This window comes from Thiohalorhabdus sp. Cl-TMA (assembly GCF_041821045.1).
Lineage (GTDB): Bacteria > Pseudomonadota > Gammaproteobacteria > Thiohalorhabdales > Thiohalorhabdaceae > Thiohalorhabdus > Thiohalorhabdus methylotropha.
In genome coordinates this window covers 285,899-330,240 of the sequence record NZ_JBGUAW010000005.1, presented here as the reverse complement: position 1 = coordinate 330,240, position 44,342 = coordinate 285,899, and the positions used below count along the sequence as shown (strand labels likewise).

Genomic DNA, 44,342 nt, shown 5'->3' with positions numbered 1-44,342 from the left:
GGACGACCGCAAAGCGGCGACGGCACGCTCCTTCGTGAGCAATCTGGTCCGGCGGGCGCCGTTCCGGCTTACCCACCTGCTGACGGACAACGAGGCGGCCTTCACGGACCGGCTGAATCGCCCGCAGGGGCAGCCCTCCGGGAAGCACCCCGTGGACCAGCTGTGCGCCGACCAGGGCATCGCGCACCGGCTCATCCCGCCGCGCCAGCCGCAAACCAACGGCCTGGTGGAACGCTTCAACGGCCGCATCAGCGAAGTCCTGGCCTCGGTCCACCTCCGCAACCGCGAGGAGTTGGAGGCGACCCTGGAGCGCTACCGGCGGCTGTACAACGGCCAGATTCCCCAGAAGAACCTGGGCGCCAGGACTCCGGTCGAGGTCCTCAAGGCCTACTACGAGTCAAACCCCGACCGCTTTCGGAGGAAGCCACATAATCCCCCGAGTCCCGACATCTAGATGCCCTTCAATGGCCTCCTTCGCGTTGTCCAAAGCTTCCTCAAAGGTAGTTCCCGCAGAGAAGTACCCGGGCAGGTCGGGCACCGTCACACCGAAATCGCTTTCGGCTTCCTTATGGATCACAACTGGGAAGCGCATGCTCTATTCCTCGGTCCAATCCCAACCGGCTTGCCGAAAAATGTTCCGCAGCGTGCCAGTTGGAAGATCCTTCTTGGGGTACGGTACGGTTATCTCCCCCGGCTTTTCAGGGTGCTTGAACTAATGGTGACTTCCCTTTACATGGTGTAGTTGCCACCCGTCTTCCCTTAGCCGTTTGATGACGTCCGCGCTTTTCATACGGGGATTACACACACCGTACACACCAGACCCCAAATGGTCCCCAGAGGTTTCCGGACCCATAAACCCTGCCTGAGCAAGGCAATAAGTGCGCCTGGCAAAGGCAGGCACATACCACCCTGCTAATAATTCGGGGAGGCTGATGAATTCTTTCTCCAAGGAAGTCAAAAGGGGTGTTGAAAATTATTATTCCTGGCCATTATTTGATGAAATTTTGTAACAACACTTCAGCAAGAGTCCCGCATGCTTTTTAATAATCTCCCAGACCAGCTTTTCAGTCCCCTTGCCGGCCCCGATCGGTGGATTTATGCCGATGTGCTGCAAGGACTGTATGCGGATCTTCTGGAGAACTCCGACTTCACCACCTATCCGCCTCGGGAAGAAGTGAAGCATGTCATCGAAAAGCACTTGCGCCGCCATCAGGTTGAACTGCTCCGGGAAGCCGAGGATGAAACGGAATCCCCGGATACACCGGATGGGAAGGCGGGCTATGTCTATCGACGGCTGAAAGACTCCGGCTGGCTCTCTGAGGTGAGCCAGGGCTATCAGGTCTCGGTAACCATCCCTCCGGATGTGGGAGTGGTCTTGGAGACTCTGGTAGGAGTGGCCTCGCCGAAGCCCATGTATTACGGCGGCAAGATCCAGAACATCCTGACGGTGGTGCACTCGGTTTATGCCGACCCCGGCGGCAATGGCCAAGGCCCTGCCCTGCACCATGCGGTGGAAGATGCGCAGGGGTTCAAGGCGCATCTGACGCGGATGGTGTATGGCCTTTCCGAGCAGTTCAAACGGTTCCAGGAAGAGGCGGACCCCAAGGTCTTGCTCGCCAACTTTTTCGGGGAGTTCATCGAGAATTTCCTGATTGCCGACTACAAGGACCTGAAGACGGAGAACAATCCCTTCCGCTATCGGCACCGCATCGTCGAGGCGGTGCGGGAGATCCGCTACGACACCGGGAAGTGGGCCACGCTTTGCCAGTCCTACCTGGATCAGATGCACCTGGGGAGTATTGAGGAGGCCGAGCACAAGCTACGCAAGGACCTCGATACGCTGGCCATCTCCCTGGAACGAGTGGACGAGGAGATCGAGCACCTGGAGCGGGTCCGGTCCCGGTTCGAGCGGCGGGCAGCGGACGTCATTCGCTACATGGACCGGGCCGAGGCCGGCGGTGCGGGCAAGGTGCTGGAATGGGCGCATACCTTCGTTGTGGCAACCACCGACTGGGATGAGCATGAGGAGGTGGATCTGGGCATCCCGCTGATTGGGGAGGCACCCTTCGGCGACCGGCAGTTGCATGAACCCAGTGAGCCCCGCACGCCCAACGAGCCCGACCCCATCGTCACGCCGGAACCTGATCCGATCGAAGAGGAGTTCCAACGGCAGATGAAAGCCTTCACCGACCGCCGTACGGTCGGGCCGCGCAAGTTGCGCACCTTCCTCGACGAGCAGGTCCCCGCTACCGGCTACATCGAGGGCGAAGAATTGCGGCGGGATTCCGTGGAGGACCTCATGGCCTTTGAGGCAGTCCCCCTCCTGGCCGGATCGGCCCCGTTCAGCCCGGAGGTGGCGCGCCAGTTCGAGGTGGAGGTGGATGGACAGCGAATGGTGAATTACGGGCCGGTGGTGGCCCCGCATTTCCGGGTCCGACGGCGAAGGGAGGTGTGATGTTAAAGGACCTGATGCAGGCGGTGAATAGCGGTTCGGACCTGGAGGCGGAGGATTTTCGCAGGGCAGCGCAGGCGTTGCTCTCGCGGCAATTTCTATTTCTCGCCAACAAGAATGACCGCCAGCCCTACCGGTTGATCAAGGAGCATATGACCTATTTTGGCAACCTGGTCGATGCCTTGGGTTGGACGCTGGTCGAGGATTCCGACTTCCAGTACGTGGGTGTGGTGACGGGCGACACCGCCGCGCCGTTCCGAAAATCCTTGAAGCGGGAGGAGACCCTGCTTCTTCTGGGCGCACGTTTCCTATTCGAGCGGGGGCTGGAGAACATGGAGGCCCAGGAGGGCGGCGTGGTCTGGGTGGACGCGCAGGAATTGGCAACCTTCCTCCAGGACAAGCTGGGGCTCTCCCTGCCTCCGGCAGGACGTTTCAAGGAAACCTTGAAGCTGTTCAGACGCCACGGGCTGGTGCGGATCCACAAGGATGGCACCAGTGAGGAGGTGGACCGCATCCGGCTGGAATTGCTGCCCTCCCTGCGCCGGGTCACCGGGGGACCAGAGTGGCGCCAGCGGTTGGAGAAATTCGCAGAGGTCCCTGGAGAAGAACCTGCTGGGGCGGAGGGACTGGAGGGGGAGCCCCAGCCAGGGGATGAGGCGGAATCGGTGGATGCCTCCGCAGAAGAACCCGAATTGAAAGGCGAGCCGCATGCAGACGCTGACTAGCATCCTGCTGATTAACTGGTACCGATTCGACGTCCAGGAGTTTGAGCTTCGAGGGCATACCGCCATTGTGGGTCCGAACGGGGCTGGCAAGTCCTCGATTCTGGATGCCATCCAGACGGTGCTGCTGGGCTACAACAAGCACCACGTGCAGTTCAACGCCGGGGCCGATAACGAGGGCGGGCGCAGCCGGCGGGATCACCAGCGTAGCTTGCGCGCCTATTGCCTGGGGGAGATCCGGGATCCGGACAATCCGGATAAGCTGCAGGCCACCTCGCAGCCCCGGAAAGAGGCCTATACCTATCTGGTCCTCGTATATGAGGACCAAAACGGCAAGCCTACCACCGTCGGCATGCACATCCATGCCTCGCAGAGTTCCTCGGATGCCCCTATCCGGGCCCGGTTCGTGGTGCCTGGGTACCGGGCGACCCGGGACGACTTTCTGGAGGAGGTGAACGGTAGCCTGCGCCCCCTGCCCTGGGAGCGAGTGCAGCCGCACCTCCAGGCACAGAATTACCACTTCGTAAACGAGAAGGACCATCCGGTCCGATTCGTGCGGCAGACCTCCCGGTATCTGAACAATCGCCCGGAGGAGCGCTACGACCCCGAGTGGTTCGCCCGGAACTTCAAAAGCGCCCTCGCCTTCGAGCCCATCCGGGATGTGAGCCAGTTCGTGCGCCGCTACCTCCTGGAGCCCAATCCGGTGGATATCCAGGAACTGCAGGAGTCCCTGGGGCGTTACTGGGAGATCTATCAGAAGATGCAGGGAGTGAAAGACCGCATCGAGTCCCTGGAGGGGATCGCGAAGACCTACCGGGAGGCACGGGACTACGAGCAGCGCGCGGCGAATTACCGGATCGCCGGGGTGGAGGCCTACATCCGGAACCTGGAAAATCAACTCGCCCCGCTTGAGGAAGCCCTTGGCAATGTCGAAGACCAGTTGGAGGCATTGAGGAAAGAGGAAGGTCGCCTGGAGGAGCAGCAGGGGCAGATTGGCAAGGAGATTGAGGGTCTGCGCCATCAGATGGCGCAGACCGAGGCAGCCTCCGAGCGGGAGCGTCTAGAGGCATTGCAATCCCGGGAGCAAGACCGAATCAACGGGATTACCGGGTGGTTGCATGAGTTCCACAAGAGCCTCCTTCCGGTGAACCGCTTGGTCCGCCAGGAGCCGATCCTTCCCAGGGCGCTGCTTTCCGGATTGCATCAGACTCAGGAAATCCTCCCCGCTGAAGGGCTGCTGCAGGACGCCTGGCCCGAGGATCCGGAAATTGTGATCGCGCGTCTGGAAGCGTTGACCGAGGCCATGGCCCAGGGGCGGGAGGAGATCGGCGAGGCCAATGATACGACCATCGCTCGGCGTCGGGCTCTGGAGGAGGAAGGCGAGGACCTGAAGCGGCGGATCAAGCGGTTGGAGGAAGGGAAATCCGACCTGGACCCCGCCACCATCCGCATGATGGACCGGTTGGAAGCGGAAGGCATTTCCGCCGAGCCCCTGTGCGATCTGGTCGATGTCACCGATGAGGACTGGCGCAACGCCATCGAGACCTTCCTCGGCGGTGCCCGGGAGATCCTGGTGGTGCCCCCCGAACAGGCCGAGGCGGCGGTGGAGGTGTATCGGAATTCGGACATCTATGGAGTGCGCGTCGCCAATACCCACCTACTGCAGGGGAAGGCGAACAAGGACGTACGCGGGTCCCTGGCTGAAGTTGTGGAAGCGGAGGACCCCAATGCCTGGGCGGTGATCGTGAGCCGGCTGGGTCATGTCATGCGCGTGAGCACCTCTCAGGAATTGCGGGACCATTGGACGGCAATGACCGTTGACGGAATGATGTCGATCAACGGCGAGTTCACGCGCCGGAGGCCGGTACCTCATAAATTGGGCGCGTCGCGCGACCACCAACTCCAGGACTTGCGCACGGATTTCCAGCAAAAGGCCGAGGCTGTCGAAAAGGCGCGCAGGGAAGAAGATGTCTATACGGCGGTGCTGGATGATCTGCGTATTTTGCAGGATGCGATTGATCGCCGGACGGAGTTGCGCGAGCGGGTCAAGGAATGGCGGGAAGCGCAGGCGGAGATTGATCGCCTGGAAGAGCAGAAAAAGCTCCTGGACACCGGGGAATATGATCGCCTCGCCAAGATGGTCGAGGAACGTGAGACCAAGCGGTCGGAAATTCAGAGCCTGTTAAGCCAAAACCGTAGCCACCAAGGTGAATACAACACTAGCCGGGGAGAGTATAAGGGGCAGATTCGGGACTTAGAAGCCCGCATTAAGCAGGAGCGAGGGAACCTGGAAAACTTCTTTCAGCACCCTCTGGTAGATCGCAACACCTCCTTGGAAGTGCTTGAAAAACTCGAAGGCGAGTGTTCGTCCGAGGACGGCAAGGTGGATTACGAACAGGCGCAGAATACCGCCGAGCGGCGAAGCAAGGAAAACCAGGGCAAAGCGCGGGGGAATCGCGAGCGCGGCACCGGTTGGTTGGGCGCATTTGAAGCGTTGAAGGAGCATATCGCTCGATTCAGTGGTGAAGATGACTCCTACTATCGCGAGCGCCTGGATTTCGTGGTCCTGGCAGATCCGGAAAACACGAATTTCCTGGAGACCGCCGAGGGTGCACAGGGGCTGCTCAAACAGGATGCGGAGTACCTGCGTAGCACTGAGATGGCGAAGTATACGAAGAAGGCCGAGGAGGCGCTGCAGACCGCGCAGGCCACCTTCCAGCACGACTTCATCGGTAAGATCCAGGACAACCTGGAGAAAATGAAGGGCCGGCTACGCGAACTGAACCGGACCCTGGAAGACCGCCCCTTTCATGGCCGGTATTACACCTTCCGTTCTCAAAAGAGCAACGACCCCGATTGTCGGGCGGTCCTCAAGCTCGTGGACAGTTGGACGCCGGAAATGGCGGACATGTCCAAGACCTCCCTCTTTGATCCGGCCCAGGTGGGTGATGCGCAGACGCAGGAGGCCCTGCAGCGGGTCCGGGAGATCCTGGAGGGCACCGATGGGGACCAGTCGGAGTTGCTGAAGAAGATCCAGGACTACCGGCAGTATTACCAGTTCGACATCGATATCGAGGATCCGGACGGGACCCGGGAGCCGCTGAGCCGGCGCCTCGGGGCTGGCTCCGGTGGGGAGCACCAGGTGCCCTTCTATGTCGCCATTGGCTCCGCCCTCGCCTCCGCCTATCAAATCCACGAGACACCGGATGGTTGGGATGCTGGGTTGCGGTTGGCTGTGTTCGACGAGGCCTTCAACAAGCTTGATCCGATGAATGCGATGAACGCCATGAGCTTTTTCGATGGAATTGGCCTGCAGGTGATCCTGGCGGCGCCCATGGGCACGGAGAACTACCTGGAGGGCGATCTGGATACGGTGATCTATGTGCGCAAGGATTCCCGGGATGTGGTCTCCATCGACCATCAGCACATGACCGAGGACGGGCAGAACCTGCTGCGGGGGGACGTCCCGATCACGCCTACCGAGATCCGGCGACGGCAGCAATCAGCGCAAGGAGGTGCGGGTGAACACGGAAGTGGCGGTGAGTCTGCTCACCAAACTCTTACGGAAGGCTGACCGGCAAACCGACCCCTCCCGCACCACGACCCTTTCCCTCCGGAGCCAGGAAGGTCAAGAGTACGTCCAACACGGGGATGTGGATGCGCGGGATGCCATCCACGGCCAATTGAAAAATGCCCAGGCCGAGGGGGCGGTGGAACTGGTCTGGGGGCGTGGCTCTGCCGAAAACAAGCTAGTCTCCATCCGGCTGGTGGACGGGGACCGACTGGCGGATTACCTGGGCCAGCCGCGCGGGGGCGAGTTGGGCCACGCCATACGCGAGGCGACGGAGCCCGAACTGGCGGAGGCACCGGACTGGGTGCGGGAGGTCTTCGAGGCCCAATTCCCCCGCTGGGCGCGTCACGAAAATGCCCTGGGGCTGGCTCCGGACGATCCGGGGCGCATCGCCCAAGTGTTCCGGGTGGTGGCGCTGCTGGCCCAGGGGGCGCATCAAGGCCTGGACCAGCGCTCCTTCGGGGCGCTCCTGCTCGGCGACTCCAAGTTCCTGGAGCGCAGCGGGGTGCGTGGGGCCGTTGGGCGTATATGGAAGGCCGCTCATGAAACGGACTTGTCGACGGAGGAGCTTTTCGAGGAACTGGGGCTAAAGAAGTTCCCTCCTTCCCTGTACCTCCGGGGCGCCCTGGAGGTGGAATATTCCGGGGTGCCCTGGGACCTTGGGCGACTTGTGCCGTATGTCGGCATGGATCCCTCCCATGTCAGTCGGGTCTTGGCCTCTGGGGCGGTATCCTATGTGCTCACTATCGAGAACCTGGCGACCTTTCATCGTTATGTGCGGGAGGTCGATGATTCCGGAGTGGTGCTCTATACCGCCGGCTTCCCGGGACCTGAGTTTCGGGCCGTTTATGGAATGCTTGACAAGACATTGGAGCCGCCAACCCCCTTTTATCACTGGGGAGACCGGGATGTGGGCGGACTACGAATCCTCCGGCGGTTGGAGCAGGTGTTGCGAGGACATTCCCTGCAACCGCATCTGATGGAAAGCGGTGGTACCGAGGGCGAGCCATTCCTGTGCCAGGAATGGAAGGCATTGCAAGGGCTTGCGGGGGCCGAAGAACCGGCAACGGCCTCCCTGGCGTACGAATGGCTACGAGATGGCGTTAGCAAGCGGGAGCAGGAGGTACAGGCTCCGGCATCTCCGCTTCATATGGCAGGGTAGCCAAACAACCTACCCCTGCCAGATTCGACTGTCGAAGCCGACTTCTTCAGCGGGGCCCACCACGACCTGACCAAAGTCCTGGTGGTTTGGATTGATAATAAGGTTGGTTTCTTGGGGAACGATTACCGAGGGCACTTGCAGGGCAAGGGTTTCTCCTCTGCGTAACCAGCGCTCTCCCAGACTCTGCGTATTTTCAGGAGCCGGCTCTTGCCGCCAGTGTTTCGGGAGTTCCGAAGCCGGGAGGGTAAGGATGGCCTCATCAGGTACTTGGACCGGATAGGCCAGAAAGATTAGGTCCCGAGATTCCGCAGCCAAGTGGACCAGCACCTCCAGCATGGCCAGCGCCAAACTGTCCGCGCAATAAACTGCAGCCCAGCCTGGGGGGTTCCACCGCCTACCCGCGATTCGGCTACCCTCCCCGGTGAATGCGGCTTCCTTCCATTTCGGATGGGTCAGACGCCACACCCGCATAAATCAGGCGATGCCACCGTCAAGCACCCGAATAAGCAGCCTTTCCACCTCCTGTGCACCTTCGGATGTATCCATGACGTCAATGGGCCGCCGCTCCCCCAAGCCGGGCTGGGGACGGTGCAGCCAGGAGTGGATCTTATTGGAATCCCCATCGAACAAATCCCGAGCCAAAACCAGCACCCGAGCCACCCGATAAGCCCGGTCGCTGACCACTAGGTCCATGTCCTCCTCGGAGCGCAGCCGCCTACGAAGCGTGCTTTCGCTCTCTCCTAGCAGGCTGGCCAGCTCTTTTTTGGAGAACCTCCCGAGCTCCATCAATTGCTGGGCTCGAGTCCAACGCAGCCCCTGGTGAAGGCGCTCCACTACCGCCAAGCTGGTTCGCACCTGGGCCGGGCCCGCTCCGAGTAATTCCATGGCGGATTCGCGGATAGATTCCATGCTCCCCTCCAGGGGTTTTCAGATGACACATCAATCCTATCATTTGACCGCGTAGCCCAGGAAAGGTCCTCGTAAAAAGGAAACGTATTTTTCTACTATTTCCAGTCTGGGAACTTCTCCTGACTCAGTGGGGTACGCGAAATTCCAACTTTATTGGCCCCCACCTAGGTCTTATAAGTGTAATTATCGGCGCGCAGATTCTGGGGCCCAGCTATTGCACGGCAGATGGAAAGGGAGGGCCCCAGGGAGGTTTAAAGGACCAACTGCACCGGTAGCCCCGATAGCCGGTCCCTGGAGACAGCCACCAGCCACTTATCGGAGTTTTTTGGCCCCACTGGATTGACGGGACGACCATGCGATGCCGAGGCGTGTGCGTACCACAAACAGGACCACGGACCCCACCAACATGGTCAGCAGGGCCAAGGCCATGTCCCACCCTCCCGAAATGGGGGCCTCCAAGCCCAACTGCTTCTCTATCCAGATGGTGCCGATAACCGGAGCCCTGGAGATGGCCCTGGGCCGGCGCCGGCCGGAAGCGGGGCTTATCCACCACTCGGACCGCGGAAGCCAGTACGCGGCCAACGAATTCCAGCAAATGCTGACGGACAAGGGCCTTCGTCAGTCCATGAGCCGCAAGGGAGACTGTTGGGATAATGCGGTCATGGAGCGCTTTTTCGGCACCCTGAAAAGCGAATGGACGGATGCCCGGCAGTATGCGACGCGGGAAGAAGCCCGCCGGGATGTGATCCATTTCATCGAGATGGGGTACAACAGCCAGCGACCTCACACCACCCTGGGCTTCCAGAGCCCGCGGGAGCGGGAATGGGAGTTGGCGGATGTTTCTTAAACCGGTGTCCGCTGTAGCTTGACCAGAACAAGCCGCTTCGTCGGGCTTTCGAGGTCGCCCAGGACCATCACCCCAGCCGCCGCTGATGGTTTCGACCACGGCCTGGTTGTTCATGCCGATTTCCTCTACCGCCTTCGATGAGCGAGCGGAATGGCCTTCGGGCCCTCGCTTGGCCCTTGTGCTATTATCGGGCATTTCATGTACCAATCTCGAAAACAGCAATCCAACAAAGAAAACTGCATAGTTTCATATATACGAAAAAACCGAACTACATAACCAATTTATTAATTTTCCCTGCGCCGTTCATATAACGCCTATTTACTAGGCAGTCCATAAACCGGATAAACCGTCTACATTGTGGAAGATAATCACCAATCCAAGTTTCCCCTCTATAGCACACGACCCCTTCCCTGTCCCGGGCACGACGGGGAACCGGATCGAGCACCCGGCGGAACGGGTGGGAGACGGTAGGGATTTTCCGGAAGGAACCCCTGGCGCCCATGCCCCCAGCCGTCGTATGGTTACCCCGCTTTGCGTAAGCCGTCCCGTCTGTCCGGCCGGGTGGACAGGCCCGTCGGGGATGGCCCGTTCGTACCAACGCTATCAACCACCAGCAATCAGGGAGGCGGGACTCCGTGAACGAAGAAACCCTCCAGGCCGTCAAGGCCAACCCCAAGTTCCAGGAGCTGGTCCGCAAGCGCTCCAGCCTGAGCTGGCTGCTTTCGGCGGTGATGCTCGTGGCGTACTACGGCTTCATCATGGTGCTGGCCTTCAATCCGGAGTTCTTCCGGACCCACATCACCGAGTACACCACCATCGGGTTTCCCATCGGGATCGCCATCATCCTGCTGGCGTTCGTGCTCACTGGTATCTACGTGCGGCGCTCCAACCGGGAGTTCGACCGCCTGACCGAAGAGATCCGCAAGGAGGTCGAGTAAGTGGCCCGCATCCTGACCTACGGTTTCGGCCTCACCGCCCTGCTTGCCGGGACGGCGGCCTTCGCCGCCGGCGGCGGCCTGGATACGAGCGCCCGGCAAGGCATCAACATCCCGGCGGTGACCATGTTCCTGATCTTCGTGGTGGGCACCCTGGGCATCACCTACTGGGCCGCTAACCGCACCCGCACCGCCAAGGACTTCTACACCGCCGGCGGCGGCATCACCGGCCTGCAGAATGGCCTGGCCATCGCCGGGGACTACATGTCCGCCGCCTCCTTCCTGGGAATCACCGCGGCGGTCTACGCGCAAGGCTATGACGGCCTCATCTACGCCATCGGCTTTTTGGTGGGCTGGCCGGTGATCCTGTTCCTCATGTCCGAACGGCTGCGCAACCTGGGCAAGTACACCTTCGCCGACGTAGCCTCCTATCGCTTCCGGCAGACCCCCATGCGGGCCCTGGCGGCCTTCGGCTCCATCTCCGTGGTGATCCTTTACCTCATCGCCCAGATGGTGGGCGCCGGGTCGCTCATCGAGGCCCTGTTCGGGCTCCAGTACGAGATGGCGGTAATCCTGGTGGGCCTGCTGATGGTGGCCTACGTCACCTTCGGCGGCATGCTGGCCACCACCTGGGTCCAGGTCACCAAGGCCGTGCTGCTGCTGTCCGGGACCGCCTTCATGGCGGTGGCGGTGATGTACAAGGCGGGCTTCAGCTTCGACCGGCTGTTCGCCATGGCGGTGGAGAAGCACCCCGACGGCATCGAGATGATGTACTCCGGCGGCCTGGTATCCGACCCGATCAGCGCCATCTCGCTGGGCATAGCACTGATGTTCGGCACCGCCGGCCTGCCGCACATCCTGATGCGCTTCTTCACCGTCCCCGATGCCAAGGAAGCCCGTAAGTCGGTCTTCTACGCCACCGGTTTCATCGGTTTCTTCTACATCCTGGCCTTCATCATCGGCGTGGGCGCGGTGGCCTTCGTCATGGGCCGGGAGATGTACTTCGGGCCCGGCGGCGCCATGGTCGGCGGCAGCAATATGCCCGCCATCCACCTGGCCCATGCCGTGGGCGGCGACCTGTTTCTCGGCTTCATCTCCGCGGTGGCCTTCGCCACCATCCTCGCGGTGGTATCCGGCCTGACCCTGGCCGGCGCCTCGGCCATCTCCCACGACATCTACGCCAACGTGGTGAACAAGGGCGCCAGCGAGGACAGGGAAATGCGCGTTTCCCGCGTCGCCACCGTGGTCCTGGGCGGCTTCGCGATCCTGTTCGGGATCGCCTTCCAGAACCAGAACATCGCCTTCGTGGTCGCCCTCGCCTTCACCATCGCCGCCTCCGCCAACTTCCCGGTGCTGATCATGTCCATGTACTGGAAGGACATGACCACCCGGGGCGCGGTGCTCGGCGGCTGGCTGGGGCTAATCTCCGCCGTGGTGATGGTGTTCTTCGGCCCCGTGGTCTGGAGCGAGATCCTGGGCATGGGCGCCCCGCTGGTTCCCTACAAGTTCCCGGCCCTTTTCACCGTGGCCATCGCCTTCGGCGGAATCTGGCTCTTCTCCATCACGGACAAGAGCGCCGCGAGCCGCCGCGAGCGGGCGGATTTCGATGCCCAGTTCGTGCGGTCGCAGACCGGCATCGGCGCGGAGGGCGCCTCCGCCCACTGACCGCGCTTGCATCGCGCAGTGCAGGGGCCGCCTCCGGGCGGTCCCTTTTGTTTTTTCGGTGTTTTATCCGGCGCCCTTCCGGGGGCTCGAGCGCGGCGCATGGATTGTGGCCACCCCGGAAATCCCGCATGCTTTCCCTACCCCGTGTGTTCCCCAATCGGAGCGGAAATCCGTATGGAGCCCATCCAGCGCTTTCTCGCCGCCATCCCGCCCTTCGACCGTCTCCCGGAAGCCGCCCTGATCGAGACCGCGTCCGCGCTGGACGTTATCTATGCAGAGACGGGCCAGCGCCTGGCCGTCCCGGGGGATACACCGGAGCTGGTCTGGCTGCCCATGAAGGGGCAGGTGGAGGAAATCCGGGACGAGGAGGCGATCCGCGTATTCGGTCCGGAGGAGCCCTTCGGCGCGCTGGGACTGCTGCGGGGCAGCTACCGCTCCACCTTCCGCGTGGCCGAGGAACTGGTGGCCTATACCCTGCCGGCAGAGCGCTTCCATGCCCTGTGCCGGGAGCATCCCGCCTTCCAGGCCCATTTCCACGACGACCTCGCCACCAAGCTGGAAAGCCTCATGGCCCGGGAGCGTCAACAGGACCTGTCGGCGGTGATGCTGGCCCGCATCGATCAGGCCTACCTCCACCCGCCGGTTTGGGTGGATCCGGAGGCCACGGCCCAGGAGGCGGCACAGAGCATGGAGGCGGAGGGCAGCGCCGGAGCGTTGGTGGGAAGACCGGCGGACGGCGCGGAGCCGGGACTGGTGACCGTCTCCAGTCTCTACCGTGCCGTGGTGGCGCGGGGACTGCCGGCCACCACGCCCGTCGGCGAGCTGGCCCGCCACGGGCTGGTGGCCCTGCCCCGTGACGCGAGCCTATTCGACGCCATGCTGGCCATGACCCGGCACGGCATCAGCCGTGTCGCCGTGCGCGAGGAAGCGCCCGATGGCACCATCTGCGGCTTCCTGGAGCAGAGCTCGCTCATGAGCTATTACGCCAACCATTCGCACCTGGTGGTTACCGAAATCCGGCGGGCCGCCTCTGTGGCGGACCTGGCCCGGGCCAGCACGCGCCTGCTGGACATGGTGGCCTCCCTTTCGGCGCGGGGGGTGCGGACCCGGCACATCCAGCGCCTGGTCAGCGCCCTGGATCGCCAGCTCTTCGCCCGGCTCTTCGAGCTGGTGGTCCCCGAGGCCCTGGCCGGAGACTGCTGCCTGGTGCTGCTGGGCAGCGAGGGGCGAGGGGAACAGATCCTGAAAACGGACCAGGACAACCTCCTCTTGCTGCGCCCCGGCACGGACCGGGCCGCCGCGGAACGCGCCGCCGACGCGCTCGGCGCGGGAATGGAGCGCATGGGCTATCCCCCCTGTCCGGGCGGCTACATGACCACCAATCCCCGTTGGCGGCTCACCCCTGCCGAGCTGGCGGAGCGCATCGGCGAGGCCGGTCGTCACCCGGAAGGTCCGGCCCTCATGGACCTGGCGGTGCTTTTGGACGGTACACCGGCGGCCGGGGATCCGGAGCTCTGGGAGCAGGTACGGAGCGGGGCCCTGGCGCGCCTGGACAACCATCCCAGCCTGCTCTCCACCTTCGCCCGCCCCGCCCTGGACTTCCAGACGCCCCTCGGCCCTTTCTCCCACCTGCGCACCGGGGCCGGTGCCACCGGGGACGCCCTGGACGTCAAGAAGGGGGGCATCTTCCCCGTCGTTCACGGTGCCCGGAGCCTGGCCCTGGAGGCCCGCCGGGAGGTCACGGGCACGCTGGAGCGTCTGCGCGGCGCCGTCGCCGATGGCATCCTAAACGAGGAAACAGTCCGGGAGCTGACCGAGGCCCTGGACTTCCTCACCGGCCTGCGCCTGCGGGCCATGCTGGCCGAGCGCAAGGCCGGTCGACCCCCCGAGGGCCTGATCCGGCCGGCGGAGCTGAGCCGGCTGGAGCGCGATCTCCTGAAAGACGCCTTTCAGGCCGTGAAGGGCTTCAAACGGCTCCTGGCTCACCACTTCCACCTCAACCTGGTGACATGATGCGCGCCGCCCTGCGTCGGAAGCTGGGACGGGTGCGGCTCCGCGATCCGGAGCTGGCCCATCTATTCGAGCCACCCCCGGATGACCGGATCATCTGCCTGGATACCGAGGCAACGGGCCTCGACCCCCGACGGGACCAGCTCCTGGCCGTCGCCGCTTTGCCCGTGGAGGGGGACCGGATTCGAACCAGCGAAGCCCTGCACCTCACCGTCCGGCCCAACGGGCCAGTGGACGGGGAGAGCGTTAAGATCCACGGACTGCGGGACCGCGACCTGGCGCGGGGAATGGCCCCGGAAACCGCGGTGGATCGCCTGCTTCAATTCATCGGCTCACGGCCCCTGCTGGGCTATTACCTGGAATTCGACTGCGCCCTGATCGGGCGCCTGGCCCGGCCCCGACTGGGCGGCCCCCTCCCCAACCGGCGCATCGAAGTCTCGGGCCTGTATCACGACGCCAAGCAGGCGGTCATTCCCCGGGGCTTTGTGGATCTGCGCTTCGAGGCCATCCGCCGTGACCTGGGGATCCCGGACCTGGGCCGCCACGATGCCTTCGCCGACGTCCTCACCACCGCCCTAATGTACGTGAAGCTCGGTCACCGGCCCCGGGTGCGCCGGGTTTGAGGCCGTAGGGACTCCGGTGTCCACCGGAAATCCCGAGAAAAATGCACGGTTGAACCGCGCCCCCGGGGCTGTACCCTACGGGGTATTTTTATACCCCGAGGGACATTATGGACATTCGCTTTCCCGTTCTGGGTCTGGCCGCCCTCCTGCCGCTCACCGCCCAGGCCGCCGCCACCGAAGTGCACGTGTCCGGATTCATCAAGCTCGACGCCCTGGCCACCCAATACAGCGCCGGCGCCCCGGATAATCCCCTGATGGAGGAATTCCTGGTTCCGAGCCTCATCCCCACGGGCGACGACAACCGGCAGGCCCGATTCAGCACGCACGCCCGGGAAAGCCGGGTCCGGTTCACCACCGAAACGGACCTTCACGGCCACACCTTGCGCTCCCATCTGGAGATGGACTTCCAGGTAACGGATGTGCCGGGAAGCGACGAGCGCATCAGCAACTCCAATGCCCCCCGGCTCCGCCATGCTTTTTTCACTTTCGACCATTTCCTGTTCGGACAGACGTGGTCCACCTTCTACAACGTCTCCAGCCTGCCCGAGCTCAACGATTTCGTCGGCCCGGTGGGCAGCCTGTTCAACCGCCAGCCGCAGGTCCGCTATAGCGTGGACGCCGGCTACGGGACCTGGCATTTCGCCGTGGAGAACTCGGAGACCAGCCTGAACGACAATGCCGCCAGGGTCGGCGGAGCCGATGCGGACAACGAACGGATCACCGCCAACGCCGGCAATGCGCCCGACCTCGCCCTCCGCTACGAGCTCCGGACCGCTGGCGGCTCCAACCTCAGCCTGGCCTTCCTGGGACGGCAGCTCGCCTACGAAAAGGCTGACGGCGACCTGGAAACCGCCTTCGGCGGCGGCGTCAGCCTGGCCGGACGGATCAAGGCGGGCACCGCCGACGATTTCCGCTTCATGGTGAATTACGGGCATCTGGGCCGCTATCTGGGCCTGAACGCCTTCGCCGGCGGCTTCATCGAGGACGCGGACGGTTCGATCACGCCCATCCCGGTGCGGGGCGCCCTGGCCGCCTACCGCCATTTCTGGGCCGAGGGGCTGCGATCCACCGTTTCCGCCTCCCTGGCGGAGGCCGACGTGAAGCAGGGCGAGGTGGGCGGGGCGGAGGCCGAGCGCTACACCAGCGCCCACGTGAACCTCATGTACTCGCCGGTCGATCCGGCAACCTTCGGCATCGAGTACAGCCGGGCAAGGCGCACCAACCTCGACGATTCGGACGGCACCATGGACCGGATCCAGATCTCGGCCAAGTACGCCTTCTAGACCGGGCGGATGACGCCCGGACGCCATCGGGGGCGGCGGGCGTCATTCCCACTGTTGCGGCACCTTGCGCAGCTTCGTGGTGTCGTAACCTTCCTCCCGGAGGAAGTCCACGAGGTGCTGGTACTCCGCATCGGGAATTTGCGGACTGCGCGCCATTATCCAAGCGTAATCCCGCTTCTGGCGCCCGATGATGGTGCGGGAATACTCCTCGTCAAGATAGATTACCCGGTAGTCCATCTTTATGGGCCAGAAGAATTCCATGCCCCATACGGCGTTGCCCGTCCCCTCGCGCACGTAGCCGGTGGGCCGGTAGGTCTTGCGCTCCCCGTCGAACCCGCCTTCCCGGAAGGTGAAGGTGGTCTGTACCGTGTCCGAGCCTTCGAGCTCGTAGGATTCCACGGCGTTGTAGGCGTTCTCCTCGATGGAGGTGGGAATCGAGGCGATCACGTACCAGTCGCCCATGAAACGGTCCAGGTTCACCCGATCCACGGTATGGATGGGCGGCCGCTGCTGTGCGGCGCAAGCCATCAGACCGAACAGGGCGGCACATACGAAAACGACCAGCATCACCTTTCCGCCCCCGGCCCGTAGGGATTGCCTCCGGGGCCGACGCAGCATCCGGTCGCCGGGACGTCTGCCCCTGTATTTGGTTTTCTGCATTGCGTCTCTCCTCCTGGGCGAGGGAAGGCCGGGCTTACCGGACCCGGCCGGGGCCCTCGGACCCTTGTGGGTCATCCTCGTCTTCCAGCGCCTCCAGACGCTTGAGAGGCGTCACCCCCTCCGGCGGAAAGTCCACCTGCACCTGGAAATTGTTCCCCGAGGCATCGCGCAGGTTGGAAAGCCCCCTGTAGCGCAGCAGCCGCCCGTCCTCGCGGTGATAGAACACCTCCATGCCCCCGGCTAGCCAACGGAAGAAGAAATTGGCCGGCTCCAGGCGTACGCGGATCGCCGGCTGACCGAAGACCTCGGCCTCGCCCGCCGGCTCCGCCTGGAAGGCATAGGCTTCCAGGCGGCTGGGCACCAGGAAATCGAAGGTCAGCCCTTCGCCCGAGCGGAGGGCCTCCAGGCGCCGCTCAATTAAGCGGTCGAATCCCGCGTCCGCCACGAGCCCTTCGGCATCCATGGCGGCGCGCCGAACCCCCTCGCCTCCCACGGGCTCGTAGAAGACCTCGCGTCCTCCGTCCAGGCTGCGCATCCCCTCCTGATAACCGATGTCCTCCATGATCAGTCGGAAATCCGGAGCCATGGGACGCTCCCCGTAATCGATGGTCTTGACGGCCATGACCCGGCCGCCGGGCTCGCGGTAGGTCACCTGTTCCGTGGCCGGCTCCCCGCCTTCCAGGCGTGTTCTGTGCAGCTCCCTGTACAAAAGCTCCCCGCTATCCAGGCTGTAGGCGTATCCCTCGCGCTCCCGGACCTCACCGGCCGCCGGCTGTCCGGGCACGGCCAGCAGTACGCCCATGGCCAGGACCACCCAGCCGAGGCTGTTCACGATACCGATCAGGGTCATAGCTTCCTCCCGCTCCCGAACCCATAATTCGTCCAAAACGTTTGACCATGGACGTGGCGGTTTTCGCCCTTGGAATGTAAATTAAATTTTTATTGGACGTTTCCGAGTTTATATGGGATACCTTTGCGCCAAAAACGGTCAAAACGATCAACATGAAAGAAAACCTTTCCCCCAAAGAAGTGGCCGAAGCCATCGACGTCAGCGAGTCCTCCGTGAAACGCTGGGTGGACGGTGGTCGTTTGGAAGCCTTCCGGACCGCGGGCGGGCACAGACGCATCCTCCAGGAGGAGGCCCTGCGATTCGCCCGCTCGGAGGGATTCCGACTGGTGCGCCCGGACCTCCTCGGCCTCCCCGAAGCCCCCGTGGAGGACGCCGGCGCTGAGGAACCGGAGGAATCCTTCCACCGGGCCTTGATGAGCGGCCGAGAAGCCGAGGCTTCCGGCCTGCTGGTGGGACGGTATATGGACGGGCAACCCCTGCCCCATATTCTGGACACCCTGATTTCCCCTTCCCTGCGCCGCATCGGCGAGCTATGGCGGGAAACGGAAGAGGGGATCTTCATCGAGCACCGCGCAGCGGACATCTGCGAGCGGGCCCTGGACCAATTCCGGGAGCTGGCCCCGCCCCTGCCCGATGACGCCCCGGTGGCGGTAGGCGGCTCTTCCGCCCGGGACGCCCATTCCCTGCCCTCCCGCATGGCGGCCACGGTGCTGCACGAGCAAGGCTGGCGAGTGGTCAACCTAGGCGCCTTCACCCCGCCTTCCACGCTGCGCCACGCCGTCTCGGAAAACGGCGCCCGACTCGCCTGGGTAGCCGTGACGCTGCTGGAGCCGGGCAATCAGATCCGTCGTCTGGTGGCCGACTACCACGCCGCGCTGCAGGAGGAATCCACCCCCGTCAGTCTGGCCGTGGGCGGTCCCTTCTTCCGGGGTGCGGACATCAGCGGCCTCAGCGGGGCGCAGCTCGTGACCTCTATGGGCGAGCTGGCCGCCTTCGCCCAGGGACTCCATGCCCGCAATGACCCCGACGGGCCGGGACCGGCCCATGAGGAATCCACAGGATGAACAGGTCTTCCCCTTCCCATTCGACCACCTCCTCCTGGTGGCGGCTCCTTATCAGCGACCTGCCGGAGGAGGCCCCCTCGCCCCGGGCCGACCGCCTGGTGGAGATCAGCCGCTGGGGGGTTTTCCTCGGACTCCACGCCGCCTGCCTGGCGGTCTTCTGGGTGGGGATATCACCCTTTGCGGTGGCCCTGGCGGTAGCCCTCTACCTGGGCCGCATGTTCTTCATCACGGCCTTCTACCACCGGTACTTTTCCCACAAGGCGTTCCGTGCCTCCCGCTGGTTCCAGCTGGCCATGGCGGTGACCGGCTGTACCGCCGGGCAGCGCGGCCCCCTCTGGTGGGCGGGCCACCACCGCTTCCACCACGCCCATTCCGACACGTCCGAGGATCGCCATTCCCCCGCGGGCCGTGGCATGTTCATCGCCCACATGGGCTGGTTCATGCGGCCCGAGAGCTACGCCACGCCCTGGAAATACGTGCGCGATTGGGCCGCCTACCCGGAGCTGCGCTGGGTGAACCGCTTCGACATGGTGCCGTTCCTGCTCCTGGGTGCCGGCCTTTACGGACTGGGCGCCTGGCTGGAGACCGCGGCGCCGGCGCTCGGCACCGACGGGCCCCAGCTGTTCGTCTGGGGCTTCCTGATCTCCACGGTGGTGCTCTACCACGCCACCTACACCATCAACTCCCTGGCCCACAGCTGGGGACGCCGTCCTTACGCAACCGGCGATGACAGCCGAAACAACGGGATCCTCGCCCTGCTGACCCTCGGCGAGGGCTGGCACAACAATCACCATTTCTACCCCGGCTCGGCGCGGCAGGGGTTCCTGTGGTGGGAGGTCGACCCCACCTACTACGCCCTGCGCGCCCTGGAACGGCTGGCGCTGATATGGGACCTGCGGCCGGTGCCCGCCTCCGTGCTCGCCGCCCGGCCGGCCGGCGGAAGAAAGGGGGGCGCTCCATGAACGCCGCCCCCCTCCGCATCGCCGTCGTCGGCAGCGGTATCTCCGGGCTGGTGGCCGCTCATAGGCTCGGCCCCCACCACGCGGTTTCCCTGTTCGAAGCCGATTCCCGCCCCGGCGGACATACCCATACCGTGACGGTGTCGGACGAGGACGGCATACACGGCGTGGATACAGGCTTCATCGTTTTCAACCCGGTGAACTATCCGCGTTTCTGCGCTCTTCTGAGCGAGCTCGGGATCCCCGCCCGGGACAGCGATATGAGCTTCTCGGTGCACTGCGAGGCCACCGGCATCGAATGGTGCGGCTCCGGCTCCCTGAACCGGATCTTCGGGCAGCGCCGCAATCTCCTGCGTCCCGCCTTCTACCGCATGCTTGCGGATATCCGGCGCTTCGGACGGGAAGCCCGCACCGTGCTCTCCAATCCGACGGATGGACGCACGGTGGCGGAGCTGCTGGCGGACGGCGGCTACGGCCCCGATTTCGTGCGGCATTACCTGCTTCCCCTCGGGGCCGCCCTCTGGTCCTGTCCGGAAGGGCGATTCGCCGAATTCCCCATCCGCTTCGTGGCCGAGTTCTTGGATAACCATGCCATGCTCGATCCGCTCGGGGGGCGCCCGGTGTGGCGAACCATTCCCGGCGGCTCCCACCGCTACGTCTCGGCCATCCTTCACCGGTTTCCCGGAGCCCTGCGCCTCGCCACGCCCGTGCGAAGGGTCGAGCGGGACGAGCAGGGTGTCACGGTGTGCACCGATACCGGCGGCCGGGAGCGCTTCGACGAGGTGATCCTCGCCTGCCATGCAGACCAAGCGCTGCGCCTGCTGGATCGGCCCACGGCCGTGGAGGCGGAGCTGCTGGGCGCCTTCCCCTACACCGTAAACGACGCGGTTCTGCACACGGACACCTCGGTGCTGCCCCGACGGCGCCGCACCTGGGCGGCCTGGAACGTGCACCGCCGGACCGTCCGGGACGAGGAGGTGGCCATCACCTACAACATGAATATCCTGCAGCGCCTGCCTTCCCGGTCGGTCTACTGCGTGACCCTCAACGACGTGGACGGCATCGACCCGGGGCGGGTCATCCGGCGCATGTCCTACGCCCATCCCCGCTTCACCGCGAACCGCCGGCATGCCCAGGACCGCCACGGCGAGGTGATCCGGCGCCACCGCACCTCCTACTGCGGCGCCTATTGGGGCTACGGCTTCCACGAGGACGGTGTGCGCAGCGCGGAGGCCGTGGCGGACGCCTTCGGGGTGGCGTCATGAGCGTCCACAGCGCCATCTACGCCGGCACGGTGGTGCATCGCCGGTACCGGCCGGTTTACCACGCCTTCCGCTACCGCCTCTTCCTTCTCTACCTGGACCTGGCGGAGCTGGACACGGTGTTCCGGCATCGGTGGCTATGGTCGGTGGAACGACCCAACCTGGCCTCCTTCCGGCGGGCCGACCACCTGGGGCCGTCGGAGCAGCCCCTGGACGCTTCCGTGCGGGACCTGGTGGAGGTGCGGACCGGGAGGCGCCCCGCCGGTGCCATCCGCCTGCTCACCCACCTGCGCTATTTCGGCTACTGCATGAACCCGGTGAGCTTCTATTACTGCTGGGACCCCGCCGATGCGCACCTGGAGACCATCGTCGCCGAGGTAAGCAACACCCCGTGGGGAGAGCGGCACTGCTACGTCCTGGATGCCGCCGGGCAGAAGGATACCGGTCGGCGACACCACTTCCGCTTCCCCAAGGACTTCCATGTCTCGCCGTTCATGGGCATGGAGGACACCTACGACTGGCGCTTCACGGAACCGGGCACCCGGCTGGCCGTGGTCATGCGCAACGAGGGCGGCGAAGGCTGCCATTTCGAGGCCGCCATGGGCCTGAGACGCCGTCCCCTGGACGGCTCTAACCTGGCGCGAGTGCTGGCGCGACACCCCTTCATGACGGGCCGCGTGGTCGCGGGCATCTACGCCCAGGCATTCCGGCTCTGGCGCAAGGGCGCCCATTTCCACCCCCACCCCAAGTGGGCACGCTCCGAGGGCAAATGACGACCATGGGCATGGATTCCACCCTCTCCATTGAACGTCCCGCAGCCACCCCGCCGCGGCGCATCAACCGCCTCGCCCGCCAGGTGCTGTTCGGCCGGCTAAACAGCCTCGTCGAGGGGCGCATTGAGATCCGGGACGGGGACGGTACGGCGGTTTTCGGGGCCGCCGGAAATGCCGGCCCCCTTGGCTGCAGCATTACGGTTAACCGGCCCCGTTTCTACCGGCGCCTGCTGACCGGGGGAACCCTGGCCGCGGCGGCGGCCTACCTGGACGGCGACTGGGATTGCGACGACCTGACGGCGCTGTTTCGGTGCACTTTGCGGGGGCTGGGAAGGACGGACCTGGATCGCGGAAGCATCCCCACCACCACCGCAGCGCGAATGGGCCACTGGCTGCGGCGCAACACCCTCCGGGGCAGCCGCCGCAACATCCGCGACCATTACGACCTGGGCAACGACCTGTTTGCCCTATTCCTCGACGAGGGCATGACCTACTCCGCCGGAATCTTCGAGCATCCCGGAGCCACCCTGGAGGAGGCCCAACGGGCCAAGCTGGATCGGCTCTGCCGCAAGCTGGAGCTGGGCCCCCGGGACCACGTGCTGGAGATCGGCAGCGGCTGGGGCAGCTTTGCCCTCCATGCCGCCGGCACCTACGACTGCCGGGTCACCACAACCACCCTGTCGCCCGCGCAATACGAAGTAGCCGTGCGCCGGGTCCGGGAAGCCGGACTGAGCGACCGGGTTACGGTGGTGCAGGAGGATTACCGGGCGCTGTCCGGGACCTACGACAAGCTGGTGGCCATCGAGATGATCGAGGCGGTGGGCGCCGACCACCTGGGCATCTTCTTCAGCCGCTGCGCCGACCTGCTGAAGCCCGACGGCCGCATGGCCATACAGGTGATTACCACCGGCGAGCAGTACTACGAGGCGTACCGGCGCTCCGTGGACTTCATCCAGCGCTACGTCTTCCCCGGCAGCCATTGCCCCTCCCTCGGGGCGCTGATCGCCGCCAGCGGCAAATCCACGGACCTGCGGGTGGTCCACCTGGAGGACCTTACCGCCCATTACGCCCGCACCCTACAGGAGTGGCGGGCCCGTTTCCTGGCCCAGCTGACCCGGGTGCGGGAGCTGGGGTATCCCGAGCGGTTCATCAGGCTCTGGGACTTCTATCTGCAGTATTGCGAGGCTGGCTTCGCCGAACGGCACATTGGCGACCTGCAGATCCTCCTCGCCAAGTCGGAGCACCGGCGGGGGGCCCCGTTGCCGGACCTACCCATACCCGAGGAGCCGGGATCATGACCCGCCCCGAAAGCTGGAAGATGCTCGTGAACGCCGCGGCCTTGAATGTGGGCTGGTTCGCCTGCGTGCTGGGGGATGCCTGGGGGAGGCCGCTGGCCGGCCCCCTGGTGGTTGCCGCGCTCCTCGCCCTGCACTTCGCCATGGTACCCCGGCGGGACCGGGAGGCGGCGCTTCTGCTCGGCGCCGCGCTGGTCGGCTTCGCGCTCGACTCGGCCCTGGTGCTGGCCGGGGCCATCGGCTTCGATGCCGGGAGCGGGCCTCTGGCGCCCACCAAGCTGTGGATGGTGGCCCTGTGGATGAATTTCGCCACGGGGCTGAACCTGGCCCTGTATTGGCTGGCCGGGCGCCCGGCGCTGGCCGCGGCCCTCGGCGCGGTGGGCGGCCCCATGGCCTACTACGGCGGCGTCCAGCTTGGCGCGCTCGCCCTTCCCGGCGGCGCATTATGGGGACTGGGACTCGTCGCCCTGGGGTGGACGGTGGCCATGCCCCTCCTTCTGACCCTTAACGCCGCCCTGGGCAGACTCCGGCCGGGTCCCGGGGCGGTGCACCTGGAGGAGCCGCGATGAGCGCGTGGCATGTCCTGGGCTATGGCTGGGCGGTCATGGCGGCCCTGATGCTCGCCCTCTGGCTCGTGCAGTGGCGGACGCGGAACGCGGGAATCGTCGACGTGGCCTGGGCCGCCGGAGTGGGCCTGCTCGGGGTGCTCTTCGCCCTATCGAGCACCGGCGGCGACCCCGCGCGGCGTATGCTCATCGGCCTCATGGCCGGCCTCTGGGGCTTGCGTCTGGCCGGGCACTTGGCCAGGCGGGTGCGAGGCGAAGCGGAGGACGGCCGCTATCGGGCCCTGCGGGCGTCCTGGGGCAGCCGCACGCAGCCCTACATGTTCCTGTTCTTCCAGGTTCAGGCCCTGTGGGCGGTGATGTTCGCCATCCCCATCCTGGTGGCCGCCCGCAATCCCGTCCCCGGGCCCACCTGGCTGGACTGGCTGGGCCTGGCCATATGGGGCCTGGCCATCGGCGGGGAAATGCTGGCGGACCATCAGCTGCGCCGCTTCCGCGCGAAACCCGGGAACCGCGGCCGGGTGTGCCAGGAGGGCCTGTGGCACTACAGCAGGCACCCCAATTACTTCTTCGAGTGGCTCCACTGGTGGGCCTACGTGTGCCTGGGGCTGCCGGGCCCCTACGGCTGGATCACCCTGCTGGGTCCTGCCGTCATGCTGGTCTTCCTCCTCAAGGTGACTGGGATTCCACCCACCGAGGCACGGGCCCTGGAAAGCCGGGGAGAGGCCTACCGGCGCTATCAGCAAACCACGAATGCCTTTTTCCCGGGCCCGCCCAGGAAAACCTCCGGAGGTAACCCCTAATGGCCACCGCCCCGCTGTACCGCTCCGCCATCGACTGGATGGAACGGGGCCGCCTGCCCGATTCCATGATTCGGGCAGGCATCCGCCGCCTGCTCCGCCAGCGCCTGGCCCAGGAAACCGCGGGCAGCCCCGAAGAGCGCCTGGACCGAAAACGCGCCTTTCTCCGGGAAATGCGGGCGAGCCCGGTGGCACCCGTGCCCGAGAAAGCCAATGAGCAGCACTACGAGCTTCCGGCGGACTTCTTCGAGCGGGTCCTCGGACACCGCATGAAATACAGCGGCTGCCTGTGGGAGCCGGGAACCAGCGAGCTGGACGAGGCCGAGGATGCGTCCCTCGCCGCCACCTGCGCCCACGCCGATCTGGCCGACGGCCAGGATATCCTGGAGCTTGGGTGCGGGTGGGGCTCCCTTTCCCTCTGGATGGCGGAGCGCTACCCCGCCAGCCGCATCACTGCCGTTTCCAACTCGGCCTCGCAGCGGGCGCACATCCTGGAGCGGGCCCGCCGGGGAGGCCTGGACAATCTCACGGTGATCACCGCCGACATGAATGCCTTCCAGACGGAGGAGCGATTCGACCGGGTGGTTTCCGTGGAGATGTTCGAGCACATGCGCAACTGGGAAGCGCTGCTGGCCCGGATCCATACTTGGCTGCGTCCGGGGGGCCGGTTGTTCCTGCACGTCTTCTGCCACCGGGAGCAGCCCTACACGTTCACCACCGAAGGCGCCACGGATTGGATGGGACTGCACTTTTTCACCGGTGGCATCATGCCGAGTGACGACCTGCTGCTGCATTGCATGGGACCGTTCACCCTGGTGGATCGATGGCGCTGGAACGGCCGCCATTATGGGGCCACCGCCGAGGCCTGGCTGGACCGCCTGGACCGCGCGGAGGACAGCCTTCGCCCGGTGCTGGCCGACACCTATGGGGATGCGGAAGGAGAGCGCTGGCTCCAGCGGTGGCGGGTCTTCTTCATGGCCTGCGCGGAGCTGTTCAGCTACCAGGACGGCGGCGAATGGTGGGTCGGCCACTATCTGCTGGAACGCCCGAACTGACCTGCCGGGGCGGGCACCGGAATACTGGAGGAAGGCCATGCGCAGGATCACCACGGCGGTTCGGCAGCACCCTGCACGAACCTTTATCATCCTGCTGGGAGGAATAATCGCCATGACCCTCTTCGGACTGTCCCGCGGCTCCGATTCCGGCGCCTTGAAGGTGGGCCAGACGGCCCCCGATTTCAGCCTGCGGGATCAGGAAAACCGGGTACAGCGGCTGGCGGACTACCGTGGCCAATGGGTGGTCCTGTACTTCTACCCGAAGGACGACACCCCGGGCTGCACCACCGAGGCCTGCAATTTCCGCGACGACATACACCTGCTGCATCGCCTGAACGCCCAGGTTCTCGGGGTCAGTATCGACAGCACGGAAAGCCACGAGGAGTTCGCGGAGAAGTATCACCTTCCCTTTCCCCTGCTGGCCGACCGGGAAGGCAACGTCTCCGCGCAATACGGCGCCCGTTTCTCCCTGGGCCCGGTACAGTTCTCCAAACGGCATACCTTCCTTATCGACCCGGACGGGCGGATCGCCCGCATCTATCGGGAGGTAAAGCCCAAGCAGCACAGCAGCCGGGTGATCGATGCCCTCGAAGCGCTACGCGAAGAGCCGGGCTAGACGGGCTTTTGAGTGCCGCCCCTGCCGCCCGTCCGGCGGCGTCGCCCGGGGTCGGGCGAGATTCACCCCGAGCTCCGAATCCTCTCCGGTCATCGACCCTCCGAGTGCTCCAGATACTCCCGACCGAATATGATCCCCAAGGATACGGTTAGGGCAGGCCGGGGCGCGAACGCCTTTTCCCGCGGATAGGTGATCTCGGGGGCGATGTCGAGATAGAGCCACCGCCGGGCGAGCTCCCTGCGGTAATTGGCCCGCAAGTAGTACTCCGTAATCGCCCAGAGGTGGGAATTGGCGGCTTTGGTCCCCACCTCGTAGGCGAAGGCGTCCTTGTCGCCGAAATCGTGGAATAGCGTGAGCTTCTGCTCCGCCTTGAAATGGTCGTCCTTTTCCTCCCAGCCGATGATGGAGGAGGACCGGAACAGCATGTTGTGCTTGAAGGCCCGGTCTAATTCCCACTGGGCCTCCGTACCGAGCCCATCGGATACGAACCAGGAGACATCGCCGGACAGCCGCCCCAGCCAATCCCCGAGCCCGTAATAGCGATAGGCGCTCAGCCGGGCGAAGGGGTCGGGCGGTATCTTAAGCTTGACTCCGGCGGCGGGCCGGATATCCCAACGGGAATCGCCGTTCAGCCGCTTCTGGATGGAAAGGAAATAGTTGTTCTGGCGCACCGCTTCCTTGGGACGCCTGCGGATGCTGTCATCCTTCTCTTCCCGCAGGGCCTGCTCATCCGACTCCAGGAGCAGGGCCCATTTCCTCTCCAGGCGCGGGAGCTCCGCCCGGGCCTTGATATCCCCGCCGAGGTCCGCTCCCTTGCCCTCCTGCCAGGAGCTGGACCCCTCCACCCGCAGATAGCTGTCGGTGGCCTCCTGGAAGACGCGCTCGTTGGCGAAAAAGGCGTCCACCCGGCGTACCGAATATTCGAGATTCCGCGTGATGGACGCGTGGGTATCCTCCAGGGTCGCCAGCAAGGAAGGGCCATCGGAACCCTCTTTCTCCGCATTCCGCTCCGGGTGCTCCTCCGCTGCCCGATAGGAGCGCGCGGCGGAAAAGGGCAGCCGTGCACCCGCTCCGACTGCCAGCTCATTGACAGCGGTCCGGAGCGGTGGCCGTTCCGCCGCGCAGGCGCCCCCCGGTCCAACCAGCACCGACAGGGGCAGCAGGATCCCGGCCGCGATCCCGTGCACCCTTGCTCTCCGGGGAAACGGGGCGATCAATGCATGGGGGCCGGGCATGGGTAGGGGCGTACCGGGGCGCGAAAGAACTTGGCGCGGGAAGTCGACTGGGGACAGACCATGTAACCGGGGTGCTCCATGGACCGAACGGACCTGCGCTGGTTATGCCGACCTGTTTCCGTACCGCTCCGCCCCTTGCCCAACAAGAATGGAGCACCACCAAGAAGTGTCGAATTTATTTACAGATCCCCCCGAACAAATTATCGGCCCATATCGTTCATAGCACTTCAGAAAAACCCCAATCCGGATAGGCAATAACCGCAACCCAACAAAGACAAACAGAAAAAACGGTTTGCACTATTTAGAAAGAATAAAACCACCCTCCCCATTTTTTAATCAGGGAAGCCACCTACCCCTCCGCCCGTTTCAATTTTCCGTAACAAGAGGCCGCGGCACCCTTTAAAGGTCAAGTACAGGACCTTTAGTGATTCCTAGCCCGCTCTTCCGACTGCTATGCAATGGAAAAGGGATGCCGCGGCGTCCCGTCACGGAATCGCAGGAACCCCGCCGTCCCGCGGCGGGCATGGCTTGGAGAGAGGAATGAACGTGGAAGAGCGGATCGGCGTCGTGGGACTTGGCTATGTGGGGCTGCCCGTGGCACTAGGCTTCGCCAGGGAATTCCCGGAAACGGTGGGCTTCGATGTCAGCTCCAGCCGGATCTCCGCGCTCCGGGAGGGGCGGGATGAAACCGGGGAAGTGGACGCGCAGGAGCTGATGGATTCCTCCCTGTGGCTTACCGCCGACCCGAAGGACCTGACGCCCTGCACGCTGTATGTGGTCACGGTGCCCACACCGCTCGACGACAATCGGCAGCCGGATCTGACGCCCTTACGCCGCGCGTGTGAAACCCTCGGTCCCCGTCTACGGGAGGGGGACATCGTGGTATTCGAGTCCACGGTGTATCCGGGCGTCACCGAGGAGGTCTGCGGTCCGATCCTCGCCGCTTCCTCCGGCCTCTGCCAGGGGCTCGACTTCAAGCTCGGCTACTCTCCGGAGCGGATCAACCCCGGGGATCGGGAGCATACCCTGGACCGGATCGTGAAGGTGGTGGCCGGTGAGGACGCGGAAACCACAGAGCGGCTGGCGGCGGCCTACGGAGCCATCATCACCGCCGGCATCCACCGGGCACCCTCCATCAAGACCGCGGAGGCGGCCAAGGTCATCGAGAACACCCAGCGCGATCTCAACATCGCCCTGATGAACGAGCTGGCCCTGATTTTCGACCGCATCGGCATACGAACCAGCGATGTCCTGGAGGCAGCCAACACCAAGTGGAACTTCCTGCCCTTTTCCCCGGGGCTGGTGGGCGGGCACTGCATCGGCGTGGATCCCTACTATCTAACCGCCAAGGCGGAGGCGCTGGGCTACCATCCGCACGTCATCCTGGCCGGGCGGCAGGTGAACGACGACATGGGGGAGTACATCGCCCAGCGAACCGTGAAGCTGCTGATCCAGACGGGGCGGCGGGTGAAGAGCTCCCGGGTAGGCATCCTCGGCCTCACCTTCAAGGAGAACGTCCCGGATATCCGGAACAGCCGGGTGCCGGACATCATCTCGGAGCTTTCGGAGTTCGGCATTCAGCCGTCGGTTTCGGACCCGCTGGCCGATCCGCGCGCCGCCTGGGAGGAATACGGGGTGGAGCTGGTGGACCGGGGGGATCTCGGAGACATGGACGCGGTGATTCTCGCGGTGCCCCATCGTACCTACCTGTTAGAGGATCCTTCCGCTCTGCTGGGATCCCTGTCCCCGGGCGGCGTGGTGGTCGACCTGAAAGCCCGGCTCGACCCGGCGGCCCTGCCGGAGGGCTCCCTCTACTGGAGCCTCTAGGCAACAACCGGCAGCGGGCACCCGGGAAGCACTTCCCAGGGGCCCCCGCCATGCCGGGCATGACCCGGCGGGTTACTCGCGGTTGTACTCGTCCTGGAAACGGACGATGTCATCCTCGCCCAGATAGCTTCCGGTCTGTACCTCGATGAGCTCCAGGGCGATAGCGCCAGGATTAAGGATGCGGTGCCGGGTGCCGATGGGGATGTAGGTAGACTGGTCCTCGGTCAGCAGGAATTCCTCGCCGTCCCGGCTCACCCGCGCCGTGCCGCGCACCACCACCCAGTGCTCGGCGCGGTGGTGGTGCAGCTGCATGGAGAGGCTGCAGCCCGGATTCACCAGCAGGTGCTTCACCTGGAAACGCTCGGCGACGGTGATGGTTTCATAGGAGCCCCAGGGCCGCAGGACCCGCCTATGATTGAGCGCCTCCTCCCGGCCCGACTCCCGCAGCTCCTCCACCAGGCCCTTGATCTCCTGGGCCCGCCCCCGGGGAGCGACGAGCACGGCATCGGAGGTCTCCACCACCAGATGGTCCTCCAGGCCCACCGTCGCCACCAGGCGGTTCTCAGAACGGATGTAGTTGTTGCGGCTGTCGTGGCTCAGCACGTCGCCCAACAGCAGGTTGCCGTCCTCGTCCCGGGGTCCGCAGTCGTACAGGGCGCTCCAGGATCCCACGTCGCTCCAGCCGGCTTCCATGGGGACCACATAGGCGGAATCGGTGTGCTCCATGACCGCATAGTCCACGGAATTGCTGGGGGACTCGCCGAAGGCGTCGGCATCCAGGCGCAGGAAGTCCAGATCGCGAACCGCCTCCGAATGGGCCCGGCGAGACGCTTCCAGGACTTCCGGGGCATGGATGCCGAGCTCTTCGAGATAACGGCTGGCCCGGAACAGGAAAATTCCGCTGTTCCAAAGGTAATCTCCCGAATTCAGGAATTCCACCGCCGTGGCCTGATCGGGCTTTTCCACGAACTGGGCCACCTCCGCCGGCCCGCCGACGCCGTCCAGGGACCGCGCGCGGATATAGCCATAGCCGGTTTCCGGCACCGTGGGCGGGACCCCGAAGGTTACCAGACCGCCCGCCGCTGCGCGCTCCCGGCCCATTCGAATCGACTTCACGAACTGCTCCGGCTGCTCCATGAGGTGGTCCGCCGGCATCACCAGGATCAGCGGATCCTCCTCCCGGACCATGGCCTCCAGCGCGGCCACCGCCACGGCCGGAGCGGTATTGCGTCCCTTGGGCTCCAGAAGAACGCTGGATTCCGCCGCTCCCGCCTGGTGAAGCTGCTCGGCCACCAGGAAGCGGTGATCCTCGTGGCAAACGGCCACGGGATTCGAGAGGCCCTCAAGCGCGGCCACCCGACGGTAGGTTTCCTGAAGAAGCGTTCCCTCTCCGGTGAGGGCCATGAACTGCTTGGGATACAGCTCCCGGGAAAGGGGCCATAACCGGCTTCCCACTCCCCCGGAGAGCAGTACGGGTACCACCTTCTCGGCTGCCATCGGGCTTTCTCCGCTCTTGCGCCGCTGCCGTCCGCTGTCGGTCACTGGCTTCGTCTCGTCCGGAAGCGGGACGGAGCCCGCTCCCCTGTGTCCAAGTTATATCCCCAAGCGACCCATGGCTAGGTCTTGTCCCCCGCCCGTGCGCCCTTGATCACCGAAGCCGGCCGGGGCACCCGTCCGGCGGGACAAGGGCCAGGCATTTCAGCAGATGCCTCTTGATCCGGGACAAATTGGGGAGTCCGCCCAATTGACGCCCACGGCCGGCAATCGGGATATCTGGATAAAAGGCCTTTCCTTCCCATCCACCCATCCAAAATCGGAAGGTAGACAATATGGGCGGAGTCCTGGTTACCGGCGGAGCAGGCTACATCGGCAGTCACGTGGTCCGCCAGCTCGGCGAGCGCCATGAGCAGGTGGTGGTTCTGGACGACCTGAGCACCGGGCACGCGGGGGCGGTACTCCACGGGGAGCTCGTCCTGGGGGACGCCGGGGACGCCACCTTGATCCGGGAGCTGCTCCAGGACTACCGCCTGGACGCCGTCATGCATTTCGCCGCGCGGACGGTGGTGCCCGAATCCGTCAGCGACCCCCTGAAATACTACCGGGAGAATTCGGAGAAGACCCGCGCCCTCGCGGAGGCCGCCCTGGAGGCCGGCGTGGAAAACTTCATCTTTTCCTCCTCGGCCGCTGTCTACGGCATCCCGCCCAGCATACCGGTGGAAGAGGACGCACCGCTCTACCCCATCAACCCCTACGGTTCCTCCAAGCTGGTGAGCGAATGGATGCTCCGGGACGTGGCCGCCTCGGGCGCCCTGCGCCCCGTCTCGCTCCGGTACTTCAACGTGGCCGGGGCCGACCCCGGAGGCCGTATCGGCCAATCCACCCCCGAGGCCACGCTGTTGATCAAGGTGGCCTGCGAGGCCGCCATCGGGCTGCGGGAGGAGGTGGCCATCTATGGCACCGACTATTCCACCCCTGACGGGACCGGAGTCCGGGATTTCATCCACGTGGAGGACCTGGCCTCCGCGCATATCCAATGCCTCGACCACCTGCGGTCCGGCGGACAGGCCGCCACCTACAACGTGGGCTACGGGCACGGCTACAGCGTTCGGGAGGTCCTGGAGGCCGTGGAGCGGGTCCACGGCGCCGAGCTGCCGGTCCGGGAAGCGGACCGGCGTCCGGGAGACCCGCCGGCCCTGGTTGCGGACACGGGACGGATCCGCACCGAGCTGGCCTGGGAGCCCCGCTATGACGATCTGGACGAGATCGTGCGCAGTGCGCTGGCCTGGGAGCAGAAGCTCTGCGGGGCCCATGCGTAGGCCCCCGGGCGCCGACCCTGCGGACGCATCATCTCAGTTGCGGAATCTCCGGCCCCCCTCCCGTCAGGGTGCGGGATAAGGCGCGCATGCCGACGAGGGCCAAGACGGAAGCGGCCGGGGAAATCACCAAGCTCGAGGGATCCGGCCCCTGCCCCGAAAAGAAAAGTGCCCCCGTTTCCATCAGCATGGCCACCACCACCCCCCAGATCAGCGGACTGGCCAGGGTAGCCCTCCTGTGCCGGAGGTAGCCCCACAGCCAGCAGATGACCCCCACCGGCGCATACATTATCGCCTGTCCCAGCAGGGTAACCAAAAGCCCCATTTCCGGCCCGTAGTAATGGAGCGGGGTGAAATCCAGCTTGAGCAGCGCGCCGGCGACCTGCTCCGGATCCCGCAAGGGACCGGCGAACCAGCCGTTCAAGAAGGCCAGAAAGACCAGATACAGCCCCATGGCGAAAGCCGCCAGGGCCCGGCCGTGCCGCCGAAGCCAGCCCGTTCCCGGAGCGAAGCCGACCAGCACCAGCCCGTATCCGCCCAGGATGCCCAGAGCGCGCGTCAGGATGGATGCGGCCTGGGTGGACTCGAAGGGAAGGAACGCCTGTGCCAGCTCCACCAATGCGCCGAAAAGCAGGCCGGCCGCCAGCACCTTTCTTGCCCCTTCCCTACCGCGATCCTGCAGGAACACCCCCAGCACCCAGCCGAGCGGCAAGGCGGCGGCCACCTCCGATACGAGGACGGCCAGGCAGCCCGGCCCGCAGGGATGAGCGGCCAGGAAGGGAAGCCAAAATCCGTCGCTCGCCTCGGGGGCGGTGGACGGCAAGCTGAAATCGAAGGGGAACAGGGAAAAGGCCAGGTATCCCAGCAGATAGCCCGCACCCAGGATCTCCATGCCGCTGCGCAAACCGCCCCGGTACAGGGTCGCCACTTCCCGGAGCCACCCCCCGAGCAGGCCCCAGGTCAGGACACCGAGCAGGCTGCCCAGCCACTGGGCGGCGATGTCGTTCCGGGCCGGAACCCGATCAGGTACGAAAACCTGGAGGAATTCCACCAGCGGCGCCACGCCGAGGCTAATTCCCAGGGCCAGAGAAAGGCGCAACAGATTCGTGCCGGATCGCGCCCCTTTTCCGAGGGCCGCGGCCAGGAGCAGGGCGCCGGGGAACGCCAGGAGGACGTTGGTGGCCCAGTCCACGCGGGAACCGAAGGGCGACCGCATGTCCGGCGCGTTCATGAAGGCCGTCCACGCCTCCCAGAGCGGGCGCCATTCTAGCTGGAAGGGGGCCAAGCTGATGTAGACGATCACCAGGAGGTAGAAGAGCCATGCCCCCAGAAGGGGGATGCGGAAAGGACCGGCCGGAGTACGATCCGGAGCTGGCCACCACCATCCCATGCTCAATCAAGGGCCCCCTTGCGGCGCAGCAGCCGGAGGGCGTGCTTGATGGGGATAGCGTAGGTGATGCCGCTCGGCTTCTCCAGCATGGCTTCCTTGCTCTCCTTGACGAACACCATGTTCACCACGCCCACCACCCTTCCCCGCTCGGGGTCGTACAGGGGGCTGCCGCTGTTCCCCGGATAGGCCGTAGCATCCAGCTGGAAGACCTCGTAGGGATCGCCGAGCCGTTCAACCAGGGCGGGATCCAGCTGACGGGCCTTTCCCATGGGCGTCGCGATGGGAGTTACGGCGGATACGATGCCCCGGTGCGTTACGGGATGCAATCCCAGGACCATGCCGATGGGAAAGCCGGTGAAGGCATATCGCTCCCCTTCCCGGACCCTGTCGGAATCGCCCAGGGACAGTGAAGGAAGGGCTGGCCCCTCGAACCGTAGCAGGGCCAGGTCGTGCCGGGCGTCCAAGGCCACTTTCCGAGCGCGGCGGACTTCCCCGTCCTGCCCCTCGCCCACGAACAGGACCAGACGCTCTTTCCGATCGGTATCGAGCGAGCTCGGCAGTACGTGCGCATTGGTGAGCGCCAGGCGGCCGCCTCCGACCACGAAACCGGTTCCCAGGAATTCTCCCGGAGGCTGCCGCGTGGGCATCAAGGTGCCCACGCCCACTATGGACTCCTTGATCCGCGGTATTTTTTGCGCCAGTCCGGCATGGGCCGCCCCCCAGACCAGGAGCCACACGCCGAGCAGCACACGCCATGGCGCCGGGGAACGCCGCCGTGCGCGGATTGTATTCATGATCGCCGCTCCCGATTCTCGTGCGTTGCAGGAAAGCCCGTCCGAACGGCCGGCTACGGCCGCTTTCCGGAAAGGCCAGCCGCGCTATCCCGGGCCACCGCATACGCGCCCATGTCCCGGGCGTTGGCCCGCGGCTCGGTGCCGACGGGCGCATACTGTCGGGCGGGTTTGACAGTGGTGTGCACCGCGGGAATGGATCGCCCGGGATGCAGCAGCGCATCCTGGAAATCCCGGACACGGGCGTTGTACTGCTCCAAAAGTACACCGACCTCCTGTTGGCCCCGGACGAGATCTGCCCCGGCCACCACGTTGTTCTTCAGCACCAGATCCGAACCGTATTTCTCCAGCAGCAGGGCGGACCAGCCGCGCTTTCCCTCCTTGAGAAAACTGTTGTAGGCGATAAAGGCCCGTTCTCTATCCACCGGACAGGGGATGGTCTTTCCGTAATTCCGCCGGGCGGTCAGATCCATGGCCACAGCCGGATGTCCATGCACTTCGCTGAGGATGGCGTTACCCAGAACCCGGTTATCGCCGCACCCCCAGATATTGATTATGTTGGCGTCGGTGCGGTTTTCCTGGCGGATGTAATTGTAGCGCAGGCGCACGTCCACGGCCTTGGCCTTGATGAAATGGCCGTCCGTTCCCCCATGCAGGTAATTTCCCTCCATGATCAGCTCTTCGTTTTCCCCCGCGTATACGAAATGGGCGTACTCGTCGGGATCGTGCATGTCATAGATTTCGGAGTTATAGATCTGCAGGGAGCCCGCATCGCTAGCCGCCAGTATCCCCATGCCGCTGCCGTGGACCTTCATGTTCCTCAGCACCAGCTCCCCGCCGCCCTCATGCGCCCAGATGGCCTTGGCGTTCTCCGCACCGCTGACTTCGAGACCCTTTATTACCACCCGTCCCGGAGCCCTCGAGACGAGAATCCCCTTCCGGTCGCAGATCTTTCCCCGCAAATGGGGCCGACCGCTTAAAGGCCGAAGGGTGACCGGTTTCTTGATCACCGCACACTGGCGGTAGGTGCCCTCGGCCAGACCCACGGTTGCGCCCGCGGGAACGGCGTCCAGGGCCGCCTGGAGGCTGCCGTGGAGGTGATTCCCGCCCACGCAGGCGTCATAGGGGCAGCGGGCGAGCTGCTTTTCCGCCCCGGACAGACGGAAAACCCAGGTTTCCGGAATCTGGGCGGCATCCTCATCGTCCGCCGCCACAAAGACGTACAGCCCCGTTTCCGGCTCGCGCGCCAGGGTGTCCCATCTGGCGTGGGCATTCACCGGGCCCTTGCCGTTCATGTAGAACCGGCCCCACACATCCTTTTCGGGATCGTAAGTCCAGAGCTGTAGCTCGCCGTCCATGTGCCCGGCGAGCAGCACTTTCTCCAGCTCGGGCGCCCATTCCAGCGAAAAGGTATGCGGCTGCGAGCCGGCGATTTCCTTGAGCTGGGTCATCTCCTCCGCTTGCATGTCCCGGAGATCCACACGCACCCATCGGCCCGCGCCGTAGACGATATGCTCCCCGTGAACGGGATCATAGGCGGAGAACACCTGTGACCAGGTTTCCCAGCTCTCACCGGCGGCCTCCACCCGCTTTTCCCAAGTGCCCAGCTTGTCGTTCAGCAGATAGCCGGTCACCTTCCCGGTGCCGGTAAAGGAAACCAGGGCTTTCAGGTCCGGATCGTAGGTAAGGTTCCAGGGCGCGATAGCATTCTTGCTCACCGGAATGCGCTCTCCGACCTGTTCCCAGGCGCCTTCCTGGTCGCCCTTTTCCGGGGCGTAGCACCAGATCCCGAATTTGGAAATGCAGAACCTGTCCGCGCTCGCGAACCACGCCACCTGGGTATAGGAATGGGCCGTTAGCGGCCGCCCTCTGGGACTCAGGTAGTCCACGTGCCATCCTCCGCCCCGTGCCTTTTCCAGCTTTTTCTTCTCTTCCGGAGTAAGATGGCTCCAGGAGCCCGCATTTTCCCAATTCTCCTCCTCCGTCAGCTGGACCCAGCGGTCCTCCTCGGGGAGGTAGGCATCCACGTCGTTGCCGCCGTGGGTTTTGTGGCCGCCGCCCCAGTAGAAAACATAGCCGGCGCCGGCTGCCACACCGCTATACGGGCGATAGTCCGGCTCGTTCTCCTCCTTGCCTGCCCCCTCCGGGTCCCTCTTTACCCAGGTGTCCGGAGGAATTTCCGCCAGGGCCGCTGCTGGTACCGCCAGGGCCAGAAGGCTTGCCAGGATCCTTGCGGCTTTCCAAAAAGTACGAATCATTTCTGCTCCGAAATCGTATGGCTGGCTGATTGGACTTCCCCTTTCCGCCCCGGAAATGGCGAAACGGTCCCAATAACCAACCAAACACCAAACGCCCCCCCGGGCAAGAAGACCGCCGGTACCCGGGACCGTCGTATTTCCGTCCCGCTGCCTTGTCTCCTCCTCCCGGAATTGATAGGCCTGAAAGAAGGAAGCCCATTTCCTTCCGGGCCCGACCGGTCTCCGGGTACCGCCGACCACGGTTTCAGACCAGGACGACCGACCATGCGCGCGTTTCTCTGGCCGCTGCTCTGTATGCTCGGCCTCTATCAGCTTTCCTCCATTCCCGGCACCCCGAGACCCGATCCCGCCGGCCTCGCCTGGAGCCTTTCCTGGCTCTCCTCGGGTCTGCAGAACTTTCTCCATATTCCCGCCTACGGCCTTCTCGCCTGGCTTTGGCAACGGGCGCTCGTTCGGCTCCCCCTCGGAAGGGGGCCCGCGACCATCACGGCCCTCGGCCTGACGCTCGGCTACGGACTTTTCGACGAGTGGCACCAGAGCTGGGTCCCGGGTCGCTATCCATCCGGAGCGGACCTGATGCTGGACGGGGTAGGCGCCCTGATGGGCCTTACGTTGGGCCTGATCCAGTCCGCTCGGACGCTCCGCTTCTAGTCCCGGTCACCCCGCAAGGCCACCGACCAATTTATAGGCCGGAATTGATCAAAGCGGCATTTCCCACCTCGTCACCCCAAAAGTTTCTGTGATGGTCTGAATGGAAATGCATGTGCCAACCGCCGACTGTCCGCGTCCTGCCGGATCCACCGGGAATTCCCTTCCGCTGACGGGCGCTTGCGCTGTCAATGCAACGAACATCGGCCGGGGACGGGGCGGGGCGTCCCGCCAAGGCCGGCTTAGCTAGGAGAAACGATATGCAGGGCATTTGGGGCTGGGTAGGGCCTCAAGGGAACCAGAACCGGGAGGCGCTGCTATCGGGGCTGGCTCCCCGGAGCAGCCAGGACGGCCAGATTCCGGACCAGGTCCATGCGGAAAATGGCGCTCTGTCCTGTCACCCGGAAAGCGGCGCCCGGGTCTACGAGCGTGGCGGCCTGCTGATCGCCTACGCGGGGCAGCCCCGGGATTCCTATGGCGGCACCGAGGACGGGGAGCAACTGGCGGACCGGATCGCCGACCGTTACCAGGGGACCGGAGATGCGCTCCTGCGCGAGCTCTCCGGCTCCTTCGCCCTGGCCGTTCTGGACCCCGGGAACCGGGAGGGGATGCTCGCCGTGGACCGCATGGGGGTCTCGGATCTCGCCTATACCATAAGCGGCGATACCCTGATCTTCGGGCCACGGGCGGACCTGCTCGCCCAGGATCCTCGTTGCGGGGCGGAGCTGAACCCCCAAAGCCTGTTCAACTACCTGTACCACCATGTGATTCCCCGGCCGGGCACGGTATTCCAGGGGGTCCACCGCCTGCGACCCGGGGAGGTGGTGATCTTCGCGAACAATCAGCTGGAAACAAAGTCCTATTGGCGTCCGACCTTCCAGGAGAAGGATTCCGCTTCCATCCAGGCGCTGCAGGAAGAGTTCCGGACAACCCTGCGCGGCGCCGTCGACCGGGCGGCCAGGCAGGGCAAGGCGGGCGCCTTCCTGAGCGGCGGCACGGACAGCTCCACCCTGACGGGCATGTTGGGAGAGGTCACCGGTGAGGCACCGAAGGCCTACGCCATCGGCTTCGACGCCCCGGGCTATGACGAGACCGAATACGCCCGCATCGCCGCCAAACGGTTCGGCGCCGATTACCACGAATATTTCGTCACTCCCAGGGACGTGGTCGCGGCCATTCCCGAGGTTGCGGCCGCCTCCGACCAGCCCTACGGCAATGCCTCCGTGGTGCCGGCCTATTACTGCGCCCGGCTGGCCCGGGAGGACGGCGTGGAGGTCCTGCTCGGCGGGGATGGCGGTGACGAGCTCTTCGCCGGGAACGTCCGCTACGCCAAGCAATGGATCTTTTCCCTCTATGACCAGATACCGGGCTGGCTGCGGAGCAGCCTGCTGAACCCCGTAGCCACCCTGCCCGGCGGGAACAGCGTCCCCCCTGTTCGGAAGTTGCGGCGCTACATCGAGCAGGCCAGCCTGCCTCTCCCCGACCGGCTGGAGACCTACAACCTGCTGGAGCACCTCGGCCCCGAGCGGGTCTTCACCGAGGACTTTTTGTCCGAGGTGGACCGTACCCAGCCCCTGGCGGAGCTGCGGCGGGAATTCGAGGACCTGCGGGCATATTCCCTGATCAATAGTCTCCTGGGGATGGACCTGAAATTCACCCTGGCCGACGACGACCTGCGCAAGGTCACCCTGGCCGGGGATCTGGGCGGGGTTCAGCCCCGGTTCCCCTTTCTCGACGATTCCGTGGTTAGCCTCGCCGCCCGGGTGCCGCCCCAGCACAAAATGCGGCGCACCCGCCTCCGCCACTTCTTCAAGGAGGCGCTGGCGGATTACCTGCCCCGGGAGATCCTGGACAAGGAAAAGCAGGGATTCGGGCTTCCCTTCGGCGTCTGGATGCAGGAGGACCCGGATTTGCGGGAGCTGGCCCGGGACAGTCTGGACGGGCTCCGGCACCGCGGAATCATTCGCACGGAGATGATCGACGAGCTGACCAGCTCCCGTCTCCAAGAGCATGCCGACTATTTCGGCACCCTCACCTGGGTGCTGATGATGCTGGAGCAATGGTTTCGGACCCATCTTTCCGAACCGACCGCCAATACCGAATTCCTCACGGGAACGGGATAAACCATGGGCGAGGAGCATACCGAAACGCGCCGCACGGACTCCGTTGGGGCGGACTGGGACCATTCCAGCGACCCCCGATTCGTGGACTACTACGCCCGGCAGAGCCTCACGGAGGAGAACCGGGAGCGGCTGGAGCGCATCCGCGATGACGTGCTCTGGGCCTTTCCGCGGCAGGCCCGCGGGGGGCCTCTGGAGGTGGTGGACATCGGCTGTGGGCCCGGGGCGCAAAGCCAGATGTGGGCGGATTCCGGCCATTCCGTGCACGGCCTCGACGTCAACGAGGAGCTCGTGGACCTGGCCCGCAAGCGCGCCGAATCCGAAGGTCAGGACATCGAATTCGTGGTGGGCAGCGCCACGGAGCTTCCCTGGGAAAGCGGCTCCATGGACGTCTGCCTGGTGCCCGAGCTTCTGGAGCACGTTCCCTTCTGGCGTGCCTGCCTGGACGAGTTCGCCCGGATCCTGCGGCCCGGCGGCGTCCTGTTCCTGAGCACCAACAACCGGCTCTGCCCGGTCCAGGAGGAGTTCAACCTCCCCTTCTACAGCTGGTATCCGCGGCCCCTACAGCGCCATTTCGAGAACCTGGCGCAGACCACGCGCCCGGATCTCGCCAATTACGCCACCTACCCCGCGGTCAACTGGTTCACCTTCTACGGCTTGCGCCGCGACCTGCGGGAACGGGGCTTCCGCTCCTACGACCGCTTCGATACCAGCGACGCCTCACAGAAGGGGACAGCGGGCCGCATGGCGCTGACCGCCATCGATCGTGTCCCGCCGGTGCGCTTCCTCGCCCATGCCCTGACCCCTTATACCCGGATCGTGGCCGTCAAGGAGGGCCACCGCCGCGATACCGGCGGCTGACCGGAACGGATCGCCGTCCGGGGCCGCCAAGCCAACCGCAGTCCGCATCGGAAAGGCCGCAAACGAACATGGCAGACCTGCTGCAGGATTTCATCGAATCGAGCGCGGCGTCCCGTCCGGAGGCCGTGGCCCTGGTGCATCGGGACCGGGAGATTCCCTACCGGGAGCTGGACCGGACCGTCCGTTCGGTGGCAGGCGGACTCCGGGCTCAGGGCCTCGCCCCCGGCGAGCGCGTGGCCGTCTACCTGCCCAAGGTGCCGGAGGCGGTATACGCCATGTTCGGGACCGCAGCGGCGCGGGGCGCATTCGTGCCCGTCAATCCCCTGCTCAAACCGCACCAGGTGGCGCATATCCTGCGAGACAGCGGAGCGCGTTTCCTGGTCACCACCGCGGACCGCGGCGATCTGCTCGCGGAGACCCTGGCGGATTGCCCGGATCTGCGTCGCGCGGTGATAACCGACCGCGCCCCGGAAGCGCTACCCGCCGCCCTGGAGGGATGGGGGATGGCCTGGCCGTCCCTGCTCGAAGGGGACGGTGCGGACGCTCCCGGGCGCGGCATCGACGCGGACATGGCCGCAATCCTGTACACCTCCGGAAGCACCGGGCGGCCGAAAGGGGTGATCCTTTCCCACCGCAACATGGTGGCCGGAGCGGACAGCGTGGCCCGCTACCTGGAGAACCATCCCGGAGACCGGCTGCTGGCCGCCCTGCCCTTCAGCTTCGACTACGGCTTGAGCCAGCTGACCACCGCCTTCTCCAGCAGCGCCGGCGTGGTCTTGATGGATTACCTGCTTCCCCGGGATGTATTGAAGGCCGTATCCCGGCACGGGATTACCGGCCTCGCCGCGGTGCCGCCGCTGTGGAACCAGCTGGCCACCCTGGAATGGCCGCAGGAGGCTCGTGACACCCTGCGCTACGTGACCAATTCCGGCGGGGCCATGCCCGGTGCTACGCTGCGCTCCCTCCAGCAGACCCTGCCCCGGACGCGCATCTATCTCATGTACGGGCTCACCGAAGCCTTCCGATCCACCTATCTGCCGCCCGAGGAGCTGGAGCGGCGCCCCGGCTCCATGGGTAAAGCCATTCCCAACGCGGAGATCCAGGTGGTGCGGGAGGATGGCACGGAATGCGCCCCCGGCGAGCCGGGCGAGCTGGTCCACCGCGGGGCGCTCGTGGCCATGGGCTACTGGAACGATCCGGAGAAGACCGCCGTGCGCTTTAGACCGGCACCCGGGCAACCGCGGGAGCTGCCCAATCCGGAGATCGCCGTTTGGTCGGGGGATCAGGTCCGCAAGGACGAGGACGGCTTTCTCTACTTCATCACGCGTCAGGACGAGATGATCAAATCCTCCGGCTACCGGATCAGTCCCACGGAGGTGGAAGAGGCCCTCTACGGCCACGGCCGCATCGCGCAGGCCGTGGCCCTCGGCGTTCCCCACCCCGACCTCGGGCAGGCCATCGTGGTGGTCATCCAGGCCGAAGACCCGAGCCTGACCGGGGAAAGCCTCCTGGGTCACTGTAAGCGCGAGCTTCCGCCTTTCATGGTGCCCGGCTCCGTGCGGTTCAAGGACACTCTGCCGCACAACGCCAACGGCAAGATCGACCGCCGCGCTCTGGCGGAGGAATTCAACAACCTGTTCCAGGACCAGGCCCGCGAATCATGACCGCCAATTCCCGGCACGCGCCGCTATCCCAATTCCCCGTGGAGGACGACCAGCTGCTCGTGGGGGGCAGGCCGCTCCCCGACCTGGCCGAGCAGGTGGGCGGGACGCCCTTCTATGCCTATGACCGCGACGCCATGGCGCGCCGGGTCCATACGCTCCGGGAGGCCCTGCCGAAGGCCGTGAGCCTGCATTACGCGGTCAAGGCCAATCCCATGCCCGCTGTAGTGGACTACCTCCGCCCCCGTGTGGACGGCTTCGACGTGGCATCTCTCCAGGAGATGCGGGTGGCCCTGGATGCCGGGGCGCCCCCGGAGCAGGTGAGTATCGCCGGGCCCGGAAAGCGGCCGGAGGAGCTGCAGGCGGCGGTGGCCGCCGGGGTGACCGTTAACGTGGAGTCGCCCGGGGAGCTGGAGCGGCTGGCGCGGGCGGGCGCGGAGACCGGGAAGCGGCCCCTTGCGGCCGTCCGCGTGAATCCGGATTTCGAGCTCAAATCCTCGGGCATGAAGATGAGCGGCGGCCCCAAGCAGTTCGGCATCGACGCCGAACAGGTTCCCGGGGTGCTGCGCCGACTCGGCGAGCTGGACGTGCACTTCCGCGGTTTCCACATCTTCAGCGGCTCCCAGAACCTGAGCGCGGAAAGCATCCGCGAGGCCCAGGACGCCACCTTCGCCCTGGCCTACCGGCTCGCGGAGCATGCACCCGGCCCCGTGGAGCTGCTGAATATCGGCGGCGGCTTCGGCATTCCCTATTTCCCGGGGGAGCAGCCGCTGGACCTGGCCGCATGCACGGATAACCTGGCGGGGCGTATGGCGGAATGCCGGCGGCGCCTGGGAGATGCCGAGGTGGTGCTGGAGCTGGGCCGGTATCTGGTGGGCGAAGCCGGGGTCTATGCGTGCCGGGTGCTGGACCGGAAGATTTCCCGGGAACAAATCTTCCTGGTCACCGACGGCGGTCTCCACCACCACCTGGCGGCTTCCGGCAACTTTGGCCAGATCATCCGCAAGAACTATCCGGTGGTCACTCCTGATCATGTCCAAGGGGGAGCCCGGGAAACGGTGAGCGTGGTCGGGCCCTTATGCACCCCGCTGGATCTGCTTGCCGACCGCGTGGAGATGGGACGGGCGGAGGAAGGCGACCTGGTGGCGGTGCTCCAGTCCGGCGCCTACGGGTACAGCGCCAGCCCCCACCGCTTCCTGGGCCATCCGCCGCCGCTGGAGGTCCTGGTCTAGACGGGCGGTCCGCCTTCCCCCGGCCAAGGAGCCGGGCGGGGCCTCACCAGGAGCGGAGCCAAGCCTCCGTGCGCTCCGCCACCTGATCCCGCCAGGCCCGCCGCGAGAAGGTGTGATCCGCCTCCTCGATCCTGTGCGTCGTCACGCAGGGCGCGGCCATCCACTCCCGCCACCGCGTGGAGGCGGCCACGGCGTCCTCGAATTCCCGGGCCGTTAGATCCTGACCGCTCAGGATCACCAGCACGGGCTTGCTGAACCGTTGCAGGCCGTACAGCATCCGCTCCGGAAGCGGATATTGTCGCCAGTCGGCCTCATCGGCGCTTCCCCTTTCCTCCGAGCGGAGCACTTCCCGCATGGACTCCAGAAGATGCGCAAGGGAGCGCCGGGGCTCCCAGCGGAGTGTAAGCAGCTTTTTCCAGAAGGCCCCCTCGCCCAGCCGGGCCAGGTAGTAATGCTTCAAGCGCGTCCGGGCCTCCCCGCTGTCCGTGCGGACCCAGGGATTGAGGAGAACCAGCCCGCCGACGCGGTCGTCCTGGAACCCGTAGAAGGCGGTCGCGGAGGCCGCGTCGCAGAGCCCCCACAAGACCACCTCTTCCAGCTCGGGACAGAACGCGGTGAACGTATCCACTGCCGCCCGAATATCGTCCTCGATCTCGGAGAAATCCGTCAGGCCGCCCTCGCTGTCCCCCATACCCCGGTAATCGAACCGGAGTACCGGCACCCCCCGTTCGGCGAGGTGCCGGGCCAGGAGCACGAACTGGCGATGGCTGCCCACGCGGTATTGCGGGCCGCCCACCACGATCACCACCCCGCGCCGGGATCCGCTGCAGCGGGCGGGATGGAGGATGCCGCAGAGGATCCGGTCGCGGCATGGGAAGGTAAGCGGCGTTTCAGAGGATGGGGGCGGAAGGTTCTGCATTGTCATATCCGGCCAGCGTGTCTCGGGAGGATTCGATCAGGTCCGGCACGTCGACGAGCTCCTGGGTGGCCCAGAAATGCTCGCCCGCCACCGTCTCCTGGTGAACGTGCGCGTCCTGCGCGGACCAGGCCTCGACGACGGTCCGGGAGGCGGGCGGCGGGCCGGCGTCCGGTCCGGAAACCAGGTCCAGCCAGTGGACATCCGCACCCTTGGGGGGCGGCAGATCCTTCAGCGACCGATCGGCCAGGGCTCCGGCCAGCTCGGGATGCAGCTCATAGCCGGCCACTTCCAGCGTTTCTCCGGCATCCAGCCGGTCCTGGAGCTCCCGCGTGGTCTCCCGAACCTGGTCACCGCCCATGCCCATTCCTGCGGCCAGCCGCAGCCGCAGGAACTGTTTGAGGGCCTGCTGCCCGTTGGTCACGGGGCTCCACAGGAGAAAGCCCGCGGGCGGATCCTTGAAGTCCCGGGCGGCCTCCAGGGCCAACAGGGCCCCCAGACGGAGCCCCCCGGC

37 protein-coding genes and 3 pseudogenes (1 of these 40 cut by a window edge) are annotated in these 44,342 nt (G+C 65.2%); 27 read left to right on the top strand and 13 right to left on the bottom strand.

What is annotated here, in order from left to right; genetic code table 11:
- The first annotated feature begins 34 nt into the window (after positions 1-34).
- Positions 35-454 (top strand): integrase core domain-containing protein, encoded by a 420-nt coding sequence (locus ACERLL_RS09255; protein ID WP_373655798.1) that lies wholly within the window; start codon positions 35-37, stop codon positions 452-454.
- On the opposite strand, the pseudogene ACERLL_RS09250 reads toward ACERLL_RS09255, so the two are convergent.
- Positions 449-592, bottom strand: a pseudogene (locus ACERLL_RS09250) (type II toxin-antitoxin system HicB family antitoxin); the annotation flags it as partial. The gene ACERLL_RS09255 and the pseudogene ACERLL_RS09250 overlap by 6 nt on opposite strands.
- A gap of 3 nt (positions 593-595) precedes the next feature.
- Positions 596-700, bottom strand: a pseudogene (locus ACERLL_RS09245) (type II toxin-antitoxin system HicA family toxin); the annotation flags it as partial.
- A 405-nt stretch (positions 701-1,105) separates the two neighbouring features.
- Between ACERLL_RS09245 and ACERLL_RS09240 the strand changes: the two are divergent.
- The 4 genes from ACERLL_RS09240 to ACERLL_RS09225 are packed head-to-tail and all read left to right on the top strand — an operon-like array spanning position 1,106 to position 7,907.
- A complete protein-coding gene (locus ACERLL_RS09240; RefSeq protein ID WP_373655788.1) occupies positions 1,106-2,455 on the top strand; it encodes a Wadjet anti-phage system protein JetA family protein in 1,350 nt (449 codons plus the stop codon).
- On the top strand, positions 2,455-3,177 hold the full coding sequence (locus ACERLL_RS09235; protein ID WP_373655787.1) for a DUF4194 domain-containing protein: 723 nt from the start codon (positions 2,455-2,457) through the stop codon (positions 3,175-3,177). Before ACERLL_RS09240 ends, ACERLL_RS09235 begins: the two co-directional genes overlap by 1 nt.
- Positions 3,161-6,748: an SbcC/MukB-like Walker B domain-containing protein gene (locus ACERLL_RS09230; protein ID WP_373655786.1), complete on the top strand. Its 3,588-nt coding sequence runs from the start codon at positions 3,161-3,163 to the stop codon at positions 6,746-6,748. The genes ACERLL_RS09235 and ACERLL_RS09230 overlap by 17 nt, the downstream gene beginning before the upstream one ends.
- Positions 6,696-7,907: a Wadjet anti-phage system protein JetD domain-containing protein gene (locus tag ACERLL_RS09225; protein ID WP_373655785.1), complete on the top strand. Its 1,212-nt coding sequence runs from the start codon at positions 6,696-6,698 to the stop codon at positions 7,905-7,907. Before ACERLL_RS09230 ends, ACERLL_RS09225 begins: the two co-directional genes overlap by 53 nt.
- Positions 7,908-7,916: 9 nt before the next feature.
- Here the strand turns inward: ACERLL_RS09225 and ACERLL_RS09220 are convergent, their stop codons facing one another.
- Positions 7,917-8,378, bottom strand: coding sequence for an RES family NAD+ phosphorylase (locus ACERLL_RS09220; protein WP_373655784.1), 462 nt, complete (start codon positions 8,376-8,378; stop codon positions 7,917-7,919).
- A gap of 3 nt (positions 8,379-8,381) precedes the next feature.
- A complete protein-coding gene (gene parS / locus ACERLL_RS09215; protein ID WP_373655783.1) occupies positions 8,382-8,816 on the bottom strand; it encodes a type II RES/Xre toxin-antitoxin system antitoxin in 435 nt (144 codons plus the stop codon).
- Between the two features lie 499 nt (positions 8,817-9,315).
- Here parS and ACERLL_RS09210 point away from each other — a divergent pair.
- The 6 genes and pseudogenes from ACERLL_RS09210 to ACERLL_RS09185 form a co-directional block, all read left to right on the top strand.
- Positions 9,316-9,663 (top strand): annotated as a pseudogene (locus ACERLL_RS09210) (integrase core domain-containing protein); the annotation flags it as partial.
- Positions 9,664-10,298: 635 nt separating this feature from the next.
- Positions 10,299-10,601, top strand: a complete 303-nt coding sequence (locus ACERLL_RS09205) for a DUF485 domain-containing protein (RefSeq protein ID WP_373655782.1) — start codon at positions 10,299-10,301, stop codon at positions 10,599-10,601.
- On the top strand, positions 10,602-12,263 hold the full coding sequence (locus tag ACERLL_RS09200) for a cation acetate symporter (RefSeq protein WP_373655781.1): 1,662 nt from the start codon (positions 10,602-10,604) through the stop codon (positions 12,261-12,263).
- A gap of 174 nt (positions 12,264-12,437) precedes the next feature.
- Complete coding sequence (locus tag ACERLL_RS09195) at positions 12,438-14,276, top strand: putative nucleotidyltransferase substrate binding domain-containing protein (RefSeq protein ID WP_373655780.1); 1,839 nt, start codon at positions 12,438-12,440, stop codon at positions 14,274-14,276.
- Positions 14,276-14,896 carry a 3'-5' exonuclease gene (locus ACERLL_RS09190; RefSeq protein ID WP_373655779.1) on the top strand — a complete coding sequence of 207 codons (621 nt, stop codon included), beginning with the start codon at positions 14,276-14,278 and terminating at the stop codon, positions 14,894-14,896. The genes ACERLL_RS09195 and ACERLL_RS09190 overlap by 1 nt, the downstream gene beginning before the upstream one ends.
- A gap of 107 nt (positions 14,897-15,003) precedes the next feature.
- Positions 15,004-16,179, top strand: coding sequence for a DcaP family trimeric outer membrane transporter (locus tag ACERLL_RS09185; protein ID WP_373655778.1), 1,176 nt, complete (start codon positions 15,004-15,006; stop codon positions 16,177-16,179).
- Between the two features lie 42 nt (positions 16,180-16,221).
- Here ACERLL_RS09185 and ACERLL_RS09180 read toward each other — a convergent pair whose 3' ends face one another.
- On the bottom strand, positions 16,222-16,746 hold the full coding sequence (locus tag ACERLL_RS09180; protein WP_373655777.1) for a lipocalin family protein: 525 nt from the start codon (positions 16,744-16,746) through the stop codon (positions 16,222-16,224).
- 127 nt (positions 16,747-16,873) lie between these two features.
- On the bottom strand, positions 16,874-17,689 hold the full coding sequence (locus ACERLL_RS09175) for a hypothetical protein (protein WP_373655776.1): 816 nt from the start codon (positions 17,687-17,689) through the stop codon (positions 16,874-16,876).
- Between the two features lie 152 nt (positions 17,690-17,841).
- On the opposite strand from ACERLL_RS09175, the gene ACERLL_RS09170 reads away from it, so the two are divergent.
- Genes ACERLL_RS09170 through ACERLL_RS09130 form a run of 9 tightly spaced genes read left to right on the top strand, consistent with a single transcriptional unit; the run spans position 17,842 to position 26,076 of the window.
- Complete coding sequence (locus tag ACERLL_RS09170) at positions 17,842-18,753, top strand: helix-turn-helix domain-containing protein (protein ID WP_373655775.1); 912 nt, start codon at positions 17,842-17,844, stop codon at positions 18,751-18,753.
- Complete coding sequence (locus ACERLL_RS09165) at positions 18,750-19,715, top strand: acyl-CoA desaturase (protein ID WP_373655774.1); 966 nt, start codon at positions 18,750-18,752, stop codon at positions 19,713-19,715. The genes ACERLL_RS09170 and ACERLL_RS09165 overlap by 4 nt, the downstream gene beginning before the upstream one ends.
- Positions 19,712-20,977, top strand: a complete 1,266-nt coding sequence (locus ACERLL_RS09160) for an NAD(P)/FAD-dependent oxidoreductase (RefSeq protein ID WP_373655773.1) — start codon at positions 19,712-19,714, stop codon at positions 20,975-20,977. Before ACERLL_RS09165 ends, ACERLL_RS09160 begins: the two co-directional genes overlap by 4 nt.
- The gene (locus ACERLL_RS09155) at positions 20,974-21,747 is read left to right on the top strand and encodes a DUF1365 domain-containing protein (protein ID WP_373655772.1); all 774 of its coding nucleotides are present in this window, start codon (positions 20,974-20,976) and stop codon (positions 21,745-21,747) included. The genes ACERLL_RS09160 and ACERLL_RS09155 overlap by 4 nt, the downstream gene beginning before the upstream one ends.
- Positions 21,744-23,045 carry a class I SAM-dependent methyltransferase gene (locus tag ACERLL_RS09150; RefSeq protein ID WP_373655771.1) on the top strand — a complete coding sequence of 434 codons (1,302 nt, stop codon included), beginning with the start codon at positions 21,744-21,746 and terminating at the stop codon, positions 23,043-23,045. Before ACERLL_RS09155 ends, ACERLL_RS09150 begins: the two co-directional genes overlap by 4 nt.
- Positions 23,042-23,611: a DUF2878 domain-containing protein gene (locus tag ACERLL_RS09145; protein ID WP_373655770.1), complete on the top strand. Its 570-nt coding sequence runs from the start codon at positions 23,042-23,044 to the stop codon at positions 23,609-23,611. Before ACERLL_RS09150 ends, ACERLL_RS09145 begins: the two co-directional genes overlap by 4 nt.
- Entirely contained in the window at positions 23,608-24,408 is an 801-nt protein-coding gene (locus tag ACERLL_RS09140; RefSeq protein ID WP_373655769.1) for a DUF1295 domain-containing protein, read from the top strand. The genes ACERLL_RS09145 and ACERLL_RS09140 overlap by 4 nt, the downstream gene beginning before the upstream one ends.
- The gene (locus ACERLL_RS09135; RefSeq protein WP_373655768.1) at positions 24,408-25,460 is read left to right on the top strand and encodes an SAM-dependent methyltransferase; all 1,053 of its coding nucleotides are present in this window, start codon (positions 24,408-24,410) and stop codon (positions 25,458-25,460) included. Before ACERLL_RS09140 ends, ACERLL_RS09135 begins: the two co-directional genes overlap by 1 nt.
- Before the next feature lie 37 nt (positions 25,461-25,497).
- Positions 25,498-26,076, top strand: coding sequence for a peroxiredoxin (locus ACERLL_RS09130; protein ID WP_373655767.1), 579 nt, complete (start codon positions 25,498-25,500; stop codon positions 26,074-26,076).
- Between the two features lie 89 nt (positions 26,077-26,165).
- On the opposite strand, the gene ACERLL_RS09125 is transcribed toward ACERLL_RS09130, so the two are convergent.
- Positions 26,166-27,263, bottom strand: coding sequence for a hypothetical protein (locus ACERLL_RS09125; RefSeq protein WP_373655766.1), 1,098 nt, complete (start codon positions 27,261-27,263; stop codon positions 26,166-26,168).
- 588 nt (positions 27,264-27,851) lie between these two features.
- On the opposite strand from ACERLL_RS09125, the gene ACERLL_RS09120 reads away from it, so the two are divergent.
- On the top strand, positions 27,852-29,138 hold the full coding sequence (locus tag ACERLL_RS09120) for a nucleotide sugar dehydrogenase (RefSeq protein ID WP_373655765.1): 1,287 nt from the start codon (positions 27,852-27,854) through the stop codon (positions 29,136-29,138).
- A 72-nt stretch (positions 29,139-29,210) separates the two neighbouring features.
- Here the strand turns inward: ACERLL_RS09120 and ACERLL_RS09115 are convergent, their stop codons facing one another.
- Positions 29,211-30,635 (bottom strand): mannose-1-phosphate guanylyltransferase/mannose-6-phosphate isomerase, encoded by a 1,425-nt coding sequence (locus ACERLL_RS09115; protein WP_373655764.1) that lies wholly within the window; start codon positions 30,633-30,635, stop codon positions 29,211-29,213.
- A 332-nt stretch (positions 30,636-30,967) separates the two neighbouring features.
- Here ACERLL_RS09115 and galE point away from each other — a divergent pair, with 332 nt between their 5' ends.
- Positions 30,968-31,954: a UDP-glucose 4-epimerase GalE gene (gene galE, locus ACERLL_RS09110; protein ID WP_373655763.1), complete on the top strand. Its 987-nt coding sequence runs from the start codon at positions 30,968-30,970 to the stop codon at positions 31,952-31,954.
- Between the two features lie 28 nt (positions 31,955-31,982).
- Here galE and ACERLL_RS09105 read toward each other — a convergent pair whose 3' ends face one another.
- The 3 genes from ACERLL_RS09105 to ACERLL_RS09095 are packed head-to-tail and all read right to left on the bottom strand — an operon-like array spanning position 31,983 to position 36,390.
- Positions 31,983-33,341: a VanZ family protein gene (locus tag ACERLL_RS09105; protein ID WP_373655797.1), complete on the bottom strand. Its 1,359-nt coding sequence runs from the start codon at positions 33,339-33,341 to the stop codon at positions 31,983-31,985.
- A 2-nt stretch (positions 33,342-33,343) separates the two neighbouring features.
- Positions 33,344-34,135 carry a S1 family peptidase gene (locus ACERLL_RS09100; RefSeq protein WP_373655762.1) on the bottom strand — a complete coding sequence of 264 codons (792 nt, stop codon included), beginning with the start codon at positions 34,133-34,135 and terminating at the stop codon, positions 33,344-33,346.
- A gap of 53 nt (positions 34,136-34,188) precedes the next feature.
- Positions 34,189-36,390 carry a right-handed parallel beta-helix repeat-containing protein gene (locus ACERLL_RS09095; RefSeq protein ID WP_373655761.1) on the bottom strand — a complete coding sequence of 734 codons (2,202 nt, stop codon included), beginning with the start codon at positions 36,388-36,390 and terminating at the stop codon, positions 34,189-34,191.
- 264 nt (positions 36,391-36,654) lie between these two features.
- On the opposite strand from ACERLL_RS09095, the gene ACERLL_RS09090 reads away from it, so the two are divergent.
- From ACERLL_RS09090 to ACERLL_RS09070, 5 genes are all read left to right on the top strand, one after another.
- Complete coding sequence (locus tag ACERLL_RS09090; protein ID WP_373655760.1) at positions 36,655-37,041, top strand: VanZ family protein; 387 nt, start codon at positions 36,655-36,657, stop codon at positions 37,039-37,041.
- A gap of 257 nt (positions 37,042-37,298) precedes the next feature.
- A complete protein-coding gene (locus ACERLL_RS09085) occupies positions 37,299-39,161 on the top strand; it encodes an asparagine synthetase B family protein (protein WP_373655759.1) in 1,863 nt (620 codons plus the stop codon).
- Positions 39,162-39,164: 3 nt separating this feature from the next.
- On the top strand, positions 39,165-40,019 hold the full coding sequence (locus ACERLL_RS09080; protein WP_373655758.1) for a class I SAM-dependent methyltransferase: 855 nt from the start codon (positions 39,165-39,167) through the stop codon (positions 40,017-40,019).
- 68 nt (positions 40,020-40,087) lie between these two features.
- Positions 40,088-41,683 carry an acyl-CoA ligase (AMP-forming), exosortase A system-associated gene (locus ACERLL_RS09075; protein ID WP_373655757.1) on the top strand — a complete coding sequence of 532 codons (1,596 nt, stop codon included), beginning with the start codon at positions 40,088-40,090 and terminating at the stop codon, positions 41,681-41,683.
- Positions 41,680-42,912 (top strand): pyridoxal-dependent decarboxylase, exosortase A system-associated, encoded by a 1,233-nt coding sequence (locus ACERLL_RS09070; protein ID WP_373655756.1) that lies wholly within the window; start codon positions 41,680-41,682, stop codon positions 42,910-42,912. Before ACERLL_RS09075 ends, ACERLL_RS09070 begins: the two co-directional genes overlap by 4 nt.
- Before the next feature lie 43 nt (positions 42,913-42,955).
- Here ACERLL_RS09070 and ACERLL_RS09065 read toward each other — a convergent pair whose 3' ends face one another.
- Together ACERLL_RS09065 and ACERLL_RS09060 are read right to left on the bottom strand one after the other, a co-directional pair.
- Positions 42,956-43,831 (bottom strand): hydrolase 1, exosortase A system-associated, encoded by an 876-nt coding sequence (locus ACERLL_RS09065; RefSeq protein ID WP_373655755.1) that lies wholly within the window; start codon positions 43,829-43,831, stop codon positions 42,956-42,958.
- Positions 43,803-44,342, bottom strand: the 3' portion of a protein-coding gene (locus tag ACERLL_RS09060; protein ID WP_373655754.1) for a hydrolase 2, exosortase A system-associated. It continues 327 nt past the right edge of the window; only the last 540 of its 867 coding nucleotides appear in the window; its start codon lies off the right edge, out of view; its stop codon occupies positions 43,803-43,805. The genes ACERLL_RS09065 and ACERLL_RS09060 overlap by 29 nt, the downstream gene beginning before the upstream one ends.

What these genes read in the sequence shown, in the direction of transcription:
- ACERLL_RS09235 (WP_373655787.1), top strand. Translation starts at nt 2,455, where the DNA reads ATGTTAAAGGACCTGATGCAGGCGGTGAATAGCGGTTCGGACCTGGAG.
- ACERLL_RS09230 (WP_373655786.1), top strand. Translation starts at nt 3,161, where the DNA reads ATGCAGACGCTGACTAGCATCCTGCTGATTAACTGGTACCGATTCGAC.
- ACERLL_RS09220 (WP_373655784.1), bottom strand. Translation starts at nt 8,378, where the DNA reads ATGCGGGTGTGGCGTCTGACCCATCCGAAATGGAAGGAAGCCGCATTC.
- parS (WP_373655783.1), bottom strand. Translation starts at nt 8,816, where the DNA reads ATGGAATCTATCCGCGAATCCGCCATGGAATTACTCGGAGCGGGCCCG.
- ACERLL_RS09195 (WP_373655780.1), top strand. Translation starts at nt 12,438, where the DNA reads ATGGAGCCCATCCAGCGCTTTCTCGCCGCCATCCCGCCCTTCGACCGT.
- ACERLL_RS09190 (WP_373655779.1), top strand. Translation starts at nt 14,276, where the DNA reads ATGCGCGCCGCCCTGCGTCGGAAGCTGGGACGGGTGCGGCTCCGCGAT.
- ACERLL_RS09185 (WP_373655778.1), top strand. Translation starts at nt 15,004, where the DNA reads ATGGACATTCGCTTTCCCGTTCTGGGTCTGGCCGCCCTCCTGCCGCTC.
- ACERLL_RS09180 (WP_373655777.1), bottom strand. Translation starts at nt 16,746, where the DNA reads ATGCTGGTCGTTTTCGTATGTGCCGCCCTGTTCGGTCTGATGGCTTGC.
- ACERLL_RS09175 (WP_373655776.1), bottom strand. Translation starts at nt 17,689, where the DNA reads ATGACCCTGATCGGTATCGTGAACAGCCTCGGCTGGGTGGTCCTGGCC.
- ACERLL_RS09170 (WP_373655775.1), top strand. Translation starts at nt 17,842, where the DNA reads ATGAAAGAAAACCTTTCCCCCAAAGAAGTGGCCGAAGCCATCGACGTC.
- ACERLL_RS09165 (WP_373655774.1), top strand. Translation starts at nt 18,750, where the DNA reads ATGAACAGGTCTTCCCCTTCCCATTCGACCACCTCCTCCTGGTGGCGG.
- ACERLL_RS09160 (WP_373655773.1), top strand. Translation starts at nt 19,712, where the DNA reads ATGAACGCCGCCCCCCTCCGCATCGCCGTCGTCGGCAGCGGTATCTCC.
- ACERLL_RS09155 (WP_373655772.1), top strand. Translation starts at nt 20,974, where the DNA reads ATGAGCGTCCACAGCGCCATCTACGCCGGCACGGTGGTGCATCGCCGG.
- ACERLL_RS09150 (WP_373655771.1), top strand. Translation starts at nt 21,744, where the DNA reads ATGACGACCATGGGCATGGATTCCACCCTCTCCATTGAACGTCCCGCA.
- ACERLL_RS09145 (WP_373655770.1), top strand. Translation starts at nt 23,042, where the DNA reads ATGACCCGCCCCGAAAGCTGGAAGATGCTCGTGAACGCCGCGGCCTTG.
- ACERLL_RS09140 (WP_373655769.1), top strand. Translation starts at nt 23,608, where the DNA reads ATGAGCGCGTGGCATGTCCTGGGCTATGGCTGGGCGGTCATGGCGGCC.
- ACERLL_RS09135 (WP_373655768.1), top strand. Translation starts at nt 24,408, where the DNA reads ATGGCCACCGCCCCGCTGTACCGCTCCGCCATCGACTGGATGGAACGG.
- ACERLL_RS09130 (WP_373655767.1), top strand. Translation starts at nt 25,498, where the DNA reads ATGCGCAGGATCACCACGGCGGTTCGGCAGCACCCTGCACGAACCTTT.
- ACERLL_RS09120 (WP_373655765.1), top strand. Translation starts at nt 27,852, where the DNA reads ATGAACGTGGAAGAGCGGATCGGCGTCGTGGGACTTGGCTATGTGGGG.
- ACERLL_RS09115 (WP_373655764.1), bottom strand. Translation starts at nt 30,635, where the DNA reads ATGGCAGCCGAGAAGGTGGTACCCGTACTGCTCTCCGGGGGAGTGGGA.
- galE (WP_373655763.1), top strand. Translation starts at nt 30,968, where the DNA reads ATGGGCGGAGTCCTGGTTACCGGCGGAGCAGGCTACATCGGCAGTCAC.
- ACERLL_RS09105 (WP_373655797.1), bottom strand. Translation starts at nt 33,341, where the DNA reads ATGGGATGGTGGTGGCCAGCTCCGGATCGTACTCCGGCCGGTCCTTTC.
- ACERLL_RS09100 (WP_373655762.1), bottom strand. Translation starts at nt 34,135, where the DNA reads ATGAATACAATCCGCGCACGGCGGCGTTCCCCGGCGCCATGGCGTGTG.
- ACERLL_RS09095 (WP_373655761.1), bottom strand. Translation starts at nt 36,390, where the DNA reads ATGATTCGTACTTTTTGGAAAGCCGCAAGGATCCTGGCAAGCCTTCTG.
- ACERLL_RS09090 (WP_373655760.1), top strand. Translation starts at nt 36,655, where the DNA reads ATGCGCGCGTTTCTCTGGCCGCTGCTCTGTATGCTCGGCCTCTATCAG.
- ACERLL_RS09085 (WP_373655759.1), top strand. Translation starts at nt 37,299, where the DNA reads ATGCAGGGCATTTGGGGCTGGGTAGGGCCTCAAGGGAACCAGAACCGG.
- ACERLL_RS09080 (WP_373655758.1), top strand. Translation starts at nt 39,165, where the DNA reads ATGGGCGAGGAGCATACCGAAACGCGCCGCACGGACTCCGTTGGGGCG.
- ACERLL_RS09075 (WP_373655757.1), top strand. Translation starts at nt 40,088, where the DNA reads ATGGCAGACCTGCTGCAGGATTTCATCGAATCGAGCGCGGCGTCCCGT.
- ACERLL_RS09070 (WP_373655756.1), top strand. Translation starts at nt 41,680, where the DNA reads ATGACCGCCAATTCCCGGCACGCGCCGCTATCCCAATTCCCCGTGGAG.
- ACERLL_RS09065 (WP_373655755.1), bottom strand. Translation starts at nt 43,831, where the DNA reads ATGCAGAACCTTCCGCCCCCATCCTCTGAAACGCCGCTTACCTTCCCA.